General features: G+C 51.9%; 39 protein-coding genes, 1 pseudogene and 1 riboswitch (2 of these 41 cut by a window edge). Of the genes and pseudogenes, 18 read left to right on the top strand and 22 right to left on the bottom strand.

Features of this window, described 5'->3' with window-relative positions; genetic code table 11:
* Positions 1-930, top strand: partial view of an iron-sulfur cluster carrier protein ApbC gene (gene apbC / locus EB241_RS00460; protein ID WP_124231275.1) — the 3' portion only. The gene continues 180 nt to the left of window position 1, outside the view; the window shows 930 of its 1,110 coding nt (coding positions 181-1,110); its start codon lies off the left edge, out of view; it ends in the stop codon at positions 928-930.
* A 22-nt stretch (positions 931-952) separates the two neighbouring features.
* Here the strand turns inward: apbC and EB241_RS00455 are convergent, their stop codons facing one another.
* Both EB241_RS00455 and EB241_RS00450 read right to left on the bottom strand, forming a co-directional pair.
* Positions 953-1,378, bottom strand: coding sequence for a GNAT family N-acetyltransferase (locus EB241_RS00455; RefSeq protein WP_124231274.1), 426 nt, complete (start codon positions 1,376-1,378; stop codon positions 953-955).
* A complete protein-coding gene (locus tag EB241_RS00450) occupies positions 1,378-1,635 on the bottom strand; it encodes a hypothetical protein (RefSeq protein ID WP_124231273.1) in 258 nt (85 codons plus the stop codon). The genes EB241_RS00455 and EB241_RS00450 overlap by 1 nt, the downstream gene beginning before the upstream one ends.
* Positions 1,636-1,892: 257 nt before the next feature.
* Between EB241_RS00450 and EB241_RS00445 the strand changes: the two genes are divergently transcribed.
* From EB241_RS00445 to thiD, 7 genes and pseudogenes are all read left to right on the top strand, one after another.
* Entirely contained in the window at positions 1,893-8,447 is a 6,555-nt protein-coding gene (locus tag EB241_RS00445) for a hypothetical protein (protein ID WP_124231272.1), read from the top strand.
* A 345-nt stretch (positions 8,448-8,792) separates the two neighbouring features.
* Positions 8,793-8,981: a hypothetical protein gene (locus tag EB241_RS21225; protein ID WP_233592503.1), complete on the top strand. Its 189-nt coding sequence runs from the start codon at positions 8,793-8,795 to the stop codon at positions 8,979-8,981.
* 12 nt (positions 8,982-8,993) lie between these two features.
* Positions 8,994-11,143 (top strand): annotated as a pseudogene (locus EB241_RS00440) (type VI secretion system Vgr family protein).
* Positions 11,143-12,537, top strand: a complete 1,395-nt coding sequence (locus EB241_RS00435; protein ID WP_233592502.1) for a LysM peptidoglycan-binding domain-containing protein — start codon at positions 11,143-11,145, stop codon at positions 12,535-12,537. Before EB241_RS00440 ends, EB241_RS00435 begins: the two are co-directional and overlap by 1 nt.
* Before the next feature lie 302 nt (positions 12,538-12,839).
* A complete protein-coding gene (locus EB241_RS00430) occupies positions 12,840-13,379 on the top strand; it encodes a hypothetical protein (RefSeq protein ID WP_233592501.1) in 540 nt (179 codons plus the stop codon).
* 142 nt (positions 13,380-13,521) lie between these two features.
* Positions 13,522-13,617: riboswitch (TPP riboswitch) on the top strand.
* Between the two features lie 32 nt (positions 13,618-13,649).
* Positions 13,650-14,441 (top strand): hydroxyethylthiazole kinase, encoded by a 792-nt coding sequence (gene thiM, locus EB241_RS00425; protein WP_124231271.1) that lies wholly within the window; start codon positions 13,650-13,652, stop codon positions 14,439-14,441.
* A complete protein-coding gene (gene thiD / locus EB241_RS00420) occupies positions 14,438-15,238 on the top strand; it encodes a bifunctional hydroxymethylpyrimidine kinase/phosphomethylpyrimidine kinase (RefSeq protein ID WP_124231270.1) in 801 nt (266 codons plus the stop codon). The genes thiM and thiD overlap by 4 nt, the downstream gene beginning before the upstream one ends.
* Positions 15,239-15,510: 272 nt before the next feature.
* Here the strand turns inward: thiD and EB241_RS00415 are convergent, their stop codons facing one another.
* The 15 genes from EB241_RS00415 to EB241_RS00345 form a co-directional block, all read right to left on the bottom strand.
* Positions 15,511-16,200, bottom strand: coding sequence for a GntR family transcriptional regulator (locus EB241_RS00415; protein WP_124231269.1), 690 nt, complete (start codon positions 16,198-16,200; stop codon positions 15,511-15,513).
* A gap of 89 nt (positions 16,201-16,289) precedes the next feature.
* The gene (locus tag EB241_RS00410; RefSeq protein WP_124231268.1) at positions 16,290-17,774 is read right to left on the bottom strand and encodes a mannitol dehydrogenase family protein; all 1,485 of its coding nucleotides are present in this window, start codon (positions 17,772-17,774) and stop codon (positions 16,290-16,292) included.
* A gap of 52 nt (positions 17,775-17,826) precedes the next feature.
* Positions 17,827-19,113: an MFS transporter gene (locus tag EB241_RS00405; protein ID WP_124231267.1), complete on the bottom strand. Its 1,287-nt coding sequence runs from the start codon at positions 19,111-19,113 to the stop codon at positions 17,827-17,829.
* An 85-nt stretch (positions 19,114-19,198) separates the two neighbouring features.
* The gene (locus tag EB241_RS00400) at positions 19,199-20,209 is read right to left on the bottom strand and encodes a Zn-dependent oxidoreductase (protein WP_124231266.1); all 1,011 of its coding nucleotides are present in this window, start codon (positions 20,207-20,209) and stop codon (positions 19,199-19,201) included.
* Positions 20,210-20,219: 10 nt separating this feature from the next.
* A complete protein-coding gene (locus tag EB241_RS00395; RefSeq protein WP_124231265.1) occupies positions 20,220-20,465 on the bottom strand; it encodes a hypothetical protein in 246 nt (81 codons plus the stop codon).
* Positions 20,466-20,902: 437 nt separating this feature from the next.
* On the bottom strand, positions 20,903-21,679 hold the full coding sequence (locus tag EB241_RS00390) for a polysaccharide deacetylase family protein (RefSeq protein WP_124231264.1): 777 nt from the start codon (positions 21,677-21,679) through the stop codon (positions 20,903-20,905).
* 670 nt (positions 21,680-22,349) lie between these two features.
* Positions 22,350-23,540, bottom strand: a complete 1,191-nt coding sequence (locus tag EB241_RS00385) for a cytochrome P450 (protein ID WP_124231263.1) — start codon at positions 23,538-23,540, stop codon at positions 22,350-22,352.
* A gap of 797 nt (positions 23,541-24,337) precedes the next feature.
* Complete coding sequence (yegS, locus tag EB241_RS00380) at positions 24,338-25,240, bottom strand: lipid kinase YegS (protein ID WP_124231262.1); 903 nt, start codon at positions 25,238-25,240, stop codon at positions 24,338-24,340.
* Positions 25,241-25,740: 500 nt separating this feature from the next.
* Complete coding sequence (trhP, locus tag EB241_RS00375) at positions 25,741-27,087, bottom strand: prephenate-dependent tRNA uridine(34) hydroxylase TrhP (RefSeq protein ID WP_124231261.1); 1,347 nt, start codon at positions 27,085-27,087, stop codon at positions 25,741-25,743.
* 163 nt (positions 27,088-27,250) lie between these two features.
* The gene (gene baeR, locus EB241_RS00370; protein ID WP_124231260.1) at positions 27,251-27,952 is read right to left on the bottom strand and encodes an envelope stress response regulator BaeR; all 702 of its coding nucleotides are present in this window, start codon (positions 27,950-27,952) and stop codon (positions 27,251-27,253) included.
* A gap of 38 nt (positions 27,953-27,990) precedes the next feature.
* The gene (gene baeS / locus EB241_RS00365; RefSeq protein ID WP_124231259.1) at positions 27,991-29,376 is read right to left on the bottom strand and encodes an envelope stress sensor histidine kinase BaeS; all 1,386 of its coding nucleotides are present in this window, start codon (positions 29,374-29,376) and stop codon (positions 27,991-27,993) included.
* Positions 29,376-30,812 (bottom strand): multidrug transporter subunit MdtD, encoded by a 1,437-nt coding sequence (gene mdtD, locus EB241_RS00360; protein WP_124231258.1) that lies wholly within the window; start codon positions 30,810-30,812, stop codon positions 29,376-29,378. Before mdtD ends, baeS begins: the two co-directional genes overlap by 1 nt.
* A complete protein-coding gene (gene mdtC, locus EB241_RS00355) occupies positions 30,802-33,879 on the bottom strand; it encodes a multidrug efflux RND transporter permease subunit MdtC (protein WP_124231257.1) in 3,078 nt (1,025 codons plus the stop codon). Before mdtC ends, mdtD begins: the two co-directional genes overlap by 11 nt.
* Positions 33,876-36,998, bottom strand: coding sequence for an MdtB/MuxB family multidrug efflux RND transporter permease subunit (locus EB241_RS00350; protein WP_124231256.1), 3,123 nt, complete (start codon positions 36,996-36,998; stop codon positions 33,876-33,878). The genes mdtC and EB241_RS00350 overlap by 4 nt, the downstream gene beginning before the upstream one ends.
* Complete coding sequence (locus EB241_RS00345; protein ID WP_124231255.1) at positions 36,998-38,236, bottom strand: MdtA/MuxA family multidrug efflux RND transporter periplasmic adaptor subunit; 1,239 nt, start codon at positions 38,234-38,236, stop codon at positions 36,998-37,000. Before EB241_RS00345 ends, EB241_RS00350 begins: the two co-directional genes overlap by 1 nt.
* Positions 38,237-38,640: 404 nt before the next feature.
* Between EB241_RS00345 and EB241_RS00340 the strand changes: the two genes are divergently transcribed.
* On the top strand, positions 38,641-39,600 hold the full coding sequence (locus EB241_RS00340; protein ID WP_124231254.1) for an aldo/keto reductase: 960 nt from the start codon (positions 38,641-38,643) through the stop codon (positions 39,598-39,600).
* Positions 39,601-39,700: 100 nt separating this feature from the next.
* Here the strand turns inward: EB241_RS00340 and yegD are convergent, their stop codons facing one another.
* The 4 genes from yegD to EB241_RS00325 form a co-directional block, all read right to left on the bottom strand.
* Positions 39,701-41,053: a molecular chaperone gene (gene yegD / locus EB241_RS00335; RefSeq protein WP_124231253.1), complete on the bottom strand. Its 1,353-nt coding sequence runs from the start codon at positions 41,051-41,053 to the stop codon at positions 39,701-39,703.
* Between the two features lie 98 nt (positions 41,054-41,151).
* Entirely contained in the window at positions 41,152-43,113 is a 1,962-nt protein-coding gene (locus EB241_RS00330; protein ID WP_233592500.1) for a PAS domain S-box protein, read from the bottom strand.
* A 17-nt stretch (positions 43,114-43,130) separates the two neighbouring features.
* Positions 43,131-43,715, bottom strand: a complete 585-nt coding sequence (locus EB241_RS21220) for an MASE1 domain-containing protein (RefSeq protein ID WP_233592499.1) — start codon at positions 43,713-43,715, stop codon at positions 43,131-43,133.
* Positions 43,716-43,841: 126 nt separating this feature from the next.
* Positions 43,842-44,441: a phosphatase PAP2 family protein gene (locus tag EB241_RS00325; RefSeq protein WP_124231651.1), complete on the bottom strand. Its 600-nt coding sequence runs from the start codon at positions 44,439-44,441 to the stop codon at positions 43,842-43,844.
* A gap of 242 nt (positions 44,442-44,683) precedes the next feature.
* Between EB241_RS00325 and udk the strand changes: the two genes are divergently transcribed.
* The 3 genes from udk to asmA all read left to right on the top strand — a co-directional run bounded on the left by udk (position 44,684) and on the right by asmA (position 47,884).
* Positions 44,684-45,325, top strand: a complete 642-nt coding sequence (udk, locus tag EB241_RS00320; RefSeq protein WP_124231252.1) for a uridine kinase — start codon at positions 44,684-44,686, stop codon at positions 45,323-45,325.
* A gap of 106 nt (positions 45,326-45,431) precedes the next feature.
* On the top strand, positions 45,432-46,013 hold the full coding sequence (gene dcd, locus EB241_RS00315; RefSeq protein ID WP_124231251.1) for a dCTP deaminase: 582 nt from the start codon (positions 45,432-45,434) through the stop codon (positions 46,011-46,013).
* Positions 46,014-46,078: 65 nt separating this feature from the next.
* The gene (asmA, locus tag EB241_RS00310) at positions 46,079-47,884 is read left to right on the top strand and encodes an outer membrane assembly protein AsmA (protein WP_124231250.1); all 1,806 of its coding nucleotides are present in this window, start codon (positions 46,079-46,081) and stop codon (positions 47,882-47,884) included.
* A gap of 28 nt (positions 47,885-47,912) precedes the next feature.
* Here asmA and EB241_RS00305 read toward each other — a convergent pair whose 3' ends face one another.
* Positions 47,913-49,499: a TerC family protein gene (locus tag EB241_RS00305; RefSeq protein ID WP_124231249.1), complete on the bottom strand. Its 1,587-nt coding sequence runs from the start codon at positions 49,497-49,499 to the stop codon at positions 47,913-47,915.
* Positions 49,500-50,284: 785 nt separating this feature from the next.
* Between EB241_RS00305 and wbaP the strand changes: the two genes are divergently transcribed.
* The 6 genes from wbaP to EB241_RS00275 all read left to right on the top strand — a co-directional run.
* Positions 50,285-51,718 carry an undecaprenyl-phosphate galactose phosphotransferase WbaP gene (gene wbaP, locus EB241_RS00300; protein WP_124231248.1) on the top strand — a complete coding sequence of 478 codons (1,434 nt, stop codon included), beginning with the start codon at positions 50,285-50,287 and terminating at the stop codon, positions 51,716-51,718.
* Positions 51,719-51,976: 258 nt separating this feature from the next.
* Complete coding sequence (locus EB241_RS00295) at positions 51,977-53,110, top strand: polysaccharide export protein (RefSeq protein ID WP_124231247.1); 1,134 nt, start codon at positions 51,977-51,979, stop codon at positions 53,108-53,110.
* A gap of 15 nt (positions 53,111-53,125) precedes the next feature.
* Positions 53,126-53,560 carry an arsenate reductase/protein-tyrosine-phosphatase family protein gene (locus tag EB241_RS00290; RefSeq protein WP_124231246.1) on the top strand — a complete coding sequence of 145 codons (435 nt, stop codon included), beginning with the start codon at positions 53,126-53,128 and terminating at the stop codon, positions 53,558-53,560.
* Positions 53,561-53,572: 12 nt separating this feature from the next.
* Entirely contained in the window at positions 53,573-55,753 is a 2,181-nt protein-coding gene (wzc, locus tag EB241_RS00285) for a tyrosine-protein kinase Wzc (RefSeq protein ID WP_124231245.1), read from the top strand.
* A gap of 108 nt (positions 55,754-55,861) precedes the next feature.
* Entirely contained in the window at positions 55,862-56,767 is a 906-nt protein-coding gene (locus EB241_RS00280; RefSeq protein WP_124231244.1) for a glycosyltransferase family 2 protein, read from the top strand.
* Positions 56,768-56,811: 44 nt separating this feature from the next.
* On the top strand, positions 56,812-57,671 hold the 5' portion of the coding sequence (locus tag EB241_RS00275) for an EpsG family protein (RefSeq protein ID WP_124231243.1). The gene runs 268 nt beyond the window's last position; 860 of the gene's 1,128 nt are visible here — the first part of the coding sequence; its start codon is at positions 56,812-56,814; its stop codon lies off the right edge, out of view.

Genomic DNA, 57,671 nt, shown 5'->3' with positions numbered 1-57,671 from the left:
AGCGGTTTTGATGCGCTTAAAGAAGCCAGCAGCGCGGAATTACTGCGCCTTACCGGTGCTGCCGCCATTCGCTGGCGGCTGAATTGCCAGACAGCGACCCTTAAGCGGGTGAAAAACCATCCCGGCGTTAACGGGGTAAAAAACATCATTGCGGTCAGTTCAGGTAAAGGTGGGGTGGGCAAATCCAGCACCGCAGTTAATCTGGCCCTGGCGCTGAAGGCGGAAGGGGCGAAAGTGGGGCTGCTCGATGCGGATATCTACGGTCCTTCTGTCCCGGATATGCTCGGTACGCAGGATGAGCGGCCAACATCGCCGGATGGCAAACATATGGCGCCGATCATGGCACACGGTTTGGCCACCAATTCCATTGGCTACCTGGTCACCGATGATAATGCCATGGTATGGCGCGGCCCGATGGCCAGCAAGGCGCTGATGCAGTTGCTGAATGAAACCCTGTGGCCGGAGCTGGACTATCTGGTGCTGGATATGCCGCCGGGCACCGGAGACATCCAGCTGACGCTGGCACAAAATGTGCCGGTGACTGGCGCGGTGGTGGTGACCACGCCACAGGATGTGGCGTTGATCGATGCGCGCAAAGGGATTGTGATGTTTGATAAGGTCAGCGTACCTGTGCTGGGCGTGGTGGAAAATATGAGCATGCACATTTGCAGCCAGTGTGGGCATCACGAAGCGATTTTTGGTACTGGCGGAGCCGAAAAGCTTGTGGAGCAGTATCATACCCGGCTGCTGGGCCAGATGCCGCTACACATCTCCCTGCGTGAGGATCTTGATGACGGGCAGCCGACGGTGGTGCGCCGGCCTGACAGTGAGTTTACCGCGATGTACCGACAGCTTGCAGGGCTGGTGGCCTCACAGCTGTTCTGGCTTGGCGAGATTATCCCGGAAGATATCGCTTTTCGCGCGGTGTGATGCCCTCGGTCGGGGAGGGCGCTTATTTCAGGCGGTAGTGCAGCAACAGATAGGGTCCCTGGTCGCCTTCGCCGCTGCCAATCTGCTGCCAGCCGTGTTGCTGATAGAAATCCAGCGCACGGCGATTGGCGCTCATGCATTTCAGCTTTCCGGTAGAGGTGAAACTCTGGTGTACTGCCCGGAGCAGTTCACTGCCGATGCCGCGCCCCTGCCAGTCGGGATCGACAAACAGACTGTGCAGGAAATTATCATTGGGTAACACGGCGGCAAATCCCACGCGTTGGCTCTCTCTGTTGGCAACCATAACCCGTTCCCCCAGAATGATGCGGTCAAAATCCTCCAGCTGCCACTCTCTGCCATCCAGCCAGTGCCAGTTTGTCCGACGTGCGGCGAGAAACAACGTGCGTAAGAAAGGGCGGTCTGATTCAATGAAAGGCCGCACTGACATCAGTTTTCTCCCCAGACGGGCTTAACATGCCTTTCACTGTCTGCACCGCTCCCACGATAGTCGAAATCAATTTTTCCGGCCTCGAACAGTTCATCCAGCAGGGTAAAATTATCCGCAGGCGTCACGTTACAGCGGCTGTTTAGCTGAATATCCTGCACGGTAAATGCGCGGTCGCCACGGGCAATTTCTCGGAGGTATTGCAGCATTTGTAGCGCTGCAACGCTTATTCCGTACTGTTCATTTAGCGGTCTGGTCATTTTAGTTACCGTTGTCTGGCGGGTTCTCAGGCGTAATTATATCCGGTTTTGCTGGCGGCGGACTTTGCCATACGTTGCGGGCTGGAACCATCACGGATTGTCAATAGTAGCGGCGAGTGCAACATACACTTTAGGTGAATAAGATCGGAACACTTAATTTACCGCATCAATCACAGCAGAGATAAAGCGTTTTTTGAAATCAAGGGTTCTTGAATTGATTTAAATAGAGATAGCTAATCCAATGAAAGTGAAAAAATATGCCAACTGTCAACTCAACCACAAATCAACCCTCAGTAAGTAAAACGACAGCAACCTCTGATATCTCAACTCCTCAAGAGCATGACATCTGGTTTGATGCCATTGACCTCCTTGAAATGAACGAGACCTGGTTTGACGCCAGCGACAGGGATCATGCTGACCTGGCATCTGCAGAAGCCGCCGCAGATTTCCGGGTCCCGTTCACAGAAGACTGCCGCCGTGGTGTTCAACAGCTGATCCGTACTCTGGGAGAATACGAGGAGAGCAAAATGCTCTCTGCCTGCGTTTCAAAAATACTTCCAGGAACTCCGGCCAGCCTGGTAATGGCTGCCAACAGCCTGTATACCGCTCTCACTGAGAAAAGGAATATTGATGCTGCAGCGCTGCATGCCCTTGGCATCGCCTCGTGGTGCCTGCCTGACAATATGAATATTGTTTCCCAACTGGCAGCCTTTATCCGTGATACCGTTACTGGCTGGACTGACGGCACCTGTTTGCAACAGTTTCTCAATAGCGAGGAAAATCACTTCCCCGCCCATCTGTATACCGCACTGGCTGTTACGGCCATTGTTGCCGGACGCTGGATGAAAGATGAGGGGGCGCCGAAGCGTGGTGTGCTTAAGGTCCCGGCATTTATGGCAAACCTCTTTATTCGTGCCAGTCATTACTGGAATGCACTGGGGGATATGGCTCGCAATGACACTTCCTCCAGCAGGGTATCCAGTGGAATAACGCAATCACCTCAGCGTGTTTCGGCTTTTGAGGTGGATACCAGTATAAAAATGACTGGATATGTATGTGATGCTTCTGTTGACTGTCTTTCCTCATCACCATCAATTACTGCATTTTCGTCAAATTCGACCACTAACCCTGAGGCTTACACCCAGGCGATGGTCCACAACAAACCCCCGTCTGCCCCGGATAAAGCTGAGCGTCTCTCTGTCGCTGAACAGGCGCATTCCCTCGCGATGGAAAAACTCCGGCAGGAAAGCGGACTGACAGACCTGCTTTACTGTGCCACCCACAAAACTGAAACCCGCCAGCAGACAAACGAAAAGGTCATCACTGACACGTATTTTAATACGAAATGTGACGGTATTGCTTATCCTGAGCCGCTCAGAAAAACGGCAGAGAACACCGTCGTACGCAAAAACGAACCGGAAACGGAGATAATTCCGCCAGTAACCAACGATGGTGGCGATAAACCTTTGCTACCAGTCACGGGGATGGCAGTCGCCTTGCCTGTTGCCGCATCACAGATGAGGCCGGGTTGGGTAAAATATGTACCTGTAACCGTGACTGGTCTGACCGGGGTTTTAATGTTGGGAAAATCGCTGTGGTGGGCGTACAACAGATTGGCGTGGAACGATAGAGAAAAAAACGATCCAGGCTTGCTGAAAACAAACAGTACCCATAAACAAGACGGTGTACAGGCCGCTTCTATGTTGGGTGGGAATCACAGAGAAAAAAGCGATCCGGGTTTGCTGAAAACAACCAGTAGCAATGAACAAGACGGTGTACAGGCTGCTTCGTTTGGGGTGAATCACAGAGAAAAAAGCGATCCAGGTTTGCTGAAAACAACCAGTAGCTATAAACAAGACGGTGTACAGGCTGCTTCTGTGCTTGATGGGAATCTAAAATCTAATCCATATATAAAGCAAAGTTTGGAAGAAAAAAATGCAAAGAAAAAAAAGAAAGAATTAATTTCGCCTGAGAAAGCATATACGCAGGAAGGTGTAAGAGAAAAAATATTGGATGCTATGCATGATTATAGTGCGGTTTTTACTGATGAAAAAACTATAAATTACCTTCAAATGGATGCAGATATAAATAAAAAAGGAATTAAATCAGATGGGACAGTTGATTCCGATTATTTTTTAGATAAAAAGTCTTTCTTTCAACTGGTTGAAAATAAAATCCTGGGTATTAAAGATGATGAAAAACAAAATGAAAGTGCAAAATTTGTCAGGCTCCTTCTGAAAAAAATATTATCGCGAAAGGGTATCATGAAGAAAATAAATGGTGTTAGCTATGTTAAGACACCAAAGGCGTTAACAATGCTATTTACCTCAATGCTTGGGAATTTGAGAGTATTTGATCATGATGCCTTTTATGAGGATTTTAGTAAGGAGGATGTGCAGAAATTTACAGGTTTAAAAATTATGCAACGTAATTTGGATAATTACATGCAAAAAAAAATCAGAGGGAAAAATTTCAAGCAAATAAAAAAAATTAAAGATCGTAAATATCACATAGATAAGTTAAATATGAATTTTAAATACAAATTCATGAATTATCTTCTGCTTCCATATTTAGATAAAAAATCGGACTGTTATGAAATTATAAAGAAGGATGTCAGTGAAAATATAAAAGCTTATACGCAAAAGGATATTATATTAAAAGTTTTTGATGTGGTTGAAAATGAGATAAAAAAAACAATTAGCCTCCCACTCTCTTACATGGATAATGATTCACCAATAGGACAGCATGTCAATAAACTAACGCAGGTAATTCGAAAGGTACAAACTGTATTTGGAGGGCTTTATGATTTTGATTCTAAGGGGAGTGTCGATGACTCATCTGTAAAAGCAATCAGGGAAAAAATTAAATCAGTTTATTTTCTTCTTGGGGAAAATGGAGGTAATCCTAATTATCGCAATGAGCTGGATAAATTATCGGCCATTAATAATATGTTTAAAGAGCAAACTGAACACCAGCATGAAGGTAATGGATTTATTAAGTCTGATATCGGTGGTGAGTATGCGATTTTATTAGAAAGATATCAGGAAGCTTTCAATTCGAAGTTTGATGACTGTCTGTCAAATAAAGATGATAAAGATATAATTAGTACACCAGTTGAAATAAAAAACAGTAATGATGCATTTATGTCCCAAATGCAAATTATTATTAAGGAAATTTCATCTAAAACAGAAGTAGTGGATAATGATTTTAATATTGCACTGGGTAAATTTCATCGAGGCGAATTAAGTAAGCAGGATTTTAACAAGTATCGGCATTCAATTATTAATTTGTTTGTGTCGGAGTATGTACTGCCATCACTTAGTGATCCTAAGTTGAGAACTGAATTTTCAACAATTCTATTATCGAAAGTCACTGGCGTTGATATACAAAAGATAAACTCTGTTTCAGAAGAGGGATTATTAAGTTCTGGTTTTTTTTATAATATGAAGAAAGAGTCACAGGCACTGTATAACAATAAAATAACAAAAGAAATTGAAGTTGCAATTGACTTAATAAAATCAAAAAATCCAGGGCCATATCGTAAGAAACTTATCGATGCTATAGAGAATGGGAAGCTTTCTTTATTCTCTAAAAGTCAAAGAAATTCTATTGTTGATAGCGAGTTAACTCTTGCAATAAAAATAGTTTCTGCTGAATTAGATGCGAATGATGATGTGAAGTCATTTACTGAGAAGGTTATTACTTCTAAAATAAATGAACTGGAAAACATAAAAAAGGTTGTGGAAGGTGAAATATACAAAGTTGGTGTCAGTAAGGAGTTGTTTGATAAAAACCTGCAAAAACTCAAGGATGTGAATACTCAATTGCTAAATATGAAGATTGAATTGAGAGAAAGATATGAGGCAATTAACTACATGGATAGTATTGTTTCAGAATGTAGTGTTGTCAATGATGAATATGTATCGCCTTATATGCCTTTGCAACAATCGAAATATGCAAAGGATAACATTGAAGATGTGAAAATTGCAGCCGTTAAACATCTTTACAAAATAACGGAATCATCATCGGATAAGCATGAAAGATTGAAGTATTTGAACCTCTATAATGCAATTGTTGTAAGTGGAAAGCCAGAGGCATATCACGTTCAAAATCTGGCAGCAATGTACTGGTCTGTATTCTACAACTCTTCATTTAAAAATGATATTCATTCAATAATGAAATATTTTGATAATACCAATGTTGATAACAAAAGACTGAATTTCTCCGGCATTGTTAATTCTGATTCAGAAAAGATGAAAATAAAAGCACTTATATCTTATATATCAACCAGCAGAATAAGAGTTTTATTTAAAAATGCGCATAGCACAGCCGAACATCTGGAGCAGATTGCTGAAGGTTTTTACCTTCCGAGTACTTATTTTTCAATTAAGGATATAAAAAGAAGATCGGAGATTCCTGGCCATTCTTTTTCCGAGTTTTCATCGCAATTTACTAAGATGTATACTTCGCAAAATATGGATAAGGACGTAACCCAAATATCAGGCGCAAGGTTTAGGAAATCAGGTATTGATGTCAAACAGTTAGATTTGCCACCTAAAAAAGTATATACGTATAAACATTTGTCTCGACCAGGAAATAATTATAAGGCCCCCCCAAGGGATGATGATGTTGTGATTGTAATAACGCAGGATAACAGTGTTATTATTTCTGTTGCTTTCGATAATAAGAGCGCTGTCAGATATATTCCTCCAGTGGATCATGAACCTAAGCTTGGTGAGATCGATGCGATAGTTAAGGACTTAGCTCCTTATTCGTTGGAGTATTATGATAAGCGTCATAAAGATATAGACAAAGAAGTAACTGATTCAATTATTAAATCTGTAAATTTATTCTATTCTAAAGAAGATGAGTTTACTTATTCATTTGTCGATAACAATCCAAATACCAACTATCTGGTGATGGATTGCGATTCTCTTTCTATTTCTGACAATGAAGTAAGCACTGATATTTATTCGTGGGGAAAACGGGAACTTCTTGTTCTTGAAAAAACATCTCCTGATGAGAATGGTTCAGTAGAAAGCATTCTTCACCGTCAGATTAAGAATACATTATATGAAAAGATAGAGATGATGAAGGTTGTTTATAATGATGCAGAAGATGTTTTGGGGGAAATTCTAACTTACGCTCCTATACCGTTTATTTCTTTTGCTCTTGTTGCTCGTAAGATAATAAATGGAATGCCTGTTACAAAAAGTGATGTGGCAGCAATGGTTATTGATACAGTTACCAATATTGATTTACCTATTAAAGTAACGTCGCTGATAAAAACGGCGTTGATTGATAATGTTGATAATGAAATAAAATCACTTGTTTTACATGATGCTGATCTTGCTGTAGCTGAAAGTCAGATTAAAGATGCAGTTCGTATTGGTATCAGTAAAAGTATTGCCGACGAGCCCCTGACATCGATGATTAAAAGTGATAAAATTATTATACCCAAGCCAGCGGAACTGGAGCGTAGTTTTAATAATTATCAAATGGACAGTACGGGAAATTTTGTTTCTTCTTCATGTGACTCGCTGGATGCAACTCTTCATAATCTGGAGGGAAAAATTGATGAAGGTATCAGTATGTCTGATGGTATTTATTATAACAAGCTAAGAGAACGAGTTGGAAAGAAGAATTTAGAACTAATAGGGATAGATTTCAAAAATATTTGGCCCAGAAGTATGATCTTTCAGGCAGATATTGATGCCGTAATAAATGATGTTGAGCAAGCCGGGCAGAATGCAGTAGTGCAATATAATAATGCCTATCACGCTTATCAGCAGAAAGTTGCTGATTCATATGTGCGATTTATTCCAGATGGACACACGCCTCAAGAGGTTTATGCCGATTTTATTACCGATGGATACGCCATGTATGGCTATGGTAATATTGGCGTAGAAAATCTCAGACATATTGATGGCGCTCTTCACCGAAATGCAAATTTTATAATTCAGAGTTTTGTTTCGACTGATACATTGGTAAGTAAAAGCAATCATATATTTCAGGAGGCATTCCGGCTTGATGGGGGGGGGCTATTAAGAAACCAGTTAAGAGATGATGTCAGAAGAATGTGGGCAGAACTTACTGAACAGCAAGTGGATGATATTCTTGCTAGCCTTTCATCTCGTAGTTATCATGTAAATCATATGACCGCCATGACAGTCAATAATAACTTTTCCAATGTTTGTTTTTTTGGTGCGGAAGCTGGCGGTGAAGTTGATGCCGGACATCTCCTCGTAGGCAAAGTGTATCCAACTGATGCAGGGAAAACAGTTTTTATGAATGTTGCTGCACCAAATTTAGCACCTCACAGAACAGTAATGCATGAAATGTCGCACTTTGTTGGTACACTGGATTATATTTATCTGTCAGATTCATTCATAGGCACTATGACACCAATATCACAGAAATTAGGTGAATGGAAAAATGTTAATAGTGTGGTGGAAATGATTCAGGTTGTTCCTGATTACGAAATACGAACTTTTTTCGATATGCGGCAAGATGAATTCGTGGGGCAACCGCATTATCAGGCTGCATTTGAAATATCCCGTTCTCCAAATTTTGTTACCGATTTTATAAAAAATAATGCGGATTCCTATGTTGAATTTATTGAATACATGGATAAAAAATATACTGTTAACGAAGATGGGGCAGTTATAATTAATCCGGCATATCGTAACATAAGGAGTGCTTCTTCCAGCGAGGATGATAAAGTCATCAATATGAGAAAAATCTTATTAAAAATGCTATTTTCACAATCTCGTCCTCAATTTGGCACTGTTACAAAAGATGGTGGGCATTGAAAGAATTAGCCCCAGCTCTGAATACCATCTTCACCCGGATAACCGCGTCTGCTTCGTGACCATGCAGGGTGACTGTATCAATTATGAGCGTGTCCGCGATACCCCTCTGCTCTACAGCCAGAGGGCGCGGACCCGACGTGGAACCGTTCTTACAAAGCGAGGGATACCACAATCAGAGTGGCCCTTGTCAGATGTTCATCTGGCTCCTTGAGTTGGGTGGCATGTACAGGAGCCTGCGAAGGATATCTGATTACTTTGTATGACTGTGAATATTTCTTCGCTTTTATCAGGGATATGATGAAAAATTAAACCGGTTTACCCTCCATTACCGACAGGGAGAACGAAATGGAATTTGCACAGGCTACTGCCGAAACAGGACAATCCCACTATTCACTTTGCATTCATAACAGTCCGGTGTGCCCCAATATGCTGTGGTTCAGGGGCCGTGAAGCCCTGAGCGAGCCATTTTCCTGGAATATTGAGTTCACCACCCCATCCGGCGGTATTGCCGGGCAGGATGTCCTGTTGAAGTAGGCCAGCCTGAGGATGCGTAACGGCAAAGAGGTTCACGGCATTATCACCTTTCTGAAATGTCTGGGCACCAGCGCCGACCAGTCACACTATGCCGTCTGTCTTGAATCCCGTCTGGCCCTGCTGTCCCGAACTCGCCGCTGTGCCATTTACCAGAATATGTCCGTGCCGGAGCTGGTTGAGCATCTGTTGCGCCATCACGGACTGGAGGGCGCTGATTTTGATTTTCGTCTGGAGCGTCAGTATCCTGAACGCGAGCTGATAACCCAGTGGCGCGAAACCGATTTGCAGTTTATTCAGCGTATTCTCACTGAGGTGGGCATCTGGTTCCTTTCAGAAATGAACGCTGTCACCCGGCAGGAAACGCTGATTTTTGCCGACAGCCAGCTTAACTACGAGTTTCATATCACCCTGCCTTATGCTGACCTTCCGGCCTGTACGACGGTGCAGAGGAAAGCTGCTGGGGCGTGCGTACCTGGCATAATGTTGTCACCGACAGCGTGAGCACCCGCAACGATAATTACCGGGACTGGGCGCGACCGGTCTCTGCGGATGTGACTGTGCGCAATAATGCCGCAACAACAGGTGAAGATTACCGCTACGGTGGCACGCAGTTAACGGCGGGTGATGATACTGACCCGGAGCCGGAAACCGAAAGTGGCGCGTTCTGTGCCCGTATTCACCATGAGCGGGCGCTGAATCGCTCAGCCATTCTGCATCTTTTCAGTAATGCATCCGGCCTTACCCCCGGACAGGTGCTGGAGCCGCAGGGCGATATTATTGAAGAAATGCGCGAAGGCGTGGTTATCGGTCTTGTCACCTTTATCGCCTCCCGCGATTCGCGTCTGCATGTTTCCGTCTGGGGCATGCCCTATACCGAGCGTTGCTGTTACCGCCCGCCGGAAATTCCCCGCCCGGAAATTCATGGCACGTTGCCCGGTCGGGTGGACAGTCGCACACCGGATGAACCTTATGCCTGGCTGGATGCTCAGGGACGTTACCGGATACGCCTGGACTTTGACCGTGACCAGGACTGTGAGCCAGGCTATTCCTTCCCCTGGCTGAGACTGTCAAAATCCGTGGCGGGCGACATGCACGGCTTTCATTTCCCGCTGGTGCACGGTACAGAGGTCGCTGTGGCTTTCCGTGCAGGCGACTCTGACCTGCCTTACATCGCGTAGGCTTTCCACGACTCAGAGCACGCTGATATCGTGACCCGCAACAACAACAGCCAGAATATCCTGTGCACGGCGGGCGACAATGAACTGCGTATGGACGACAGGCGGGAAGAGGAGCATGTCGCCCTCACCACACCTTACGGCGCAACACAGCTTAATCAGGGGTACGTTACCGACGCACAGGGCAAACCACGTGGCAGCGGCTTTGAACTGCGTACCGACGAATATGGCGTGATTCGTGTGGCAAAGGGGCTACTTGTCACCGCTGACGGACAGCGTAAGGCCGTTGGTGATGTACTTGATATGGCAACCGCCCTGCGTGAGATTGAAATCTGTCAGGCGCAGATAAAGCAGCTGGATATGGTAGCGGCGCAGGCGCGGGCACTACAGGCCGATATCGCCAGCCAGACTGAGATGTTTGATAAACGGCTAAAGCCGCTTAATGAAATGATTCACTTTTCCGCCCCGGAGGGAATGGCCTTCACCAGCGGGGAGCATATGCAGCTGACGGCGGCAGGCAACATTGCCATGAACGCGGGCGGAGATATCAGCATCGGGGCAATGGGGAATGTGGCTGCCCTGGCGGGTGACAGCATCGGCCTGTTTGCGCACACCGGAAAACTCAGCATCATTTCCAGCGAAGGCCCGGTGCAGTTTCAGGCGCAGGGCGGCAGCATGCACCTGAGTGCGGAGCAAAAGGTGAGCATCACCAGCCTGAGCGACATCCTTTTTCAGGGTAAAAAGCGTATCACGCTGATTGGTGGTGGCAGCTACCTGAAAATTGAGGCCGGAAAAATCGAATACGGTACAACGGGGACCTATACCCGCAGGGTTAAACGTTTCGGGTTATGCGCCCCTGCCTCCATGCCGCTTGACCTGCCCGCGATGGGGAACACCCCTAAACACATTATTGCTGTTACCAGCGGAAAGGACTGCAGGTCAGAGAGTGCGCCTGTATTTAAATTTATGCCGGAGGAAAAAGAATAATGGCAAGGGAAGACAGTTACGTACCGATATTTCCGCAAGCGGATGTGATGCCCCGTAAATTTGACGGTCTGCTGGGCTGGTCGGCTGACTGGCGCTGTGCCGTTGACCCCAAAGACAAGCCGATAACGCTGGACAGCACTGTATCACTCAACCCGTCTGCAACTGAGGTGACGGTACAGTTTGGTGATTCGCTCAGTGAAATCGCGCAGGAGCATGGCTGCACCGTTAGAGAACTGGCTGAGCTGAACCAGCTTCGCAACGCGTCGCTGATTTTTCCGGGGCAGGTGCTCAAACTCCCGGTGCGTCAGTACAGCCTGACTCAGGCGGAGGTTGTCAGTCTGGCGGCGCAGGCTGATACCTCCTGCACGCTCTCCTTCGCCTTTGAAGACCTGATAGAAAAACCGCTGCAAAAGTTGAAAGTTCGAATCGAGTCGGCTGCGGGCGATGTGTATGAATCGGTAACGGATGAACTCGGCAGTATTCAGGATTACGTCATGGCGAAAGCGCAGCAGATCCGCGTGTTTGTCAACGGCGCACACGGGGTTAAGGAAGTGGCGAAATTTACGCCGTCAGAGGGGAAAAGTGGTATCAGACTGACCAGTCCGAAAGTGCGGGTAAAGGGCGTGACTGAACCCGTTAAAGACCGGGCAGGCCGTATTGATCTTGATAAACACCCGGTCAATACCGTCGTCAGTGGACGGGACAGCAAGGGTAATCCGGTTATCCAGATCAATCATACCTGCCCGAACAAATATGATCTCCAGCTGGGCAGGAATCTGGCTTACTGGGATCAGATCATCGCCGCATCTGAGCGCAGTGGCATTATTCCGCAAAGTATTGCCGCCGTCATTAATGCTGAATCCGCTCAGATTAAAGGTGTCTGGAATAAAGATTCAGTCGCAATAAGTCGGGAGAAAACGAAGGCTGCCAGAGCATTAAAAGAACAGCAGGGCGAATCAGCCGAAGGCGTGGTGATTTACAACAGTTCCGCCGCCGGCATGACGCAGTTTTTAAATGCCACCTGGATTGATGAGACCTTTCGGGAAGGGACGTATCTGAATGAACAGGCCCGTGAACGTGGCGTACTGGCAAATAAGCCAAAGCGGGATGCGCTGAACAATATTGAATATCACCCGAAAACCTATCAGCAAATTATCCTGCCGATGTTTGAGATTGAGGCGGGCACCTGGTGGACAAAGCAGCAGATTATCAGTAACCGATTGCTCAGGGGAATAACGCCTTATCCGCCTCATGCCACAAAGGCGCTTCAGGCATGGCTCAATCTGCGTTATGAGCCGGAGTTTATCATTATGGCGGCGGTGGATTACGGGCTGTATAACCTTGCCCGGCTACAGACGGCAGGCTACCGGGTGGATACGGTAAATGATGCGTAGAAGGCCAAAATCTTTTATCTGACCCATCATCTGGGGCTGGGCGATGCCAGGCGTTTTATCAGAAAAACCATTACTGAAGAAAATGCGCATAAATTACTGGTGGCACAGGTTGGGGCGAAGAGGGCTGCGAGATATGCGAAGGACAATGGCTGTTATATTGAGGGGCATAGATATTGGCTTTCAAAATACATTGATAACAATATTAACCTTGAAAATTTTTATTGTCCGAAAATAGAGTTTACAGAAAAGCAAGAGTCAGGCAGTTTAGAAATCGTGATAGAAAAAATAAAGGGAGATGTAACATGATGATTTTGCGTGCTATGGCTTTATTACTGCTGTTGATATCTACTTCATCATATTCGTTTGAAAAATGCATTCAAAGAACAAACTGTGATAATACAACACTGGGTAAATTAGAGTATGTTGATGGTGGCAAAGAAAAAGATAAGCAATCTCGTATTTTTTTGAATGGAAATGAGATTTTTAAAAACGATAGCTATCGAATAGGCGCAGATATTGAGGGATGGACCTTAGATAAGAAAAACTATAGAAGTAAAATAATTGTTTTCTATGATTTCAATACTCCTCAATATATAAAAACCGACCCTACATATGGCGATCTGTATCGATACAGAGCATATAGATTATTTAATTTTTCAGGTAAAGAGGTGGTGATCTCAAATGAGTTTTACCCTCCTGCGGATTATAAGGCACCTCTCAGATGGGTGTCCTGGGGACAAAAAAACTCAGTGATTGCCTTTGATGATGGTTCCCGTTTCAGATATGAAAATGGTCATGTCACCATGATCGATGACGGGACGAAATCCGGCAATGATAACTGACAGCTTAATCCCTGGATGGATTCAGCGATGAGGTGTTGATGTTTTTATCCGTTTCCGGCGCTCATGACGGCGAATGCGGACAGGCCAGCTTGCTTTGCAGGCGACACTTCCCTTATTCTGGTGAAAAGTAACAAGAGTTTACTTTAATGACTCGGGGTGCCCTTCAAAAGAAGGCTGAGAAATACCCGTATTACCTGATCTGGATAATGCCAGCGTAGGGAAGTCAGATGCGTTACGCATCGCTTTCCCACGCCGGGTGGGGAGCGTTAAATGATCCAACCTCATCTCTTTACGGCCAGCCAGGCCGCTTCTTCTCTCACCACGTTGCGCCATCTTTCACCGCTGGTGCACTGCCTGACCAATGATGTTGTGCAGACGCTCACCGCCAATGTTCTGTTGGCGCTGGGGGCCTCACCGGCGATGGTGACGGAACCAGAGGAGGCCGCAGAATTTAGCACCATTGCGGACGCGCTATTGATCAATGTTGGCACACTGACCAGCGAACGCAGTAAAGCGATGCTGGCGGCAGTGGCGGCAGCAAATACGGTGGGAACCCCCTGGACGCTTGATCCGGTCGCGGTGGGGGCGCTGACCTTTCGCAGCGATTTCTGCCAGCATCTGCTGACATACCGTCCGGCGGCCATCCGGGGTAACGCATCGGAAATTATCGCGCTGGCGAACCGGGGATGTGGCGGACGTGGCGTTGACAGTCTGCACGATCCCGAATCAGCGCTGGAAGACGCTTTGTGGCTGGCACAACAGAGTGGCGCGGTGGTGACGGTAACGGGCGCGGTGGATTATGTTACTGACGGTGAGCGCAGTATGAAGATACCGGGCGGTTCACCGTTGATGACCCGCGTGGTGGGTAGCGGTTGCGCTTTATCGGCGGTGGTGGCCGGATTTACTGTGTTGCCCGGCGATAAGCTCAGTCATATTGCCAGCGCCTGCCGGATTATGAGCCTCGCGGGGGAAAAGGCCGCCATTGCTGCAAACGGGCCGGGTAGTTTCGTGCCGCATTTCCTCGACATGTTGTACCGGCTGGATACAAAGGCGATGATATGAAACGGATTAATGCACTGACCATTGCCGGAACCGACCCCAGTGGCGGAGCGGGCATTCAGGCCGATCTGAAAACCTTCTCGGCACTGGCGGCATACGGTACCAGCGTAGTGACCGCGCTGGTGGCACAAAATACCCGTGGCGTGCAGTCCCTCTGTCGGATAACGCCCGATTTTGTTGCCGCGCAGCTCTCATCCGTGTTGAGTGATGTGCGTATCGACAGCGTGAAAATCGGGATGCTGGCCGGGAGCGACATTGTTGACGTGGTGGCCGACTGCTTGCAGGCCGCCGCGATCCCATGGGTAGTATTGGATACGGTGATGCTGGCTAAAAGTGGCGATGCCTTACTCTCACCGGAAGCGGTAGTGACCCTGCGACAGCGGCTGTTACCGCAGGTGTCTTTGATCACGCCCAATCTGCCAGAAGCCGCCGCGCTGCTAATGTGCGATATTGCGCGCAGTGAAACAGAGATGCGCCAGCAGGCAAGGGCCTTGCTGGCGATGGGCTGTCAGGCGGTACTGATGAAAGGGGGACACCTCAGCGGCAGTGAAAGCCCGGACTGGCTGATCACCGCCGGTGAAGAACTGCGCTTCACTTCCCCAAGAGTGATAACAAAAAATACCCATGGTACGGGCTGTACGCTCTCCGCCGCGCTGGCGGCGCTGCGACCACGTAATGCCAGCTGGCACGACACGGTGCAGCAGGCGAAGCAGTGGTTACAGGGGGCGCTGGAACAGGCTGATTCACTGGAGGTGGGTAACGGGCACGGTCCTGTGCATCACTTCTATCGCTGGTGGTGAGACAGTATTACCCGCCTGTTGTGAAAAATGTCGTCGGCAGTTTGCCCTGCAGAAGAATGGAGATCCATGCTCTCCGAGGGAGCAGGACCGGACGGCGCGGTCCCTTAATCTTCAGAGAACATTGAATGGCACGGGCGTGGTAGCAAACCTTGCAGAGAACGCAGAGGTGTCGTGTCAGGCGTATTGCTGCATTACCACTCTGCCGACGGTTTCTGTTTAGCGGATGCACCGGCAGGCCGGACAGGAAAACAGAGTGCGGGGCGGAGTGAATATCACTCTGCGGTTTCAAACCAGTCGCTGTTCTGCTCAGCAATGGGGGTGATGGAGAAAATGATCTCCTGCAGATGACTTCGCAATGCCATTTCGGCAGCATCCGGGTCACGGGTGAGGAGCGCCTGGTAAATCGACTGATGTTGCTCAATCAGTCTCTCCGGGGGAGACACTTTACTGAGGGTAAGGAAACGTACCCGATCCATGGCCGCCTTAATGTTTTCCACCGTTTCCCATGCCAGTTCGCAATTGATGCTTTGAGCAATCAGCCGGTGAAACGCATCATCCAGCAGCAGAAAAGCCTGGCTGTCATGGCGCTCTGCGGCCATGTGCTGGAGTGTAAGGTTATGTTCAATCAGCGCCAGCGCGCTGGTTGTGGCCTCTGTCGCCGCGCGCCTTACCACCGCGACCTCCACGGCCTCGCGGATAAAACGGCCATCGGCAACGCGCCGGGCCGAAATCTTACGCACAAAGGTGCCGCGCTGCGGCAGGACCTGCACCAGGTCAGCTTCTGCCAGTTTAATAAAGGCTTCACGCACCGGCTGACGGGAGACACTAAAGCGGGCTGAAACCTCCTTTTCCGATAGCAGCGATCCGGGTGGAACGGCGCAGGTCACAATATCCTGTCGCAGAAAACGATAAATTTGCTGATTAACCGGCTCGTTGGCGGTAATGCTATATGAAATCGACATGCATAAAATTCGTTGTGATGTTATACGCCAATGTTGAGGCGCGGGACGGCACTAAGTCTAATCAGAGCATCGCCCCGGCACCAGCCCTTTTACGCCATTTCCCGGCAACGGCTGCTCACCCGCCGCACGGTTTCTTTCGCGCCGTACGTGCACAGCAACTGATAACAGTGGCTGACACGCTCACGAAAACGGCGGTTATCCGGCAGATCGTCACCAAAGACGGCCTGAAGTGACAGTAACGCCGCGATACGCTCATCGCCATCCTGACTGCTGCTAACCAGACGTGTCAGCGCCTGTTGTAGCGGATCGTTAATCTCAATGCGCTTGCCCTGTTCATCAACGCCGCTGACATAGCGCATCCAGCCGGCAACCCCCAGAGCAAGCAGTTCAAAATCACTGCCGTTATTCAGATGCCAGCGAAGACTGTCGAGCCAGCGTTGCGGCAGTTTTTGCGTTCCATCGGTGGCAATCTGGTGAGTCCGGTGTTTAATGGCGCGGTTTTTATAGCGGGCGATCAGCGAATCGGCGTAGGCGGTGAGGTCGACGTTTTTCGTGCGAAGGGTAGGGGCCTGCTCGTCCAGCATCAGCTGGCGGGCGGCCTGAACAAAGTGAGCATCATTCATGCAGTCGCTGATATGCTCATAACCTGCCAGATAGCCAAGATAGGCAAGGAAGGAGTGACTGCCGTTTAACATGCGCAGCTTCATTTCTTCAAACGGCAGCACGTCAGCCACCAGCTCAGCTCCGGCTTTCTCCCATCCCGGGCGACCATTGACGAAATTGTCCTCAATCACCCACTGGAAAAATGGCTCACACTGCACGCCCGCCGGGTCATCACAGCCCAGCTGTTGGGTTAAGGCGCTAAAGGCCTGTTTGGTCATCGCAGGAACAATGCGGTCCACCATCGTAGACGGGAAGGTGATATTCTCCTCAATGTAGCGGGCCAGTCCGGCATCCTGCTGTTGCGCCAGTTGTACCACCACATTGCGTGTGACATGACCGTTTTCCGGCATGTTGTCGCAGGACATCACGCTGAAAGGCTTCAGACCAAGCTGGCGGCGACGGCGAATGGCGGCGAGGATCACGCCTGGCACGGATTCAGGATCGTCAGGATACGCGAGATCATGCACGACAGCCGGGTGATCAGACATCAACTGACCTGTAGAAGGCTGATAGCAATAGCCTTTTTCGGTCACCGTTATCGATATAATGGCCACATCAGGCTGACTCATCGCCCCGATGATTTTATCAATGCCATCGCCGCTGCGGTACAGAGCATTATTCAGTACGCCAACCACACGCGAGTTCAGTCCGTCATCGGCCATTTCAGTGACGCTGTATAATCTGTCCTGCTGGCGCACTGCTTCGATCAAATCGCCCTGATTGCTTTTTTTGATTTCACACGCGCAGTAGCCCCAGTCGCTGTTGTGTGCAGAGGCCAGGATCTCGGCACAAACGCCCTGGTGAGCACGAAAAAACGCGCCAAAGCCGATATGAACGATACGCGTGCGCAGCGCGCGACGGTCATATTTTGGCAGTAGCGTACCTGCGGGTAAAAGATGAAGTGATAACATAGTCAGTCCTTATATAAGATGGGCGGACGTCAGACCGTTCCGCCCATGGCTTTCAGACAGAAACCGTGCGGGAATGCTGCTTTGGACTTTTGATCACCAACAGCACCAGTATAGCGCCCAGGGCGGCCACGCATCCTGCCAGTACAAAAGCGCTGTCGAATTTTCCGCTGTGCTGCACGATGAGTCCGGTCACGTAAGGACCGATGATGCCGGAAAGGCTGCCGATAAGATGAATAAAGCCACTGATACCGCCAACGCGGTTTTTGTGCACCACATCCTGTACGATAGCCCAGTAAATTGCACCGGTGATATAGAGGAAAAAGATCGACACGGACATCAGGATCACCGCAGGGTAAACTCCTTTGACCGAACCCGCGAGCGCCACGCAAACTGCCGCCGCCAGCAGAGAAACCACCAGCACAATTTTTCTGGAAAGCAGCAGTTTGCCGGTGATGTTGAAGATGCGGTCTGAGATCCATCCCCCCAGAGCCAGCCCGACAAAGCCAACTATCCACGGGATCATGGTGGTGATGCTCATTGATTTAATATCAAGATTGTGTGCCTGCACCAGATAGGCCGGGAACCAGCTGAGGAAGAAAAACAGGATGTAGTTGTAGCAGAAGAAAGCAAACGCGGTGACCAGGATAATGGGCTGGCGCAGATAGTGCCCCAGAGCGCAACCAGATTGTGTTTCTTCTGTCCCCTCTGTGGTCGCCTGTTCTGCTTTCATCTGTGCGATTAACCTGCGTTCCGCGTCGCTACAGCGACGACTTTTCAGGGGATTGTCGGCGGAGATAAGAAACCAGGCTGCCATCCACACCAGCCCAATTGAACAGATGATGACGAAAGCCAGACGCCAGCCAAACGCGAGGGCGAGATAGCCGATAACCGGCCCGGCAACCGCACCACCCAGTGGCGAACCGGCACTGAGAAAGCCCATCGCCGTGGCAGCCTGCTTTTTGGGAAACCAGCCGTTAACTGCCTTGTTGGCCGAGGCACAGATAGGGCCTTCAGCCATGCCGAACAGCACACGAAGGATCAACATTGACCAGAAGCCGGTCGCCAGCGCGGTAAAACCACAGAACAGTGACCAAAGACCCACCGCGACGCCCAGTACCAGCGTGGGCCCGAATTTGTCGGTGGCCAGCCCGCCAATAAAATTAAAGATGGCGTAGCCAAAGAAGAAACTACTGAAGATCATGCCAAATTCTGCCGCGTTTAACGTCAGGTCTTTTTCAATCAATGGCAAAGTAAGGGACAGCGCGACGCGATCGAGATAGTTAATCATGTAGACCAAAAACAACAGCAGGACGATAGTCCAGCGTAGATTTTTAAACATAACGGTTCCTTGATTATATTCAGCGTTCACCGATGCGCTGGCCGGAGAAGGAAAGGGACGGCGGCGCGTTTGCATCAGCCTGTTTTCAGTCTAAGGTCAGGATCACTTTGCAGCAGCTGCGTGGATCTTTCTCAAACAGCGTCATGGCGGCGTCAATGTCGCGCAGCGGCATAGAGTGAGTGACCAGTTTTTCTGGCTGGATGAGCTTCCCTGTCATCCAGTCAATGACCTGCGGAAAACGGTGACTGTTCAGACGTGAGGTAAACAGCGACAGTTCCTTGCTGGTCAGACTTTGCTGGGTCAGCGTGCAGGGTTCGCCAGAGAAACCCAGCAGGCCGATGCGGGCGGCTGGCGATGCCAGCGCGACCGCTTCCGCCAGTATGGCGGGGTGGCAGGCTGCATCAATGATAAGGGTCGGCTGCTCTCCCTCCAGCTGGGCTGACAGCGGAACCTTGCTGTTATCCAGCATCACATCGGCACCGCTCTCTTTTGCCATGGCAAGGCGCTCAGGCAGCCGGTCGGTGACGATCACCCTACGCAGATCATAAACACCTTTAAGCACCTGGATGGCGGTCAGCCCCATCGGTCCGGCACCGTAAATCAGGGCAACATCGGCGGGCTGTGGCCTGAGAAAAGCGCAGATGTTGGCGGCGATGGTAAATGGCTCTACCAGACAGGCGAGCCGGTCGGGAATGCTTTCTGGCAGAAGATAAGCATTTGCCGCAGGCACTACGGCATATTCACTGAAGCCACCATCGCGATGCACACCAAGCACCTGTAGCTGGCTACATACGTTTGGACGCCCCACGGAACAGGGATAACAGTGACCACAGCTCACCACCGGATCGACAGCAACACGCTCACCAATGCGGTCAGTGCCGATACCTTCGCCCACCGCATCAACCGTGCCAAAAAATTCATGGCCAATAACGCGCGGATAGCGGGCAAACGGATTGTGACCGTGCCGGATGTGTACATCTGAACCACAGATACTGGCGTAGTTGACCTTGATCCTGACCTCTCCTGCCGTCGGTACCGGCAGGGGACGCTCCTGTAAAGTAAGTTGCCCTGGTTTTTCAATAACCACCGTTTTCATTGCTTTCTCCTTAAGCTGTACGACGGGGTGCCATTTTTCGGATGACCGTATTGATCTTTGTTTGCTGCCAGCCTTTGCCGAATAACACAACAAACTGTGCGCGCAGCAGTGAGAATCCGGGCCGCCATGGATCGATATATAGCCTGACGGGCAGGCGCAAGGGGGATAAATGAGCAGCGCCAGCCTGGTCAGCGATCTCCCGGTTATCCGGTATATGCGAACCGGCGATAAAACGTTGCCGGTTTAAAATGTCCATTAAGGGCAGCTCATTAGCAGCGTACCGGGAAATACAAAAACTGACGTACTACCATACAAGATAACTGCTTTTAACATCGGATAACGATCACATTTTCAGTTCTTTCGTCTGTTCGCGCTTAACATCAGAGACCAGGAAAAGAGTGGGGCAGGCGGTGGATTATTTAACTCACCTGTTTTGTCATTCAGGGATAGCCACTTACTTTCTGACAGGGGGGAGATGAATCGCGTCGCCAGCACTGCCCTGACTTACCTGCTGCAAGGTTTGCCCGCAGCGGTTCAGGGCAGTATGCCTGGTATCCTGTGACAGGGAATGGTGGTGTTTCATCATCAGGACGTTGCCGTTAGCTGAAATCGGCATTAGCGAAAAAATGGTCGATATAATTTGAGAATATTATTCTCTTTTTAAGGTTAATATTTTGGCAGTTGCGCGGCCTGTTACAAAATTAACAGCCGCATTCCGGCAGTAATGACATTGGGATTACTGATTGTCGCCATATTGGCCTGGTAAATTTTCCGCCACTGATGAGTCGTGCCGTAATATTTTTTGGCAATCGATGACAGGGTTTCTCCTGTTTTAACCACATGGTAGCGCAAGGTTGGTGCAGGAGGTTCAGCAGATGGCAGCGGATTAATTGTGGTATCCGGCGGGGGAAAACCGGTGATGTATTCCAGATCGGCAAATTCAGCGCCGGTCATCTTCACTTGCTCAATAAACCGTTGCAGACCGGCTGCCGTCGTGGCATGAATATCGTGCATTAGCACAAGACTCAGCTCTCTTTTTTTAATTTGCTCAATACCATAATTAATCCAGGTATCGGGTTTTCTTTTCCAGTCTTCGGTGTCCACGCTCCACAGTACGCTGTGATAATTCAGCGATGCAATCAGGTTGTTGACTCTGGTGTTGCGTGCGCCGTAAGGGGGCCGAATAATATAATCTGTTGGGGCGTATTGTGAGATTAATTTTTCCGTACTGATGATCTCATCTTTTATTTCCCGGTCGGAAAGCGTTGTCAGTTGTTTATGACTGTATGTGTGATTTCCTACTCTGTGACCTTCCGTAACGATCCTGCTGATGATTTTACCGTGAGCTTTTACTCTTTCTCCCAGAACAAAAAATGTGGATTTTATTTGATGTGCTTTCAGTATATCAAGCACCAGAGGCGTGTTTGAAGAATGGGGTCCATCATCAAAACTTAGGTGTATTTTTTTCATGACAGGTCTTCCTTTTGATTATTTGTTAAAACAAATAACGGTTAAAAATACGCATCCTGTTGTATTCCGTGTGGCAGATAAATAATGAAATCCTCAATAGTTTTCATAACCGTCAGTAAGCCATAACTTGTGTGGTTTGAACACCCGGTATTTTGTCCACATGCTGCGTTTCGCAAGTCATAACGAAGCAGAGAATATAACAGAACGGGTTTTCTGCCATGGCAGTCAACGCCATTTTCCATGTCTGTTTAGGTGGCCGCGGGGACGGGATGCCTGTTGTCCCATGGAGCGCGCGGCGACAATGCGTTGCGCCTGCCCACGACCCGCGCAGGAAATACCCGATTCGACGATGGCTTGGCTTTGCCTCTCTGTTGTTTAGCCGGGACGACTGACAGCAGATGAGATGCTTTGCGGTTTCTGTCATCGTCAGCAGGAGGCCAAAGGCAGCCGGCGGTCGACATAACGTATCATGCCCAAAAACTGCACTGAGCATAGGCATTAAGCCATAGGGTGTGTTCGCAGTGATGGTTCCGTGGCACCACAGGCAGTGTGGCTCACAGCGGCGGGTATTCGGTGACGGTTTAATCCGTAGCGGTTCGGCCGACAGGTAGCGGACGTCACTGACATCCGCTATCTGTTTTTCGCGCTGTGTAAGCAGTAATCTGATATTTCAGCAGGTGATCGGTAGGGCGTTGACGCCGCGCAGATTCGCCCTGCGGTTACGCTCAATGTCTGCTTTCACCGGCTGCATGTCCGGCAGGCGTTTCAGCAATATCTCCAGAGCGACCTCCAGTTCTGCCAGCGCCAGCCGGTAGCCCATACAATGGTGTATGCCGCCACCGAAAGACAGGCTGCGTCCTTCCCGGCGTCGGATATTCAGTGTGTCGGGAGATGAGAACACGGCCGGGTCGTGATTAGCCGCGCCCAGACTGAGAAAAAGGGTGGTTCCGCGGGGAATAACCTGTCCCTGTAGCTCAATATCGTCCAGCGCGGTACGGTACAGCATCTGGACGGAACTGTCGTAGCGAAGGCACTCTGCTACAGCGGCCGGGACCAGAGCGTGGTCCTGCTTTAGCAACGCCAGTTGTTCAGGGTTGTCATGCAGTGCCAGCACGGTGTTGCACAGCATGTTTGAGGTGGTTTCGTGTCCGGCGATAAACAGCAAAATGACATTGGAGATAATTTCATCGTGTTGCAGCCTGTCACCATCGTTGCCGCTGTTGACAAAAAGCGATACAAGATCGCTGGCGGTGCTGCCCTGGCGCGACAGAATCAGCGCGCTGAAATACGCTTCCAGCCTGGCAAATGCCTGACCTGCTTTCATCAGGTCTTCTTCGCTTATCTGCGGATCGAAAGTCTTGACCAGCGCGGAGGCCGCCTCGCCAAGCCCCGCGGCGTCCGCCTCCGGGACATCCAGCATCCGGCAGATGATGCGTACCGGAAGAGGAAACGCAAATTCGCGGGCCAAATCCCAGCGCTGGCGACCCGCCATGGCATCGATCAGATCATTTGCTACCGTCAGAGCCATCTCCCTGAGCGGCTGAATTTCTTTGGTGCTGAAGGATTTCATCACCAGTCCCCTCAGACGGGCATGTTCAGGGGGATTGAGAACGAGGAACATTTTGCTCATACCCTGAAACACCGGCAGATCTGCGACATCGTTGCCAAAACGCAGTCTGATGCTATCCATATAATTTTTACCGATCTGCCGGTTGTTTAACAGCGCCTCCACGACAGCGTGGCTGCCGCTGATAATAATGTTTTTCCCGGCATCGATCAGCGGGCCATGCTCATGGAGTTTTCGGTAAAGAAGAGAAGGATTATCTAAATAGTCGGGATTCATAAGTTCATGAAGCTGCATATTCTTACCTCTGAATGAATTTGTAACTAAGGCGCGCCGGAACGTGGACAGGGCGACAGGGTATCCACTTTGCTGAGAGTGGATGCTGTCAGCCGTCCCGTCATGTCATGCCAGCAGGCGCTGGCTTACGGCGGCGCTTATCCGGTTATCCAACGGTTGTATGTGTTACCACGAAGTTGAAAGGTTCCGGGGCGCGGCATGGAAATCTGTTGTCGCCTGTCCAGCGGCCAGATAATGGTACTGAAATGACCGTTTCACGCCTGGAGCAAAGACGCCATATCGCGGCGGTGAAGCCCTTCACCGCCGCCTTTTCCAGCCTGTCACCCATCATCTTCCGACCGCCAACTGGCAGCCTGTTACCGTTCTTATTGCCGGGATGCGGTTACGCGGCGCGATGCCCGTGCGACGCGGGATAAAAAGGCAAATGAACCGGCAAAGGCGTCTGTGCACATCAACCGTGAAGATAAAAAAGGGTTAAATATCGCCTCATTAACCCGTGGTACTGATGAAAGATCCTGATTAATTTATCGCAGAAAAGATAACTTTGTGTGATTGTTTTGTTTTCAAAATGTAAATACATGCCGGGAAATTGATGGCCTGTGGCGGTGATTACGGCTGAATTTTAATGCCAGAAGAGACCAGACCATGCGGTTTATCGCCGGTTAAGGCAACATCGCTGACGGCTGGCATTGCTGTCTCCACGGCTTCAGAAACACGGCGGAGAGCCTGAGGCTGAAGGTATGACCACGGCAACGAAGGTTGTCATACCTTCAACGGAAAACAGACAATGACAGCCGTTACATCAGCAGTTCACAGGAAGGGGGCAGACGGCAGCAAAGTGCATTCGGGATCACTTCAATACGAAACTTCCGACCGCTGAGAGGCTCGCCGTCAAGGTTAAAGGTCATCTCATGGGGGGCGGTGATTTCCAGCCACGGCAGTGAAGCACGGATGATGTTTGGATTATCATCATCGTTGCCAAAAATGGAATTGAGCAACGTTGGCAGCACTTCCTTTGAGGTGACAATGCTCAGTTCCAGCCTGGCGTCATTGATCAGCGCCTGTGGACAGAGGCGCTGGCCGCCGCCGGCCTGTCGCCCGTTACCAATGCCGATCACCAGGGCATCGCCCTGCCAGCTGAAATCCGGTCCGCGTAATGTGCAGCTGTCGGCTTTCAGCGTGTCCACCCGCATCAGACCATGAATAAAGTAGGAAACGCCCCCCAGTGCAGATTTCAGCTTTTCCGGGGTTTCGGTGGTGATACGTGCACCAAAACCGCCAGTTGCCATATTGATAAAGTAGCGTTGCTGGTTAACTCTGGCGATATCAACTGAGGTGGCTTTGCCGAGAACGGCCAGCCGCAATGCATTTTCCATTTCCTGCGGAATACCCGCGCTGGTGGCGAAGTCATTGGCTGTCCCCAGTGGAATGATCCCCAGCACCGGACGGTGTTCGTCTGGCAGACCGACCAGCGCGGTTGCAATCTCATTAACCGTGCCGTCGCCACCGGCTGCCACTACCGTGGAGGCATTAAGCGACAGGGCTTCTTTAACGTAACGCGCTCCGTCACCGTGTTCCCAGGTGACGCGCACCTCAATTGACTCACCTTCCTGACGCAGGGTCTGAATGGCGGCGCGCAGGGCCTCGTTACCTGCACCTTTACCGTTAAGGATCACCAGCGTAAGCGAATGTTTGTCCATGCATTTTTCCTGTCAGAACGGGCTTAAAACTGTTTCAGTTATAGCATATTCAGCAAGAAACGGAGCAGGGAGAAGAAAAAGGTGCAAAAAATATGGCCCGTCAGGAGAGATTCTGTGCGGGCCAGAGGAAATGATTGGAAAGACACTGTTTTGAATATGTTGTTTTCAGCCTGAGCATCATAGCCAGTAAACGGCCCGACTTGTGTGATCGGATCCCAATAACCAGCACAGGCACATTTATTTTATCGCGGCAAGAGCGTCAGGAGGCTTATATAAAAGACCGCTGCCTGGCTCAGCCCGTGCCGGGCCCGAATGCGCCCGGTGCCAGACGGTCGGCGTGCGTTCAGCCAACCACCCCGGTGACGAGCTTCAGCGCCCATTCGCTTCGTTTTACGCTTCAGAGCATTGCGGCATCAACGCGCGACGATGGCAGCAGCAGTCTGACCCGTTTTCACCATCTCACCACCTGCTGGCGCTGACAGCCTTAACAGCACGGGCCGTTATTCGTCCTCCCTGGCAGGAAAATTACGCATCAGCAGGGCAAAGGTCAGTGCGATCTCTTCCGGCACCGGGATCCAGACCATATGGCCATTGCCGGGGGCAACGTCTGTGGGCTGTGCTTTGGCGTTTTCCATCCGTTGCAGCTGGAAAGTGATATTGCCTGCCGGCGTCATCAGCTCCAGACTGTCGCCTGTGCTGAATTTATTTTTCACCTCAACCTGTGCCAGGCTGCCGCGACGCTCACCGGTAAACTCCCCGACAAATTGCTGGCGATCGGATGCAGAAAAACTCTGTTGGTAGTTTTGATAGCTGTCGTGGGTGTGGCGGCGCAAAAAGCCTTCGGTGTAACCGCGATGGGCCAGACTTTCCAGTGTCTCCAGTAGCGTATTATCGAAGGGTTTTCCGGCAGCGGCATCGTCGATGGCCCGGCGATAAACCTGAGCCGTGCGGGCGCAGTAATAATGTGATTTGGTGCGCCCTTCAATTTTCAGCGAATGGACCCCCATTGCGCTGAGACGGCCTACGTGTGCCACCGCCCGCAGATCTTTGGAATTCATGATGTAGGTGCCGTGCTCATCCTCAAAGGCGGTCATGTATTCGCCCGGCCGCATTGCTTCTTCAATCATAAATACGCTGTCGGTTGGCTGGCCTTTGCCCAGCGTTGGTTCAATGGTTTTTACCGGGATCGGCTGATGCTGATGCACAATTTGCCCCAGCTCGTCCTGTTTCCCTTCCTGCACCTTATATTCCCAGCGGCAGGCGTTGGTGCAGGTGCCCTGATTCGGATCGCGTTTGTTGATATACCCGGAGAGCAGGCAGCGGCCGGAATAAGCCATGCACAGCGCACCGTGGACAAAAATCTCCAGCTCCATGTCCGGCACCTGCTGGCGGATCTCCTCAATCTCCTCCAGCGACAGCTCGCGGGAGAGGATCACGCGGGTCAGTCCCATCTGCTGCCAGAATTTTACCGTCGCCCAGTTCACCGCGTTAGCCTGCACCGACAGATGGATATCCATCTGTGGAAACGCCTCCCGCACCATCATGATCAGACCAGGATCGGACATGATTAACGCATCCGGTCCCATCGCCACCACGGGTTGCAAATCACGGATAAAGGTTTTCAGCTTGGCGTTGTGCGGGGCGATATTGACCACCACGTAGAACTTTTTACCCAGCGCATGAGCTTCGCTGATGCCGGTGGCCAGATTCTGGTGGTTGAATTCGTTATTACGCACCCGCAGGCTGTAGCGTGGCTGACCGGCGTACACTGCATCAGCGCCATAAGCAAAGGCATAGCGCATATTTTTCAGCGTCCCGGCCGGAGAGAGCAGTTCCGGTTTGAACATGAGGATTTCCAGTTGTTAACTGATGTCAGGTCAGATATTGCTGTGCGGCCCGCCCTGGTAATGGCAGCTGTGCACCTCAAAAGTGAACAGACCGACCATCGCCGGGGCGACCCTGCAAAATGTGCGGGGATTGTAGAAGCTGGCGGGAACAATGTAAATTGCGCTAGATCAAGCGGCAGACGTCTGCCTCCCACCGGTAGCCCATTCCGTATACCGCGCGGATAAAGGGCTGGTCAGCATCCAGCGCCTCCAGTTTACGACGCAGGTTTTTGATATGGCTGTCAATGGTGCGATCGGTTACCACGCGGTAATCATCGTACAGGTGATTGAGCAGCATCTCTCTTGAGAACACTTTACCCGGTTCCTGTGCCAGGGTTTTCAGCAGACGGAATTCAGCAGGGGTCAGGTCCAGCACGGCGTCATTCCAACGAGCCTGGAAGCGCCCTTCATCCACCACCAGCAGCGACACTTTCTGTGCTTCTTCCTGGGTATGTCGGCAGCGTTTCAGGATTGTTTTGACACGGGCCACCACTTCACGCGGGCTGAAGGGTTTACAGACATAATCATCGGCCCCCATTTCCAGCCCCAGCAGGCGATCAATCTCTTCGGTTTTGGCGGTGACCATAATCACCGGCAGGTCTGAAAAACGGCGAATTTCGCGGCACAGCGACAAACCGTCCATTCCCGGTAGCATCAGATCCAGCAGCAACAGATCTGGCGGTGTCTGTTTCATCCAGGTCAGCACTTCGTCACCGCGTAGCAGATGATGGGTGCGGTAGCCGGCGGCTTGCAGATAATCCACCAGCAGCTGGCCGAGTTTTGGCTCATCCTCAACGATCAGGATCAGTGGGGGTTGCGAATTCATATCACTCCTGACACAGCGTGAGGGAGAAGATCCCTCATTTAATTTTTTTGGCAGGGTAAGTGTACTGTAATTCTCAGGCCACCGGCAGGGGAGTGATCCGCACTGATATTTCCATCATGTGCTTCCACGATATTCTGACAGATTGCCAGCCCCAGACCGGAACCCCCGCTGGCACGGTTTCGCGAATGGTCCGCGCGATAAAAACGCTCGAAAATCTGCCCGCGTTGCCCGTCGGTGATGCCGGGTGCGCTATCGTCAAAACGAAGCGTAAGCGGGTTATCAGCGGTGTCCAGCGTGATTACCAGACCGCCCCCTGCATCGGTATAACGCAGGCTGTTTTCCAGCAGATTAGTGAACAGCTGCATCAGGCGGTTCGGATCGCCAAACAGCACGGCCTGAGCAGGGAGATTGAGCGTCAGGCTCAGATGGTGATGTTGATAGCGGTGGCTGAAGTTGGCGACCACCAGCTCCAGCAGTGGTACCAGGTTAATATCACTTTTACGGTAGGCCAGCGCGCCCTCATCGGAAAGTGAAAGCTGGTGTACGTCATCCACCAGTTTGGTGAGTGTACTCACTTCGCCCTGCAATGAGATAATGGATTCCGGTGTCAGTTTGCGCACGCCATCCTGAATGGCTTCCAGCTCACCACGCAAAATCGCCAGCGGCGTTCGCAGCTCATGGGATATATCGGCCATAAATGCGCGTCGCATACTCTCGTTTTTCTCAAGCGTACTGGCCAGACGATTGAAATCCTGTGCCAGAAGGCCCAGCTCATCGCGGCTGTTGGCCTCCACCCGGCTGCTGAAATCACCGGCCGCCAGCTGATGGGTGCCTTCTACCAGACGTTTTACCGGTGCGAGAAAACCCCGTGACATCAGCCAGGTGACCAGCGCCGCCAGTAGCATGGTCAGACCGACAATAATCCAGCTGGTACGTTTCTGCTGCCGATCGAAGTTGATATCGGCGCTGCGGGTCAGGCGCTCCGGCGGAGAGCCAATCACCCAGCCAACAATATGCCCGTTGCCGGTGGTAATATTTCGCCGGTTGCCCTCCGGCGGTACTGGCAGACGTGGGCCGATTATCACATGATATTGTTGATCAATTACCCAGAACTGGGTACGCCAGCCGTGTGGCGGAAGCTGTATGTTGGCGTCCGGGTTTTGTTCCAACGAATGCAGGATCTGATACACCAGCCGGTTATTGTTACGCAGGAAATCCCAGTTACCGTGCTGCTCATACTGATCGGCCAGCGCATCACTGAGCATCACCAGCCGCTGCTCGTTGCCTTTTTTGATGTAATCGATAAAGCCATGCTCAAAACTGAGGCGGATCCCCCAGTGCATGGTAATCAGCACCAACATACAGGTGGAAAAAATTGCCATAAACAGTCTGGCCGTGATACCGATACGCAACCGGGCAAACATCAGGATCTCCTCTGGTGTGTCAGCACCACATTTTTAGTGACATCAGTCGGGACGCGTCTGAATATCAGCACCGGGAGGATAATCACCACGGCCATGCACAGCCAGCTGTAAATAAAGGCCTGGCGCACCCCCGGTATCCCCTCCAGTCCCAGCTGACCAAAGGTGGCAAGCAACAGTCCGGCCAGAGTGACGCCGATACTCATTGACAGTTGCATCACCATCGACAGCAGGCTGTTACCGCCACTGGCCAGATCGTCAGGCAGAGATTTTAGCGTCAGCGTGTTCATTGTCGAGAAACGGATGGCATTGACCATGCCCAGCATAAACAGCACCCCCGGCAGCAGCCATTTCCAGTCCAGCAGTGCTACCACCGGGAACAGTACGACCACCAGGCTGAGTGCGACGGTGGTAAAAACCAACACGTTACGATAACCGAAGCGGTTAACAATCTGCACCACAATACGTTTCATACCCATATTGCCCAGCACCATTGGGATCATCATTAGTCCGGCATGAAACGGGCTAAAACCCATGCCAATTTGCAGGAATAGTGGAGCCATAAACGGCAGCATCCCGCTGCCAATTCGCCCGGTAAAGCTGCCCAACAGGCCAGTGGCATAGAGCGGGTGCCTGAATAACGCCAGGCTGAACAGCGCATGATCATTGTTACGGGCATACAGCAGATAAAACAGCAGGGAAAACAGGCCGCCTGGTATCAGCAGACAGAGCGACAGGGGAGATCTCCCCGGACCACCCTCACCGCTGAGCGCCAGCGTCAGCGTGGCCAGGCCGGTGGCCAGCAGAATAAAACCGGTGAAATCAAAGCGCCGTGGTGGCAGTTTCAGGTTGGGCAACAGCAGCAGTGTGGCGACCGCACCGACCAGCCCAACCGGCAGATTAATCAGGAAGATCCAGTGCCAGCTGGCATACTGCACCAGCACGCCGCCCAGCGCCGGACCGAGCAGGGTGCCAGTCTGGCCCGGCAGGGTGACCAGCGTCATCGCGGCCATATACTGTTCTCGGGGGACCAGTTTCATCACCGTCAGACGACCTACCGGCACCATCATCGCGCCGCCGATGCCCTGCACCACGCGTGCGGCTATCAGCTGATCCAGCGTCGCTGCCTGCACGCAAAACAGCGATCCGGCACTGAACAGAAGGAGGGCGCTGAAAAAAATATTCCGCACGCCAAAGCGGTCCGCCAGCCAGCCGCTGAGCGGCAACATCACCGCCACGGTCAGCACATAAGAGACAACCACCGAGTGCATATGCAGCGGACTGACCCCCAGGCTCACCGCCATTGACGGCAGGGCGGTGTTGACAATGGTAGTATCCAGCGACTGCATAAAGAAGCCAAAGGCGACAATCCACAGTGGCCAGCGCACCGTTGAGGAAAGGTTTTTTCCCGATCCGGTCCGGGCTGATTTACGAAACACCTGTTACTCCGTCTGATGCGCGGGTGGTTTTTCGCCGTAGCTTATCCATATAGAGATAGACCACCGGCGTGGTGTAGAGCGTCAGCAACTGGCTCATCACCAGACCGCCTGCGATGGTGATCCCCAGCGGTTGACGCAGTTCTGCCCCGTCCCCGGAGGTCAGCACCAGCGGCAGTGCGCCAAACAGGGCCGCCAGCGTGGTCATCATAATCGGACGAAAGCGGAGCAGGCTGGCGTCGAAAATAGCCGCGCGGGCCGTCAGCTGACCGTTGCGTTGCGCCTCCAGCGCAAAATCGACCATCATGATGGCGTTCTTTTTGACAATGCCTATCAGCAGCAGGATACCGATCAGCGCAATCAGACTGAAGGGCGCGTTGAACAGTTCCAGCGCCAGCAGCGCACCCAGGCCGGCTGAAGGCAGCGTGGAGAGGATAGTCAGCGGATGCACATAACTTTCATACAGGATCCCCAGTACGATGTATACGGTGGCGATGGCGGCCAGGATCATCCACAGCTGGTTGTTCTGTGTCTTCTGAAAAAGCTGTGCCGTACCGGCAAAGCTACCCCTCACGCTGGCAGGGACGCCGAGCGAGGTCATACTGCGATCTATCGCTTCTGACGCCTGCGACAGGGAGACGCCCTCCGGCAGGTTAAAGGAAATTGTCGAGGCGGCTGACAGTCCCTGATGGTTGACGGAAATCGGTGCGTTTGCCGGTTGCCAGCTGGCAAAAGAGGAGAGTGGAATCGCTTTGCCCTCGGAGTTCATCACGTACATTAACGCCAGCGAACCGATGTCCTGGATATAGCGGGGGTCGATCTCCATGACCACTTTGTACTGGTTGAGTGGCTGATAGATGGTGGAGATTTGGCGCTGACCGAAGGCGTTATTTAACAGGTTGTTGACGTCCGATACCTTAATTCCGAGCCGTGCCATGCTGGCGCGATCGTAGGTCAGCGCCATTTCCGCGCCTTTATCCTGCCGATCGGAGTTAACGTCGGCCAGCTCTGGCAGTGCGGCAAACGCCTGGCGGATTTTTGGTTCCCAGCGGCGCAAATCATCCAGACTGTCTGACAGCAACGTGTACTGATAACCGGCGTTGGACTCACGTCCCCCCATGCGAAAATCCTGCACCGCCTGCAACCAGAGACTGGCACCCGACTCCTTTGCCAGCTTAAGCCGCAGCCTGGAAATCACCTGTTGCGCGTTTTCGCTGCGTTGCTTCAGGGGGTTCAGTGAGATAAACATCATGCCGCTGTTGGTGCGTGAGCCGCCGGTAAAGCCGACCACGCTCTCCACCGCCTCGTCATCGCGGATAATTTTCATGAAATCCTGCAGTTTTCCCCGCATCGCCTGGAAGGAGATGCTCTGGTCGGCCTGAATATGGCCCATCAGGCGTCCGGTATCCTGTTCCGGCATAAAGGTCTTCGGTACCGTGGCATAAAGATAAAACGTCATACCGATGGTGGCGACAAACACCAGCAGCGCCCAGCGCGAATGGTCCAGCACCCAGTGCAGCGAACGACCATAGCCCTGGCGGATAAGGGAAAACAGGCCGTCGAAATAGCGTCGACGCGATGGCTGATGTGCCTGCGTTTTCAGTAAGCGGGCGCACATCATCGGTGTCAGCGTGACGGAGATCAGCAGCGAAATCGCTATCGACACCGACAGCGTTAGGGCAAACTCCCTGAAAAAGCGGCCAACCACCCCTCCCAGTAACAGCAGGGGCAGAAATACGGCAACCAGCGACAGGCTCATCGACAACACGGTAAAACCCACTTCATGTACGCCACGCAGGGAAGCCTGCAATGGTTTCATCCCTGCTTCAACGTGGCGGGAGATATTTTCCAGCACCACGATGGCATCATCCACCACAAAACCGCTGGCAATCGTCAGTGCCATCAGTGAGAGATTATTCAGGCTGAAACCGAGCAAATACATCGCGGCAAAGGTGCCAATCAGCGACACCGGCACGGCCACCGCCGGGATCAGCGTGGCTCGGCCTGAGCGCAGGAACAGAAATACCACCAGCACCACGAGGATCACGGAAATCACCAGCGACTGCTCCACTTCCGCCAGCGAAGCGCGGATGGTGGGAGAACGATCCTGGGCGACATCCAGATGAATACTGGCCGGAATAATGGTGCGCAGGGTCGGGACCTCGGCACGAATTCTGTCCACCGTGTCAATAATGTTAGCTTCCGGCAGCTTGCGGATCATCAGCAGGATAGCCGGTTTTGCATTTGCCATCCCGGCGTTCCGCACATCCTGCACTGAGTCAGTTACGCTGGCCACGTCCTCAAGGCGCACGGTGGCACCGTTTTGATAGTGCACCACCAGTGGCCGATATTCTGCCGCCGTTTTCAGTTCATCGTTGGTTTTTAACTGCCAGCGCTGCTGCCGATCTTCAATCATGCCCTGGGGACGGCGCTGATTGGCGTTGGCGATAGTTTGCCGCACCGCATCCAACGACACGCCCTGGTTGAACAACGCCTGTGGGTTCAGCGCCACCCGCACCGCGGGCAGTGAACTGCCGCCGATGGACACATCGCCCACCCCATCAATTTGTGCCAGCTTCTGTGCCAGCTGGGTGGAGGCATAGTCATATAACTCCCCCTGTGAATAGCTGTCTGAGGTCAGGGTCAGGATCATTATTGGGGCATCGGAAGGATTGGCTTTCCGCCAGGCTGGGCGGTTGGGCATCCCGCTGGGCAGCAGACTTTGTGCTGCGTTAATCGCTCCCTGTACATCGCGCGCCGCACCATTGATATCACGGTCATAATCAAACATCAGGATAATGCGGGTACTGCCCAGAGAGCTGGTGGAGGTCATCTCCGTTACGCCGGCGATACGGCCCAGCGAGCGCTCCAGTGGGGTAGCCACCGAAGACGCCATGGTTTCCGGCGAGGCGCCCGGCAGAGACGCCGAGACCATGATCACCGGAAAATCCATCTGCGGCAGCGGGGCGACCGGCAGCAGCCGTAAGCCAAGAATACCCGCAAGGGTAATGGCAACGGTTATCAGCAGGGTGGCCACCGGGCGATGGATAAACAGCGCAAAAAATTTCACTGCGTCTCCTCCCGACCCGCGCGGCGACGTGTGATATGGGCCAGTCGGTCAAACAGCAAATAGATAACCGGCGTGGTGAACAGCGTCAGCACCTGGCTTACGATCAGACCGCCCACCATGGCGATACCCAGCGGCTGGCGCAGTTCTGCACCTTGTCCGGTGCTGAGCATCAGCGGCAGCGCGCCCAGCAGCGCGGCCAGCGTGGTCATCAGGATCGGGCGGAAACGCAGCAGGCAGGCCTGATAAATCGCCTCATAAGGCGCCATTCCCCGCTCACGTTCGGCGGCCAGCGCAAAGTCGATCATCATAATGGCGTTCTTCTTCACAATACCAATCAGCAAAATAATGCCGATGATGGCAATCACATCCAGCTCACTACCGCTTAACATCAGCGCCAGCAGTGCGCCTACCCCCGCCGTGGGGAGGGTGGACAAAATGGTAATGGGATGAATGAAGCTCTCATACAGCACGCCCAGCACGATATACATTGCCACAATCGCGGCAACAATCAGCCAGACGGTGCTGGAAAGGGCCGCCTGGAAAGCCAGAGTACTGCCCTGGAACTGGGTCATTAGCTCCGCAGGCATGGCCAGCTCACGTTTTGCTTTGGTGATGGCATTGACCGCCTGCTCCAGCGAGTAGCCGTCGCTGACATTGAACGAGAATGTGGTGGAGGGAAACTGATCGAGATGGTTAATACTCAGCGCGCCATGGCGCTGTTCAATACTGGCAATGGCACTGAGCGGCACCACCGTGCCATTACTGCCCGTCAGGCGAATGGCATCCAGCGAGGCCAGCCCTGGCGTGGTGCTGGTATCGTGCTCCAGCACCACGCGATACTGGCTGGACTGTGTGTAAATGGTTGAAATCAGACGCTGACCAAAAGCGTTATAGAGCGCGTTGTCGACGTCGGCCATGGTGATCCCCAGACGGCTGGCAGTGTCGCGATCCACCCGGATAAAGGCTTCTGGGGCCTTGTCCTGCCAGTCGCTACTGATATCCTGTAACGCTGGCAATGTGCTCAGTTGTGCCATCAGTTTCGGCACCCATAGACTCAGGGCATCCAGCGATCCGGCCTGGAGTGTGAACTGATATTGCGTGCGGCTTACGGTAGTATCAATGGTCAGATCCTGCACCGGTTGCAGGTAAAGATCCACGCCGGGAAGCTGTGCCACCTCGCGCTGCAAACGGTTAATCACCTCCGGGATGCGATCGTTGCGCTCACTTAACGGCCGGAGGTTAATTTGCAGCCTGCCGCTGTTCAGAGCCGGGTTGGTGCCGTCAACGCCGATAAATGAGGTGAGGCTGGCAACCGCCGGATCTTGCATAATCAGTGATGCCACCTGTTGCTGGCGCTGCGCCATGTTGGCGTAAGAGACGGACTGAGGCGCCTGAAGCGTGCCCTGGATAACGCCGTTATCCTGGACAGGGAAGAAGCCTTTTGGAATGGTTATCCACAGCACTACCGTCAGCGCCATCGTTGCCAGCGCCACACTCAGCGTCAGCCAGGGGTGATTGAGCACCTTGCTCAGGAGGCGACCATAAGCGGCAATTACCCGTTCAAACATCGCTTCGCTGGCGCGGGAGAAGCGGTTCTGTTTTTGCAACGACGCGGCACTGAGCATTCTTGCGCACATCATCGGCGTCAGCGTCAGCGATACCACGGCAGAGATCAGGATCGAGACCGCCAGCGTAACGGCAAATTCGCGGAACAGTCTGCCGACAATATCGCCCATAAACAGCAGCGGGATCAGCACGGCAATCAGCGACAACGTCAGCGAGATAATAGTAAAGCCGATCTCCCCGGTGCCTTTCAGCGCCGCTGTCAGCGGCTTCTCACCTTTTTCGATATAGCGTGAGATATTTTCGATCACCACAATGGCGTCATCCACCACAAAACCGGTGGCAATGGTCAGCGCCATCAGCGTCAGATTATTGACCGAGAAACCAAGAAACCAAATCACCGCAAAAGTACCGACCAGCGACAGCGGCACGGCCACGGCTGGGATGATGGTAGCGGGAACGTTGCGCAAAAAAAGATAAATAATCATGATCACCAGCGCGATGGCCAGCATCAGCTCGAACTGCACATCCGTGACGGACGCACGGATATTAATGGTGCGGTCAGTAAGCACCTGCACATTCACCGATTTAGGCAGCGAGGCGGTCAGCCCCGGCAGCATCGCCCGGATGCTGTCCGCGGTGGTAATAATGTTGGCACCGGGTTGGCGCTGCACGTTCAGTACAATCGCGGGTTGCTGGTTAGCCCATGCGCCCAGCCAGCGGTTTTCCGCGCCCTGTTCGACGACCGACACATCGCCCAGCCGTATTGGGGAACCGTTCCTGTAGGTCACGATCAGCTGGCGATAATCTTCGGCGGACTTCATCTGATCGTTGGCCGAGAGGGTCACGGAACGCGTCGGGCCGTCGAGGCTACCTTTGGCGGAATTGACGTTGGCGCTGCTGATCGCGGTGCGCACCGTTTCGCTATCCAGCCCCAGCGCGGCCAGCGCCTGTGGATTAAGCTTTACCCTGACGGCCGGACGCCGACCGCCTGATAACGTCACCAGCCCGACGCCGGATACCTGCGAAATTTTCTGTGCCACCCGCGTTTCCACCATGTCCTGCACCTGGGTTAACGGCATGCTGTTGCTGGTAACCGCCAGCGTCATGATCGGCGGGTCGGCAGGATTCACTTTGCTGTAAACGGGGGGGGTTGGCAGATCGGAGGGCAGCAGATTAGCCGCGGCGTTAATCGCCGCCTGCACTTCCTGCTCCGCCACATCCAGTGGCAGCGTCAGCTGAAACTGTAACGTGACCACCGACGCACCGCCGGCACTCTGCGAAGACATTTGCTTTAAGCCAGACATCTGGCCGAACTGGCGCTCCAGTGGTGCGGTAACAGAGGAAGTGACCACATCCGGGCTGGCCCCCGGATAAAGGGTAACCACCTGAATGGTCGGATAGTCCACTTCCGGCAGGGCGGAAACGGGCAGGACGCGCCAGGCGAGGATCCCCGCCAGCAGAATAGCCACCATCAACAGGGTGGTGGCAACCGGGCGGAGAATAAACGGCCGGGAAAGCCCGCCGCCGTGATTATTGGGAGAAACCGACGGCATCAGGAGTGGCTTCCTTTTGACGGCTGGCTGGTTTTACCGGAGCTGAGTGGGGTGGACTGCGGTGCGACCACCTCCACTTTCACGCCTTCGGTCAAGCGATCAATGCCGTCTGTCACCACCCGCTCACCGGCATCCAGCCCGGCGGCAATCACCACTTTCTGATCCTCCTCCAGCGCGGTGGTGACCGCTTTTTTACTGACGTTGTTTTCCGCATTGACCACCCAGACAAAATGTCCTTCATTGCCCATCTGCAGTGCTGCGGCGGGAATAACAATCGCGTCCTGCAAGGTGTTGACTTTCAGCCGGGCGTTGACGAACTGGTTGGGAAAGAGCGCGTCATCGCCGTTGGTAAAGCGGGCTTTCAGTTTGATCGTGCCGGTGGTGGCATCCACCTGGTTATCCATACTCAACAGCGTGCCGCGGGTTAGCAATGTCCTGTTGCTGCGGTCCCAGGCTTCCACCACTACGGGGTGGCTCCCTTTTTGCGCGGCTGTCAGGGTGCTGATGGCGTTTTCCGGCAGGCTGAACACCAGGTCAATGGGATGCGTCTGGGTGATCACCACAATGCCGTTAGTATCACCGCTGGTGATATAGTTGCCGACATCCACCTGCCTCAGACCCACGCGGCCAGAAATGGGGGAGGTGATCCGGCTCCAGCTCAGATTGAGCTGCGCGCTGGCAACGCTGGCTTCGTCAACTTTAATGGTCCCAAGCGTCTCACTGACCAGCGCGCGCTGGGCATCCATCTCCTGCTGCGAAACCAGCCTGCTTTTAGCCAGCTGTTCATAGCGAGCCAGATCGCGGCGGGCGTTTGTCAGCGTGGCCTGGTCTTTTGCCAGCTGTCCCTGCGCCTGCGCCAGCGCGACCTGCCACGGACGAGGGTCGATGTCTGCCAGCAGCTGTCCCGCCTGTACTTCCTGTCCTTCATTGAAATGTATCGCGGTCAGTTCGCCGTCAACGCGGCTGCGCAAGGTCACCGTATTGGCAGCCACGACGGTGCCCAGACCGGAAAGGAACTGTGGCACGCTTTGCGTCACGGCTTCAGTGGCCTGTACCGGTGGCAGCACGCCGCTCCCGCCACGATGTCCCCCCTGGCCTTTTGCCTGCGGGCGGCTGGCGGCTGGCGCACCGTTTGGCGCTGTATCGGCGTGGCTAAACCACCAGTATGTCCCTGCGACCGCCAGGGCGACCACGATCAAAATCGGCAACAACTGACGGGAACGACCTGTAGTTTTCATAGTGATTGTTAGCTCTCCGATAGCAAGGGTAAAGTCCGGGGGAATATCAGCCCCAAAGTGTAGCGAGTCAGATGGAAAAAAAATTGAAGGAAATAAGGATAACGATTCAGCTAATGTAAGTATTAACGAGGTGAAATTGTTTTGCCCTACATCAATCCTGCGTCTCAGTTAAGCTTTGCTAAGCTGGTAGTTACGCAGAAAACCATGCAATACCCTTCATACTTCAGGGTGCGTTGGCTGTACTGAGTTACCTGAATCGCTTACCTGAGTAAGCGCATCGGGATCCCCCCGATTGCCGGGTGATTTGGCCATCCGGCCTCACCCCATCGGTGCCAGCACTTTTAAATGCGTTGGCGTTTTTGTTCTGCAACCTGAATTATCTCAGGTATAACCGGAGGATGATCATGAGTCAGGAACATCGTTTACTGGGTCGCAGCGGCATTAAAGTCCCTGTACTGACCTTTGGTGGTAACGTCTTTGGCTGGACGGTCACCCCACAAACGTCTTTCTCGCTGCTGGACGCGCTGGTGGAGAAAGGGTTTTATTTCATTGATACTGCGGACGTTTACTCCCGCTGGGCACCCGGCAATCAGGGCGGCGAATCAGAAACCATTATCGGTAACTGGCTGAAACGGAGCGGCAAGCGTGACAGCATTGTGCTGGCAACCAAAGTCGGCATGGAGATGGGGCCGGGTAAAACCGGGCTGGCGCCCGCGTATATTCGCCAGTCGGTGGAGGATTCTCTGCGCCGCCTGCAAACGGATTATATCGACCTTTATCAGGCGCATCGTGATGACCGTGACACGCCGTTACAGGAAACCCTGCAAACCTTTGATGCACTGATTAAGGAAGGTAAGGTACGGGCGATCGGCGCGTCTAACTATTCTGCCGAGCGGCTGGCAGAGGCGCTGAAGATCAGCGAGCAACAGGGGCTGGCGCGCTACGAAAGCCTGCAACCGGAATACAACCTGTATGATCGTGAAGGGTATGAAGGCGGGCTGGAGAAGGTGTCACGGGATAATGGCCTGGCCGTGATTAACTACTATTCACTGGCAAGTGGTTTTCTCAGCGGCAAATACCGCAGCGCTGAAGACGCCAGCAAGAGTAAACGCGGCGAAGGTGTGGTGCAGAAATACCTGAATAAGCGTGGTTTGCGCATTCTCAGTGCGTTGGATCAGGTGGCGGAATCTGTCCATGCCACACCAACTCAGGTGGCACTGGCATGGCAGATTGCCCGCCCCGGTATTACCGCGCCGATTGTCAGCGTCACGTCGCTGGCACAGCTGGATGAATTAAGCCACGCTGCCACGCTGAAGTTGAGCGACAGCGATATCCACGCGCTGTCAGACGCCAGCCGTTACTGAGGCGGCCAGCGTCGGGGCGCCGTTATCACACCCGGACCAGATAGGGCGTGCGGATGATTTATCCACACGCCTTCTCACCGCCGTTCGCGTTCCTGGTCCGTTACCGAAACAATACCTGCGCCCAGCGTGCCAGACCGGCGGTGACGGAAGCAAAGTCATCGCCAGTGGCCAGCGGAATATCCGGTAGCTGCTGTTGTAATGCCTGACGCAATATCGGCGAGCGTGCGCTGCCGCCCGTCAGATAGACCACATCCGGTTGCGTTGCACTCTCTGCCAGCGCCAGCTTCACCTGTTGTTGAATGCGCTCCAGCGGCTGCATAATGGCGGCTTTCAGCGATGCCGTGGTGATGTCCGTCGCCAGCGACGGCGCGATAAAATCTAACGCAGACGGGGTTTGCGGCGCGGTGGACAGCGTAATCTTGCTCTCTTCCGCCGCGCGCACCAGCCGGTAACTTAAGCGCTGTTGCCAGACTTTTAACAGGTGTTTCACTTTTTCCGGCTCCTGCGCGTCCCGGATCAAATCCTGCAACTGTTTACGGCTGGCGGTGGCGTAAAAGTCACTCTGTGCCGGTACGTCATTGATCGCTACCGCATTCCACCAGGGAAGCGCGGGCAGGGCAATGCCTTTTTCAGTCACGCCTCCTTGCCCAAGCAGCGGCATCAGTGCTTTGAACGCCAGCATAATGTCCAGATCGTTGCCGCCTACCCGGCAGCCACTGTGGCCCAGCAGGCTGCTGCTGCGATCGGACTTAGCGTGCCATGCCGGTCCCATCAACAGCATTGAGCAGTCGGTGGTACCACCGCCGATGTCCACCACCAGCACGCGGGTTTCTTCTGTTAAGGTGGCTTCAAAATCCAGCCCCGCCGCCACCGGCTCAAACTGAAATTCCACCTGTTTAAATCCGGCGCGGCTGGCCGCACGCGCCAGAATAGCCTGCGCCTGGTGGTTGGCTTCATTGCCCCCCATCCCCTGGAAGTTAATCGGGCGGCCGATCACCGCCTGCGTAATGTTGCTGTCAAGCTGTTGCTCTGTCGTCTGGCGGATATGCAGCATCATCGCGCAAACCAGATCTTCGAAGAACGCGACCTGTTGCGGTTTCAGTCCGCTGGCACCCAAAAAGGATTTAGGGGATTTAACAAACCATATCTCCTCCGGGTCGGTCATGTAGTGTGCCAGCGCGGCCTGGCCAAACTGCACGCTGCCTGGCGTGACGTCGATGTCTTCTTCACGGTTGAGGTTGATGGCCCGGCGAAGGAGGGCCTGCGTTTGTGCATCCGGCGTTGCCACCTGATGATGGCGGAACAGCCATTCACTGACTGCATCCCGTGATGGCGCACAGAGCATGGAGGGCAACAGAGTGGCATCGTTTTCCAGTGGGATCAGCGTGGGTACCCCTGCATTCATGATGGCTACCGAACAGTTAGCCGTACCATAATCAAAACCGATATACATCTGTTTCCCTTAACTGACATAAAAAAGGGGAGCGACTTTAGCTTAGGGGCGGTAAGAGAGCAAGGCTACTGCGTGATTAACTGGTCACTCAGCGCGGGTTACCGTTTGTGGAAAGGCTGAGTGGGAAAGACGGAATGCTGGCCACGACCATTGTGTTTGGCGTTATAGCAGGCGAGGTCGGCCTGGGACATCACTTCGCTGATATTGCCGTTACTGCCATCCAGCAACGTGATGCCTGCACTGGCACCGACCTGATGTAATCCACCTTTCCATTCGAAAGAATATTTGCTCACCGCGTTCACCAGATCCCCGGTAATGCCCTGCGCCTGTTGCAGTGAGCAGGCGGGCAGCAGTACGCCAAATTCGTCACCACCCAGTCGGGCAAGGAAATCATCATCACGCAGATTGTGCTGCATCAGTACGGAAATTTCATGCAGCAGGGCATCTCCGGCGGCATGGCCAGCGCTGTCATTAACGGCCTTAAAGCGATCGAGATCGATAAAGATCAGCGCGTGCGTTTGCTGCTCATCGTTTGCCGAGTGCAACAGCTGCTCCAGCCTTTGCTCAAAGCTGACGCGATTGGGCAGGTGAGTCAGCATATCATGGGAAGCACTGTAGCTAAGCTGGCGCATGGCTTTACGCGATTCACTGACATCCTGGATAACCATCACGCTGCCAATATTATCCCCTTCCTGGGTTTTTAGCGGTGCCATGCTGAAATGGATGTCAAACTGATTGCCGGAACGGCTGTGTAAAACCGGTTCCCGATCCAGCCCGGTGGTAAATTTACTTTGTGGCAGTTCAGATAACCGCAGGTTTTCGGTTTGCGGATCGTCTCCGTTCCGGGTGATGTGCAGAATATCACCCAGCGGTTTACCTAATGCATGCTCCTGCGACCAGCCGCTCATGGTTTCCGCCACCGGGTTCATAAAGGTGACACGCATCTTTTCATCGGTGCTAATCACCGCCTCACCAATGGCATCAAGCGTGATGTGCATTCGCTCTTTTTCGTGGTACAGCGCTGACGTTAACTGGCGCACTGCTGTGACATCCTGATTGATACCCAGCATTCTCTCCACGTCACCTTTTTCATCCAGTACCATGGTGGATTTACTGTGGATATAGCGGATGCCGAAGGCGGTCTGAATACGGAATACAACGTCAGCAGGGCCTGAAGCTTTAATCGCGTCATCAAAAGCATCAATGGCGAGCTGGCGATCGGCAGGGTGCAGGCTGTTAGCCCAGGTCAGATAGTTGATCTGGCCGTCTTCAGACATGCCATAAATCTGGAACATGCGCTTATCCCAGCTCATTTCTCCGGTCTTCAGACTCCATTCCCAGACGCCGATTTCGCCCGCTTCGTTAGCCAGCGTGATGCGCTGCATCAACAGACGGTTAACCTCTTCGGTCTGTTTCAGCCCGGTGAAATCTTCAATCTGTGCGATAAAATAGAGCGGCTGCTTTTCGCTGTCCCGAACCAGTGATACCGCCAGTAACACCCATACCACCTTGCCATCCTTGCGAAGATAGCGCTTTTCCATACTGTAGGTTTCAATCTCACCGCGAAGCAGCGCGTCCATCTGGCGTTGGCTGTTCGCCAGATCGTCCGGGTGGGTAATCTGGTTGAAGGTCATTGCCGTTAGCTCGCTTTCCTCATAGCCTACCAGCACACAAAGGGATCGGTTGACCTGAAGCCAACGGCCCTCTGCCGATACCAGTGCCATGCCGATCGCTGAGTATTCCATGGCATGGCGAAAACGCGTTTCGCTCTCTGTGATATGCTTTTTCTCCTCGCGGAACGAATGCATCAGCAGCGCCATCAGGTGGCTGGGGATAATCACCAACAGAAACGGTAGCCAGGGATTATCGGTCATAAAACCAGAGCGGGCGGAGCGAATTTCCAACATATTGCAGCTGAGCATCATCATCATCATCGACAGGGTGGCAAGAAAGACCACAAAGGCGCCGAAGCGAGGCAGACGCACCGCGCTGTATAACAATACCACCATGACAGCGGTGAATCGCCAGGGCATATAGCGCAGCACGTAATAGCACAACACTAGCGTACACAACAGCGTTAACAGGGTTTCAATCCACTTGCGGGGGGGATCTTTTTACGCAGCCAGACGCCTTGCCATAAAAGGCAGACAGGACCGAGTGCCAACATGCCAATGCTTTCGGAAACGCCCCAAATCGAAAAAAAATGAAAGCTGTACCGGCCAAGGAACCAGCAGGCCAACAGGCCGCCGATCAGCGGTATAACCAGGCCCATTGAGATAAACATTTTGCACCAGCACAACATTGAATCCAGCGGCTTTTTGCGATCCAGCAGGCGGCGAAGCAGCAGACCTCCCAGCAGGGCCTGGGCAAGGTTGAGCAGCGGATATTCCAGAGCCCTTAGCGAGAGCCCTGTCATCAGGATACTGGCAGCGGCAATACCGATAACACAGCCGCTCAGCAGCAGCAGCAGGAATTTACCCGTCTGGCGAAATACCACGACGATGAGTAGCGTGGTGGGAAACCACAGCGGAGAAACTTGCGCGCTCATTTCAGTGAGTTCGCTGCAAAAAAATGTCAATACGAAGGAGAATGTGCCCAGCAGCACAACGTTGGCCCACGCTGAAACAGGGCTGGATGGTGGTAAGCGTGTTTCGGTAATCATTGACAAATCCGGCTGGGCAGCAGTGACATCAGTACAATCTGTAATCTCTTTGCGATGCTAACATAACCGATAAGGAATGCTTAAGGTAATTCCCGGTTTCGTTACATTGGCTTTCAGAGATGCGTTTTATTTAACCGATGATGCCTGGTGCAGTTTCAACAGTTCTTCACGGGTCCAGGCATGGTCGATACCTGCGATCTGCACTGATAATCGCTGAAGGAATTGTTGGGTGGTTGCAATGCGACCATGACCTATAAGCAGCAGCGGCACCACCAGAGCAATACAGAGTTGCAGTGCCGAAAACCCCTGTAACTGTGTGCGACGCTGGCTGATAAGAAAAGCGGTACTGAGCGTAAAGCCCAATATCAGGCCGCTTGTGACCTCACTTTCCGAATGAAAGTTCAGAATCAATCGCGACAGACCCACCATCAGCGGAATGAAATAGCCGATACCGACGGCGAAACCGCGCCAACAGCCGGAAAGCCGACTGCTTATCAGCCACAGCATCACAGGCCAGAGCGTGGCCGACATGGTGCTGTGCCCGCTGAAACCGGTAAAATTAAAGCGTGCGCTACCGATGCCAAATCCCATAAACGCAATTTTTGACAGGCTGACAATGCTACCCGCCGCGCAGAATGCCACCAGCCACCAGACAGATGCACGACGGTCACTGTTTTTCCAGCCGATCATCAATGCCATGATCGCCGCGGTAGGGATAAGCAACATACTGTCGCCAAAATAGGTCAAAATATGCAAAGCACGATCGGGCACAGTGTTTCCTTCTGGGTAAAAATGCGAGTCAGATCTCATTATGCACAGTCTAAACGGCAATCCCTGCGAGGTATAACGGGAAAGTCTGAAAAGCTTTTAACTGCATTTTACTGGCATCAACCCCCCGGAATCCTTATAATTATCCGCGAATTGATCCTCTCCATATCTCTGATAATCTGTAACCAGGCCTTGAATTTATGACTGACAAGTCGCATCAGTGCGTCATCGTAGGTATTGCCGGCGCTTCTGCCTCTGGAAAAAGTCTTATTGCCAGTACCCTCTATCGTGAAGTCCGCGAGCGGGTTGGCGACGAAAATATTGGTGTTATTCCTGAGGACGCCTACTACAAAGACCAAAGTCATCTCACCATGGAAGAACGGGTTAAAACTAACTACGATCATCCCAGCGCGATGGACCATAGTTTGCTGCTACAGCATTTGCAAATGCTCAAAGCGGGCCAGCCCATAGATTTGCCGGTTTACAGTTATGTCGAGCATACCCGCACTGAGCAGACCATCCGGCTGCAACCCAAAAAGGTGATTATTCTGGAAGGGATTTTGTTGCTGACCGATGCCCGCCTGCGACAGGAAATGAACTTTTCCATTTTTGTCGATACGCCGCTGGATATCTGTCTGTTGCGGCGAATGAGACGTGATGTTAATGAACGTGGTCGTTCAATGGATTCGGTGATGACACAGTATCAAAAGACCGTCCGGCCAATGTTCCTGCAATTTATTGAACCTTCAAAGCAGTATGCTGACATCATCGTGCCACGCGGGGGGAAGAACCGTATTGCGATTGATATTCTGAAGGCAAAAATCAATCAGTTTTTTGAATAACACTCTGGCTTTTACTGCAACCGCTGGTGTTTTGCAGTACCCCGTGCAGGATGTATCGGGGTTGCGGCCAGAACAGTCCATTTTGACTTTTAGGGAGTAGCCTCTGATGAGATTGTGCGATCGTGATATTGAAGCCTGGCTGGACAATGGCCAGCTTGAGATTTCTCCCCGGCCACCGGCTGAACGTATTAATGGTGCCACTGTGGATGTGCGTTTGGGTAACCAGTTCCGAACCTTTCGTGGTCATACCGCGGCGTACATAGACCTGAGCGGTCCGAAGGCGGAAGTAAGCGCCGCGCTCGATCGCGTGATGAGTGATGAGATTGTGCTCGCTGAGGGAGAGGCTTTCTTCCTGCACCCCGGCGAACTGGCGCTGGCGGTGACATTAGAATCCGTGACGCTGCCGGACAATTTGGTTGGCTGGCTGGATGGTCGCTCCTCTCTGGCGCGCCTTGGCCTGATGGTGCATGTCACCGCCCACCGCATCGATCCGGGCTGGCAGGGCCGGATTGTGCTGGAGTTCTATAATTCAGGCAAGCTGCCGCTGGCGCTTCGTCCGGGAATGCTGATTGGCGCACTCAGCTTTGAGCCGCTCAGCGGCCCCGCCGCCCGGCCTTATAATCGTCGGCAGGATGCCAAATACAAGGGGCAACAGGGCGCTGACGCCAGTCGGATCGATAAAGATTAGGATAACTGGCCTCATTTCTTCAGTCCGGCGGTTGCCAGGGCCTGAATGAGGTGCGAGGACAAGGCATGAGAAGATTTATTACCACGCTGGCAATTTTTCTGGTGGTAATCGTGGCCGGTATGACGTCGCTGGTGCTGCTGGTTAATCCCAATGAGTTTCGCGACTATATGGTTGAACAGGTCGAACATCGAAGCGGTTATCAGTTGACGCTTAATGGCGATCTGCGTTGGCATGTCTGGCCACAGCTCAGCATTCTTTCCGGGCCGATGTCGCTGACCGCACCGGGAGCACCACAGCCGGTAGTGACCGCCAGCAATATGCGTCTGGATGTTGAACTTCTGCCGTTATTGTCGCATCAGCTCGCAGTTAAACAGGTGATGCTGAAAGGTGCGATAGTGCGCCTGACCCCGGACAGTGAAAGTCAGCGCCCGGCTGGTGCACCGGTCGGGCCCTCTGATGCTTCCCCGCTGGAAAACAGCCCCGGCTGGACGTTTGATATCGGCCAGTTGCAGGTGGCCGATAGCCTGCTGATCTGGCAGCAACGTAATGGTGAGCAGCTGAACGTGCGCGATCTCACTCTGCAACTGTCCCAGAATCAGCAGCGCCAGGCACATCTTGAGCTGAGCAGCCGCATCAGCCGCGATCAGCGTGAGCTGTTAATGAATCTCAGTGCCGAGATGGATCTCAGTCATTCTCCCCATCAGATAACCGCCGCGGTTAACCGGCTTGATTATCAACTTACTGGCCCTGATTTACCCAAAGATGGTCTGAAAGGACAGGCGAAAATGCAGGTTGAATGGCTTGGCGACAATGCGTCTTTTAGCCTGAATAATCTGGCGCTGCGTGCGAATGACAGCCAGCTTGATGGTAGCGTCAGCGGTTCGCTGGGGAGCCGTCCACAGATGGCGGTCATGTTGCATTCTCCATTACTGAACATGGATTCACTGCTGGGACTGGAAAGCAGCGTGGGCAGTAATGTACAGGGAATGGCGGCACAGCGTACCGGCCCGGCCCCGGTTATCGCTCAACCGGAAGGCGATAATCATGCCAGTTCGCTGCTCAACGCAACGGACGGCAAACTGAATCTGAAAGTAGATAAGATGCGCTGGCGCGGCATGGATCTCGATATGGTGACGCTTAACGCCACCAGTAAAAATGGCGTGTTACAATTGGCAACCTTTAATGGCAATGCCGGGCACGGCAGTTTTTCGCTGCCGGGCACAATGGATATGCGTGGCCCACAGACACGCGTCGCGCTTCGTCCTGTGCTACAAAACATTGCGGTTGAACCCTTGCTGAAAGCATTTGATTTACCGTCTTCATTAAGCGGTAATCTGTCGCTCAACGGTGATTTTAATGGCAATGGTATGACCGTGCCGTCTTTCCGACGGGCATGGAAAGGTACTGCCGAACTCAGTCTGGATAATGCGCAGATGAATGGTCTGAATTTTCAGCAGATGATCCAGCGTGCGGTGGAGCGAGGAAGTAACCGTGTGCGAGGGCCGGATAAAACAGAGGCTACCAGCAATCTGCAACAGATCGCGGGCAGCGCAACCCTGAATAATGGTTTGCTTTCATTTGGCGATATGCGCGGGCACTCGACGATGCTTGACTATAGCGGTAAAGGAAGCATTAATCTGAGCGACCAGCAGGCTGACATTACCTTCGCGGTTACCGTGACGCAGGGATGGCAGGGGGACAGTGAACTGGTGAGGCGGCTACAGCAGACTCCGGTTCCGCTTCGCATTTACGGCCCGTGGTCAGCCCTGAACTATTCGTTACAGGTTGATCAGGTGCTACGTCAGCAACTGCTTGATGAAGCGAAAAAACGCCTGAAAGCCTGGTCAGACAGAAATCAGAACGGCGTTTAACGTGCAGACTGTCAAGCTGAATTTTGGTTCAGCTCTCAGCGGGGTAATCTGGTTCGCCACGCCGTGTCGGAACGATTTGTACTTTCTGCACCCGGTGGTTTTCAACGAGCAGGGTGCGGAACAAATAATCGCCGATCTGAATCTGTTCGCCTTCTTTTGGCACCTGCTGGGTGTATTCCATCAGCAGTCCGGCAAGCGTCTGATAGTCTCTTTTGTCATCAATCAGCAAGGGAACGTAAACCACCAAATCTTCCAGCGGCATATGGCCGTTGGCTGTCCAGCTGCCGTCGGTATTTTGCTGAATGTCATAGCGAACATCGATCTTCTGACCTTCATTCGGCAGATTACCGGCAATCGTTTCCATTACGTCACTTAACGTCACCACACCTTCCACGGAGCCGAATTCATCCACGACAAAGGCAAAATGCGTTCGTGCCGCACGAAACTGTTCCAGGGCCTCCAGCAGGGTAAGCTGCTCCGGGAAAACCAGCGGCTGGCGGACAACAGCACGAATATCCAGATGTTGACTGTGCAAAGTCTGTTGCAGCAGATCGATAACGTGTACCACGCCCAGCGGATCGTTACTGTTGTCCGTCACCACCAGTCGGGTATGCTGATTACGGTCCAGCCGTGCCATAATCCTGTCCGCAGATTCACTGAGATCGATATGTTCAATATCATGGCGCGACGTCATGATGCTGCTGACGGTACGCTGCCCCATACCCAACACACGGGCTATCATCATACGTTCCTGAAAATTGAAAACGGCCTGGCTGTCAGCATGATCCGCCGCCAGTGAAGCGTTTTCAGCCCCCAGTTCTGCATTTTGATGACCGCCACGCAGCAGACGAAGCACCGCTTCTGCGGTGCGTTTGCGTAACGGCGATTTTGCGATGAGAAAGCGGCGACGGTTAAACTGTGCCAACTGATTGAGAGCCTCAATGATGACGGAAAAACCAATGGCCGCGTACAGATAGCCTTTTGGTATGAGGTAGCCAAATCCGTCTGCGACCAGACTGAAACCGATCATCAGTAAAAAGCTCAGGCAAAGAATCACGATTGTCGGGTGCGCATTAACAAAGCGCGTAAGGGGTTTGCTGGCCAGCAACATCAGCAGGATGGCGATAATCACCGCCGCCATCATGACAGCCAGCCGATCCACCATCCCGACCGCGGTAATCACCGAATCGAGTGAAAATACCGCATCCAGTACCACTATTTGTGCAACAACGGCCCAGAATTTAGCGCCGCTTTTTTGTGGATTCTCATCCTCATCTTTTCCTTCAAGCCGTTCGTTCAGCTCCATCGTGGCTTTAAACAGCAGGAAGACACCGCCTGACAGCATAATCAGGTCACGCGCACTAAAAGCATGCCCGATGATGATGAAAAGCGGTGAGGTCAGCGACGAGAGCCAGGAGATTGAAGCCAACAGCAACAAGCGCATCATCAGCGCCAGCAGCAATCCGGTGATGCGGGCACGGTCACGCTGAGAAGGAGGTAGCTTTTCAGCCAGAATGGCTATAAAAACCAGATTATCAATACCCAGCACCAGCTCCAACACAATCAGAGTCAGTAATCCGGCGAGGATTGACGGATCGAGGATCCATTCGAACATAAGCGTTCAGGCCCGTACCGATTGAAAAATTGTTCTGATGATAGTTAACCGGGCATCGTTTAACAAATATTGCGTCGCAATCGTTAGCACAGTTCAGATTATTGCCAGGAGACGCAAGTCCCGGAGAGGAATTATCCGGTTCCCCGATTGAGAAAATGTAGCCATTTTTTTTCAGGATTATTCGTACAGGTCCTCAAAAAATCCTGATGATACTAAGAGCAGTATCTTAAATTTACCAGGAATATTCTTATTCGAATATGCTGCGATCCTGATTTTTTAAAGGAAGTAATGATGGAAAGCCCGGTGCGGTATGGGGTCGAGGGTAGTCTTAATCCTAAAAGGCTGAATGAAAAGGGACGGACTCTTGTAAACATGCCAGTAATAACTAGTATAGCAACGTGTTAGTTAATACCATGACTGATGTCATGTTTAGAACTCAGTGCTATGCGTTTGTTGTTGACAGGTAATGAAGACAGCAAGTGCGTTAACCTGCCGTTCACACAGGGCAGGAAAAAGTGGGATACAGCGCATTGGCAGCTACAAGTCAAGGGCGGTAGCGTGTTAAGTCGTAATGATAATACCAATGCTGAATAATTTTTCATCACCAGAGTTACGGATCTTTGTCTGAGACAGCATTATGTTCAACTCATTATCATGATATCCCTCACGCGCTTTCAGAATATGTTTTCTGTCATGAAAAATGATTTGATAAGTAAGCGCGTAATTACTTCCTGTGGCAGGAATTAATTATCTCCAGGCTACTGAATAAAAAATAAGAGTTAACTATGAGTAATATAAAGTTTACCTCGAAAGGGTTATTGATCAGACTGTTTTTATCGCTCTCTGATCTCTTTTTCTTTAACGCCTCATTATTTATTGCAATCTGGTTGATGAGTGCACTTCCTGGCAATCTTCTTAATGAATATACTTCACAAGATTTGCGTCTTACCATCGTTACTCATATTATCCTTTCGCTGGTTTGCATCGCATGGTTCTGGGTTCGTCTGCGTCATTATACTTATCGCAAACCTTTCTGGTTTGAGTTGAAAGAAATATTCAGAAGCGTACTGATTTTTTCTGTTATCGACCTTTCTATCACGGCACTCTCTGAGTGGCAGCTGTCACGCTGGATCTGGGTACTCACCTGGCTGCTGGCCCTGGTATTTATCCCGGCAGGACGCGCTGTGGTAAAACGTACCCTTAACCACTATAAACTGTGGAAGCGCCAGTCAATTATCATCGGCAGCGGTAAAAATGCCGAAGAAGCATGGATGGCGTTGCAAAGCGAAGAAATGATGGGCTTTGATGTGGTGGCCTTCTACGATGTGGATGGCTCCACCCCGGCGCTGGAACTATTTTCAACGCCGGTAATCCGCACCGAGGAAGAACTGTGGCAACTGGTCGATATCGACACGCAATTTATCGTGGCCGTAGAATTCGAACAAAGCCAGTATCGGGACCTCTGGTTAAAAAATCTTGCAAAACATAACTGTCGTGCTGTTTCCGTGATACCTTCTTTGCGTGGTGTGCCCCTATATGGCACGGATATGGCTTATATTTTTAGTCATGAAGTGATGATTTTGCGGGTCAGCAACAATCTCGCCAAGCGTACTTCGCGTTTTACTAAAAGAGCGTTCGATATCGTCGGGGCCATGAGCATTCTGGTTGCGCTGATGCCCGCGTTGGCCGTGTTGGTTTTCCTGGTCTCGCGGGATGGAGGTAGCCCGATTTATGGTCATGAACGGGTGGGCCTGAACGGGCGTAAATTTAAATGCCTTAAGTTCCGTTCCATGGTGGTTAATTCGAAAGAAGTGCTGGAAGAAGTGCTGCGTACCGACCCCGTTGCGCGTGCTGAGTGGGATAAAGATTTTAAACTGAAGAACGATCCCCGCATTACCCGCGTGGGGCATTTTATCCGCAAAACCAGCCTTGATGAATTGCCGCAGCTGTGGAACGTGATTCGTGGAGAAATGAGTCTGGTTGGTCCCCGTCCGGTTATCGAAGATGAGCTGGAACGGTACGCCGGTGATGTCGATTACTATTACATGGCGAAACCGGGGATGACGGGCTTATGGCAGGTGAGCGGTCGTAATGATGTGGACTACGAAACCCGTGTCTACTTTGACTCATGGTATGTGAAAAACTGGTCGCTGTGGAACGATATCGCCATCCTGTTCAAGACCGTTGGCGTTGTACTGAAGCGGGATGGTGCCTATTAAGACGGGCTGTTTCCTGCTTTTACGTGACCGTGACCGGCCATCAGGCGGGAGCGGACTACATGTACGCGGGATACGTTTTGGTGAATGTTAGGCGTCGGCTTTAATCAAACCGGCAAGGCATAAAAAGTAAGAGGGAATAGATGATAATGACCGTTAGTTTGAAGGCCTGATCGGGTGATTTACCTTATTACTTTTGCGTGACGCTACACTGCGGCGGATTCGCTACTATCAATCAAATTACTGATAGCGATGAGATAGATGATTACAATCAAAACGAAAGTATTACCCCTATTGATTACAGCTACCCTTCTCTCCGGATGTACGGTTGTGCCCGGTTCGACACTTTCCACTGGCGGAAAAGATGTTGTTAAACAACAGGATAGCGATTTTGACATTGATAAATACGTTAACGTTTTTCCGTTAACGCCGGGCCTGGTTGAGCAGCTTCGCGCGAAGCCTGTGGTCGCAAAGCCTAATCCGGGACTGCAGAATGAATTGCAGCGTTACGAATATCGTATCGGTGTGGGTGATGTTTTGACGGTTGTTATCTGGGATCACCCGGAGTTAACCACCCCGGCAGGGCAGTATCGTAGTGCCAGTGATACGGGCAACTGGGTGCATTCCGACGGCTCCATTTTCTATCCCTATATCGGACGTGTTGCGGTAGCAGGGCGTACCGTTCAGGAAGTGCGTAGCGAAATTGCTTCACGCCTGGCACAATACATTGAAAGCCCACAGGTTGATGTCAGCGTTGCCTCGTTCAAATCGCAAAAAGTTTATGTAACCGGTGAAGTGACCACCTCTGGCCAGCAGCCTATCACCAACGTTCCTTTGACCATTCTTGATGCGGTGAACGCAGCGGGTGGTCTGACGGCAACGGCCGACTGGCGCAATGTGGTGCTGACCCATAATGGCCGCGAAATGCCTATTTCACTTCAGGCGCTGATGCAAAACGGCGACCTGTCGCAAAACCATCTGCTTTACCCTGGCGATATCCTCTATATTCCACGCAATGACGATCTGAAAGTGTTCGTGATGGGCGAGGTTAAACAGCCGGCCACCCTGAAAATGGACCGCAGCGGCATGACGCTTGCTGAAGCACTGGGCAGCGCTCAGGGCATGGATCAGGCGGTGGCGGATGCGACTGGCGTGTTCGTTATTCGTCCCGTTAAAGGTCAGAATCGCAGCAAAATCGCCAATATTTATCAGCTGAATGTTAAGGATGCTTCCGCAATGGTGATGGGTTCAGAATTCCAGTTACAACCGTATGACATCGTTTACGTCACGGCGACACCGCTGACACGTTGGAACCGCGTTGTTTCCCAGCTTGTTCCAACTATTACCAGCATCTACACCGCCAGCGATAATGCGCAGATTATTCATAACTGGTAATCACTGGAGACGCTGATGATTAATTCAATCCTGGTGGTCTGCATTGGCAACATATGTCGTTCTCCCACAGGGGAACGGCTGCTGAAAGCAGCGTTACCGGATATCAAAATCGCCTCTGCGGGCATTCACGCTGTTGTGGATCATGCGGCTGATGCTACTGCCAGCAGCGTTGCCAGTGAGCATGGTGTTTCACTGGAAGGCCATGTCGCGCGCCAGCTGACCTCGGCAATGTGTCGGGAGTACGATTTGTTGCTGGTGATGGAAAAGGCGCATATCGATCTGGTCAACCGCATCAACCCATCCGTACGAGGTAAAACCATGTTATTTGGCCACTGGCTTAATCAACAGGAAATAGCGGATCCCTACAAGAAAAGCCGCGATGCCCATGAAGCCGTGTACGGATTACTTGAAAACGCTGCCCAGAAATGGGTCAACGCATTAAGCCGATAGTTGGGATTATCCATGAATATAAAGAGTAAGACACCGTCAGCGTCGCAAGAGGAATCCACCGGGTGGGACCTGACGCATATTGTGGGACAACTTGTTGATCATCGTTGGATAATTGTTGCTGTTACGGCTTTGTTTATGCTGCTCGGCACGTTGTACAGCCTGTTTGCCACGCCTATCTACAGTTCGGATGCGATGGTGCAGGTAGAAAACAAAAATGCGAATACGGTTCTGAATGATATCCAGTCGATGTTGCCAAGTGCGCAACCTATGTCAGCGACGGAAGTGGAGATCATTACTTCGCGGATGGTGATTGGCAAAACGGTTAAGGATTTAGGGCTGGATGCCTTTGTTCAACAAAATTATCTGCCGGTTATTGGTAAAGGCTTATCCCGTCTGATGGGCAATAAGCCCGGCCAGCTCAACGTCACCCAGTTGACCATTCCGTCTGACTGGGAAAAACCGGAGCTGGTGCTTGACGTGACAGGGCCTGACAGTTACAGCGTCAGCAAGGATGGCACGGCATTATTTAAAGGCAAAGTTGGACAGCTTGAAAGCCATGCTGGCGTATCGATGAACGTCAGTATCGCAAACGTCCAGCCGGGCACCAGCTTTACGGTAACCAAACTGACTGACTTGCAGGCCATCAGCATGGTTACCAATAACCTGACCGTCGCGGACAAAGGAAAAGACACCGGCGTTCTGGGACTGGAATATGTGGGGGAAGATCCGGTTCAGATAAGCAAGGTGCTGAACCAGATAGTGACCAACTATGTCGATCAGAACATCGATCGCAAATCAGCAGAAGCGCAGAAAAGTCTGGAGTTTCTGAAAATACGGCTGCCGGATGTGCGCGCAAAACTGGATGACGCAGAAGATAAACTGAACATCTTCCGTCGTCAGAATGACTCGGTGGATATGTCTCTGGAGGCGAAATCCGCCCTGGACTCCTCGGTGAACATTCAGAGCCAGTTAAACGAGCTGACCTTCCGTGAGGCTGAAGTCTCTCAGCTGTTCACTAAAGATCATCCCACTTATCGTGCATTGCTGGAGAAACGTCAGACGCTGGAAGACGAGCAAAAACGTTTGAACCAGAAAATCGGTCAGATGCCGCAAACCCAGCAGGAGATAGTGCGACTGACACGCGACGTGCAGTCTGGTCAGGAAATCTATATGCAGCTGCTGAATCGTCAGCAGGAGCTGAATATCAGTAAAGCCAGTACCGTGGGTGATGTTCGCATTGTTGACCCGGCAGAAACGGCAGCAGCGCCGGTTGCTCCGAAGAAACTGATCGTAGTGCTGGCCAGTATGATCCTTGGCATGGTGGTTTCCGTTGGTATTATTCTGGTGAAAGCACTGTTCCACCACGGTATTGAGCGTCCCGATGAACTGGAAGAACGCGGCATTAACGTGTATGCCAGCGTGCCACTGTCAGAATGGCAGCGTAAACGGGACACCGATCTGATTGCACGACGCACGCCTTACAGTAAGTCTGAACCGGTTAATTCACTGCTGGCGCTGGGTAATCCTACCGATCTCTCCATCGAAGCCATTCGCAGCCTGCGTACCAGTCTGCACTTCGCGATGATGGAAGCGAAAAACAATATTCTGATGATCACCGGGGCAAGCCCGGGTATTGGCAAAACGTTTATCTGTTCTAACCTTGCGGCCCTGGTAGGCAAAGCCGATCAGAAAGTGCTGTTGATCGATGGTGATATGCGTCGTGGTTACACCCATGAGTTATTGGGTGTGCACAACAAAGTGGGCCTGTCGGATGTGCTGTCTGGGAAAACAGCCCTTGGCAAAGAGATTGTTCAGCAGGGTGAATACGGATTTGATTTCATTCCCCGCGGGCAGGTGCCACCGAACCCATCGGAACTGTTGATGCACAGCCGCCTGAACGAGTTACTGCACTGGGCCAGTATCAACTACGATCTGGTGCTGGTCGACACACCACCTATCCTGGCGGTCACCGACGCGTCGATCATTGGTAAGCTGGCGGGAACGGCGCTGATGGTGGTTCGTTTTGAAACCAACACGCTCAAAGAAGTGGAGTTCAGTTACCGCCGCTTTATGCAGAATGGTATTGATATTAAAGGTGTTATTCTTAATGCTGTGGTGCGTAAAGCCTCAAATGCTTTCAGCTATGGTTATGATTATTATGATTACAGCTATAAGCAGGATGCGAAAAGTTAACTAATTAAAAGGAGCCTTTCATCTGACGACGAAGGGCTCTTATTTATTTTTTTGAAATCGCGTGTTTTCCGGGCCGCTTTGTCTGGACGAAAAAAAAGGTACCTGAGAATGAAGGATATTTTCTTCTCGATTGTTATCCCGGCTTATAATGCGGCTGAATCGATCGCGACCACCCTGGATTGTGTGGCCGCGCAGACTTACCAACATTTCGAAATTATCATCATTGATGATAAATCCTCTGATGCAGACAAACTCGCCGAAGTGGTACAGGCAGAAAAATACAGCCATCTGCAAATGCGGCTGGTGTTTTCCGAGGAAAAACTGTTTGGCTCCGCTGCCCGTAATAAAGGTGTGAAACTGGCGACCGGTGATTACATTTGCTTTTTAGATGCTGATGACGAATGGCATCAGGACAAGCTGAAGGAGTCGCTGAATACCATCATCGAGCTGGAGGCGCAGGGCAGGCAGAAGACCATTATTTACAGCCAGGTTAACATCATTCAGGACGGGCAGTTCCTGAAAGTGATGCCGATGCAGCCGGTCAAAAAAACTGAAACCGTGGCTGAATATCTGTTTGGCTGTTATGGCTTCATTCAGACCAGCACTATCGTGCTCAAGCGTGAATATGCGCTGGATATCCAGTTCGATCCGAAATATATCCGCCATCAGGATTATGATTTCTGTATTCGTGCTGACAAAAAAGGCTACGAGTTCGTGATGATTGACAGGCCGCTGGCTGATTACCATCTGGTCAGCAACTTTGGTTCGAAACATAAAGGTGAATCGGTAAAATACTCTTTCTTCTGGCTGGAGAACATGAAGCCCTGGCTTACCCAGCGCGATATCAACACTTACAAAGCTTACAAGCTTCCGTTACGATACAAAATGGATGGAAAATCCGTCAAGGCTACGCTCAGTTTCGTCCGCTATTTCTTCTTAACAAATGCAGAAAACCGCACTTACTTTATCAATCGTCTGAAGGATAAAATCAGAACGCGTTTAGGCGGAAAATAGTGTCAGTGTTCATTGTAATGCACTGATTTTTTTTGGGGAAGAAAATGGCTATATACTGGGTAATAAGCTACATACTGCTTGTTTTTTGTTTTTTTGAACTGGCCACGATTAACCAGTTAACACAGCCCAAGACAAAGACTATCGTCACCTATTTCTTTTTTATCGGGATCACCATACTTATCCTGCTGGCAGGAATGCGTGGCCCCAACTCAGGGGTAGATGACTGGCAATATCTGGGTTTTTTCCACGATTTCTCCCGGCAAACCAGCATGGATGGATTTGCTGCGGTGGCGGACGTCTATCGCTATGAAAACGTGTTTATGCTGCTGGCCTGGGTACTGAGCTGGTTTACGCATGAAAGCTATTACTTCCTGCTGTTTATCGCCTTTATCGCTGTTTCGACTAACGCCTGGATATTTAAGAAGTATTCGCCGCTGATCCTGTGCTCGCTCTGCCTCTACTCGGCGCACCTGTTCATTAACAAGGACATGAACCAAATCCGTTTTGGCCTGTCCAGTGCGTTTGCGGTGGCCGCCATCTGCACAGCGGCGGGGCGGCGTTATTTCCTGGCGTTTGTCTTTTTGTTGTTAAGTTCGCAGTCGCAGTCCACCGGCTTTGTGACCGTGGTGGTGGCACCGTTCCTGTTTATCAGGGAGCGCAGATACTTTGGTATTATGATGGTGTTTGCCGCAATTCCGCTTGGACTGATTGGCGGTAAGAAACTGTTCCTTGACTCGCTTGGGATCGTGCCTAATCTGGGCGATCGGGCAATGGCTTACAGCGGGACTGAGTTTGATGCGGCGCTGCCGGTATTCAGTCTGGCGAATTTTAAAAATATTGCCTTCATTATTTTCTTTACTCTGGTCTATTTTCGTAAGTCATTGATTGAAGAGAAAGATCGGCT

It is taken from the genome of Erwinia psidii, from assembly GCF_003846135.1.
GTDB lineage: Bacteria > Pseudomonadota > Gammaproteobacteria > Enterobacterales > Enterobacteriaceae > Erwinia > Erwinia psidii.
Note: the sequence above shows the minus strand (reverse complement) of the source record. Positions and strands in the feature narration are given on the sequence as shown.

Bases quoted from the DNA above. Each gene is read 5' to 3' on its own strand.
- dcd (WP_124231251.1), top strand. From the start codon at position 45,432: ATGAGATTGTGCGATCGTGATATTGAAGCCTGGCTGGACAATGGCCAG.
- EB241_RS00390 (WP_124231264.1), bottom strand. From the start codon at position 21,679: ATGAAAAAAATACACCTAAGTTTTGATGATGGACCCCATTCTTCAAAC.
- EB241_RS00445 (WP_124231272.1), top strand. From the start codon at position 1,893: ATGCCAACTGTCAACTCAACCACAAATCAACCCTCAGTAAGTAAAACG.
- wbaP (WP_124231248.1), top strand. From the start codon at position 50,285: ATGAGTAATATAAAGTTTACCTCGAAAGGGTTATTGATCAGACTGTTT.
- baeR (WP_124231260.1), bottom strand. From the start codon at position 27,952: ATGAATTCGCAACCCCCACTGATCCTGATCGTTGAGGATGAGCCAAAA.
- EB241_RS00430 (WP_233592501.1), top strand. From the start codon at position 12,840: ATGATGATTTTGCGTGCTATGGCTTTATTACTGCTGTTGATATCTACT.
- EB241_RS00415 (WP_124231269.1), bottom strand. From the start codon at position 16,200: ATGTCGATTTCATATAGCATTACCGCCAACGAGCCGGTTAATCAGCAA.
- EB241_RS00325 (WP_124231651.1), bottom strand. From the start codon at position 44,441: ATGTTGCTTATCCCTACCGCGGCGATCATGGCATTGATGATCGGCTGG.
- EB241_RS00385 (WP_124231263.1), bottom strand. From the start codon at position 23,540: ATGCAGCTTCATGAACTTATGAATCCCGACTATTTAGATAATCCTTCT.
- EB241_RS00455 (WP_124231274.1), bottom strand. From the start codon at position 1,378: ATGTCAGTGCGGCCTTTCATTGAATCAGACCGCCCTTTCTTACGCACG.
- EB241_RS00410 (WP_124231268.1), bottom strand. From the start codon at position 17,774: ATGTTATCACTTCATCTTTTACCCGCAGGTACGCTACTGCCAAAATAT.
- EB241_RS00280 (WP_124231244.1), top strand. From the start codon at position 55,862: ATGAAGGATATTTTCTTCTCGATTGTTATCCCGGCTTATAATGCGGCT.
- thiD (WP_124231270.1), top strand. From the start codon at position 14,438: ATGAAACGGATTAATGCACTGACCATTGCCGGAACCGACCCCAGTGGC.
- EB241_RS00290 (WP_124231246.1), top strand. From the start codon at position 53,126: ATGATTAATTCAATCCTGGTGGTCTGCATTGGCAACATATGTCGTTCT.
- asmA (WP_124231250.1), top strand. From the start codon at position 46,079: ATGAGAAGATTTATTACCACGCTGGCAATTTTTCTGGTGGTAATCGTG.
- EB241_RS21220 (WP_233592499.1), bottom strand. From the start codon at position 43,715: ATGATTACCGAAACACGCTTACCACCATCCAGCCCTGTTTCAGCGTGG.
- EB241_RS00295 (WP_124231247.1), top strand. From the start codon at position 51,977: ATGATTACAATCAAAACGAAAGTATTACCCCTATTGATTACAGCTACC.
- EB241_RS00350 (WP_124231256.1), bottom strand. From the start codon at position 36,998: ATGCCGTCGGTTTCTCCCAATAATCACGGCGGCGGGCTTTCCCGGCCG.
- udk (WP_124231252.1), top strand. From the start codon at position 44,684: ATGACTGACAAGTCGCATCAGTGCGTCATCGTAGGTATTGCCGGCGCT.
- EB241_RS21225 (WP_233592503.1), top strand. From the start codon at position 8,793: ATGGAATTTGCACAGGCTACTGCCGAAACAGGACAATCCCACTATTCA.
- trhP (WP_124231261.1), bottom strand. From the start codon at position 27,087: ATGTTCAAACCGGAACTGCTCTCTCCGGCCGGGACGCTGAAAAATATG.
- wzc (WP_124231245.1), top strand. From the start codon at position 53,573: ATGAATATAAAGAGTAAGACACCGTCAGCGTCGCAAGAGGAATCCACC.
- EB241_RS00305 (WP_124231249.1), bottom strand. From the start codon at position 49,499: ATGTTCGAATGGATCCTCGATCCGTCAATCCTCGCCGGATTACTGACT.
- EB241_RS00345 (WP_124231255.1), bottom strand. From the start codon at position 38,236: ATGAAAACTACAGGTCGTTCCCGTCAGTTGTTGCCGATTTTGATCGTG.
- EB241_RS00395 (WP_124231265.1), bottom strand. From the start codon at position 20,465: ATGGACATTTTAAACCGGCAACGTTTTATCGCCGGTTCGCATATACCG.
- yegD (WP_124231253.1), bottom strand. From the start codon at position 41,053: ATGTATATCGGTTTTGATTATGGTACGGCTAACTGTTCGGTAGCCATC.
- yegS (WP_124231262.1), bottom strand. From the start codon at position 25,240: ATGGACAAACATTCGCTTACGCTGGTGATCCTTAACGGTAAAGGTGCA.
- EB241_RS00340 (WP_124231254.1), top strand. From the start codon at position 38,641: ATGAGTCAGGAACATCGTTTACTGGGTCGCAGCGGCATTAAAGTCCCT.
- EB241_RS00405 (WP_124231267.1), bottom strand. From the start codon at position 19,113: ATGTTTAAAAATCTACGCTGGACTATCGTCCTGCTGTTGTTTTTGGTC.
- baeS (WP_124231259.1), bottom strand. From the start codon at position 29,376: ATGTTTGCCCGGTTGCGTATCGGTATCACGGCCAGACTGTTTATGGCA.
- thiM (WP_124231271.1), top strand. From the start codon at position 13,650: ATGATCCAACCTCATCTCTTTACGGCCAGCCAGGCCGCTTCTTCTCTC.
- EB241_RS00435 (WP_233592502.1), top strand. From the start codon at position 11,143: ATGGCAAGGGAAGACAGTTACGTACCGATATTTCCGCAAGCGGATGTG.
- EB241_RS00400 (WP_124231266.1), bottom strand. From the start codon at position 20,209: ATGAAAACGGTGGTTATTGAAAAACCAGGGCAACTTACTTTACAGGAG.
- EB241_RS00450 (WP_124231273.1), bottom strand. From the start codon at position 1,635: ATGACCAGACCGCTAAATGAACAGTACGGAATAAGCGTTGCAGCGCTA.